At 64.9% G+C, this 43,029-nt stretch carries 42 protein-coding genes; 15 read left to right on the top strand and 27 right to left on the bottom strand.

All coding sequences use genetic code 11. From position 1 onward, the window contains the following. Positions 1–28: 28 nt before the first annotated feature. The 7 genes from benD to AC2VNO_RS05045 form a co-directional block, all read right to left on the bottom strand. Positions 29–805, bottom strand: coding sequence for a benzoate diol dehydrogenase BenD (benD, locus tag AC2VNO_RS05075; protein WP_486933116.1), 777 nt, complete (start codon positions 803–805; stop codon positions 29–31). Continuing rightward, complete coding sequence (gene benC / locus AC2VNO_RS05070; protein WP_486933115.1) at positions 802–1,860, bottom strand: benzoate 1,2-dioxygenase electron transfer component BenC; 1,059 nt, start codon at positions 1,858–1,860, stop codon at positions 802–804. Before benC ends, benD begins: the two co-directional genes overlap by 4 nt. Before the next feature lie 33 nt (positions 1,861–1,893). Beyond that, positions 1,894–2,385 (bottom strand): benzoate 1,2-dioxygenase small subunit, encoded by a 492-nt coding sequence (benB, locus tag AC2VNO_RS05065; RefSeq protein WP_486933114.1) that lies wholly within the window; start codon positions 2,383–2,385, stop codon positions 1,894–1,896. A gap of 10 nt (positions 2,386–2,395) precedes the next feature. Next, a complete protein-coding gene (locus tag AC2VNO_RS05060; protein WP_486933113.1) occupies positions 2,396–3,778 on the bottom strand; it encodes a Rieske 2Fe-2S domain-containing protein in 1,383 nt (460 codons plus the stop codon). 113 nt (positions 3,779–3,891) lie between these two features. Further along, a complete protein-coding gene (gene catA / locus AC2VNO_RS05055) occupies positions 3,892–4,860 on the bottom strand; it encodes a catechol 1,2-dioxygenase (RefSeq protein WP_486933112.1) in 969 nt (322 codons plus the stop codon). A 56-nt stretch (positions 4,861–4,916) separates the two neighbouring features. Further along, the gene (gene catC / locus AC2VNO_RS05050; RefSeq protein ID WP_434230035.1) at positions 4,917–5,207 is read right to left on the bottom strand and encodes a muconolactone Delta-isomerase; all 291 of its coding nucleotides are present in this window, start codon (positions 5,205–5,207) and stop codon (positions 4,917–4,919) included. A 10-nt stretch (positions 5,208–5,217) separates the two neighbouring features. Beyond that, on the bottom strand, positions 5,218–6,336 hold the full coding sequence (locus AC2VNO_RS05045) for a muconate cycloisomerase family protein (RefSeq protein ID WP_486933111.1): 1,119 nt from the start codon (positions 6,334–6,336) through the stop codon (positions 5,218–5,220). Between the two features lie 102 nt (positions 6,337–6,438). Here AC2VNO_RS05045 and AC2VNO_RS05040 point away from each other — a divergent pair, with 102 nt between their 5' ends. Further along, positions 6,439–7,341 (top strand): LysR family transcriptional regulator, encoded by a 903-nt coding sequence (locus AC2VNO_RS05040; RefSeq protein ID WP_486933110.1) that lies wholly within the window; start codon positions 6,439–6,441, stop codon positions 7,339–7,341. Positions 7,342–7,376: 35 nt separating this feature from the next. Here the strand turns inward: AC2VNO_RS05040 and AC2VNO_RS05035 are convergent, their stop codons facing one another. The 3 genes from AC2VNO_RS05035 to AC2VNO_RS05025 all read right to left on the bottom strand — a co-directional run bounded on the left by AC2VNO_RS05035 (position 7,377) and on the right by AC2VNO_RS05025 (position 9,703). After that, positions 7,377–7,991, bottom strand: a complete 615-nt coding sequence (locus AC2VNO_RS05035) for a class I SAM-dependent methyltransferase (protein WP_486933109.1) — start codon at positions 7,989–7,991, stop codon at positions 7,377–7,379. A 3-nt stretch (positions 7,992–7,994) separates the two neighbouring features. Beyond that, positions 7,995–8,747, bottom strand: coding sequence for an enoyl-CoA hydratase/isomerase family protein (locus tag AC2VNO_RS05030; protein ID WP_486933108.1), 753 nt, complete (start codon positions 8,745–8,747; stop codon positions 7,995–7,997). Between the two features lie 83 nt (positions 8,748–8,830). Beyond that, the gene (locus AC2VNO_RS05025) at positions 8,831–9,703 is read right to left on the bottom strand and encodes an enoyl-CoA hydratase/isomerase family protein (RefSeq protein WP_486933107.1); all 873 of its coding nucleotides are present in this window, start codon (positions 9,701–9,703) and stop codon (positions 8,831–8,833) included. Between the two features lie 242 nt (positions 9,704–9,945). Between AC2VNO_RS05025 and AC2VNO_RS05020 the strand changes: the two genes are divergently transcribed. From AC2VNO_RS05020 to AC2VNO_RS04990, 7 genes are all read left to right on the top strand, one after another. Next, positions 9,946–11,592 (top strand): AMP-binding protein, encoded by a 1,647-nt coding sequence (locus AC2VNO_RS05020; RefSeq protein WP_486933106.1) that lies wholly within the window; start codon positions 9,946–9,948, stop codon positions 11,590–11,592. Positions 11,593–11,638: 46 nt separating this feature from the next. After that, entirely contained in the window at positions 11,639–12,406 is a 768-nt protein-coding gene (locus tag AC2VNO_RS05015) for an SDR family NAD(P)-dependent oxidoreductase (RefSeq protein ID WP_486933105.1), read from the top strand. Between the two features lie 31 nt (positions 12,407–12,437). Then, a complete protein-coding gene (locus AC2VNO_RS05010) occupies positions 12,438–13,235 on the top strand; it encodes an enoyl-CoA hydratase-related protein (RefSeq protein WP_486933104.1) in 798 nt (265 codons plus the stop codon). Between the two features lie 24 nt (positions 13,236–13,259). Continuing rightward, positions 13,260–14,399 (top strand): cyclohexanecarboxyl-CoA dehydrogenase, encoded by a 1,140-nt coding sequence (gene aliB, locus AC2VNO_RS05005; protein WP_486933103.1) that lies wholly within the window; start codon positions 13,260–13,262, stop codon positions 14,397–14,399. Beyond that, positions 14,396–14,950 (top strand): MarR family winged helix-turn-helix transcriptional regulator, encoded by a 555-nt coding sequence (locus AC2VNO_RS05000; protein WP_486933102.1) that lies wholly within the window; start codon positions 14,396–14,398, stop codon positions 14,948–14,950. Before aliB ends, AC2VNO_RS05000 begins: the two co-directional genes overlap by 4 nt. A 90-nt stretch (positions 14,951–15,040) precedes the next feature. After that, entirely contained in the window at positions 15,041–16,264 is a 1,224-nt protein-coding gene (locus AC2VNO_RS04995; protein ID WP_486933101.1) for an ABC transporter substrate-binding protein, read from the top strand. Between the two features lie 63 nt (positions 16,265–16,327). Then, positions 16,328–16,996, top strand: coding sequence for a nitroreductase (locus AC2VNO_RS04990; RefSeq protein ID WP_486933100.1), 669 nt, complete (start codon positions 16,328–16,330; stop codon positions 16,994–16,996). A 127-nt stretch (positions 16,997–17,123) separates the two neighbouring features. On the opposite strand, the gene AC2VNO_RS04985 is transcribed toward AC2VNO_RS04990, so the two are convergent. Beyond that, positions 17,124–18,191 (bottom strand): GGDEF domain-containing protein, encoded by a 1,068-nt coding sequence (locus tag AC2VNO_RS04985; RefSeq protein ID WP_486933099.1) that lies wholly within the window; start codon positions 18,189–18,191, stop codon positions 17,124–17,126. Between the two features lie 286 nt (positions 18,192–18,477). Then, complete coding sequence (gene pobA / locus AC2VNO_RS04980) at positions 18,478–19,662, bottom strand: 4-hydroxybenzoate 3-monooxygenase (RefSeq protein ID WP_486933098.1); 1,185 nt, start codon at positions 19,660–19,662, stop codon at positions 18,478–18,480. A gap of 149 nt (positions 19,663–19,811) precedes the next feature. Here pobA and AC2VNO_RS04975 point away from each other — a divergent pair, with 149 nt between their 5' ends. Further along, positions 19,812–20,729, top strand: coding sequence for a helix-turn-helix domain-containing protein (locus AC2VNO_RS04975; protein WP_486933097.1), 918 nt, complete (start codon positions 19,812–19,814; stop codon positions 20,727–20,729). Positions 20,730–20,793: 64 nt separating this feature from the next. On the opposite strand, the gene AC2VNO_RS04970 is transcribed toward AC2VNO_RS04975, so the two are convergent. From AC2VNO_RS04970 to AC2VNO_RS04950, 5 genes are all read right to left on the bottom strand, one after another. Further along, entirely contained in the window at positions 20,794–22,245 is a 1,452-nt protein-coding gene (locus AC2VNO_RS04970; RefSeq protein WP_486933096.1) for an aldehyde dehydrogenase, read from the bottom strand. A gap of 66 nt (positions 22,246–22,311) precedes the next feature. Next, a complete protein-coding gene (locus tag AC2VNO_RS04965; protein WP_228574257.1) occupies positions 22,312–23,598 on the bottom strand; it encodes a TRAP transporter large permease in 1,287 nt (428 codons plus the stop codon). Then, positions 23,591–24,115, bottom strand: coding sequence for a TRAP transporter small permease (locus AC2VNO_RS04960; RefSeq protein ID WP_486933095.1), 525 nt, complete (start codon positions 24,113–24,115; stop codon positions 23,591–23,593). The genes AC2VNO_RS04965 and AC2VNO_RS04960 overlap by 8 nt, the downstream gene beginning before the upstream one ends. 14 nt (positions 24,116–24,129) lie before the next feature. Next, positions 24,130–25,164 carry a TRAP transporter substrate-binding protein gene (locus AC2VNO_RS04955; RefSeq protein WP_486933094.1) on the bottom strand — a complete coding sequence of 345 codons (1,035 nt, stop codon included), beginning with the start codon at positions 25,162–25,164 and terminating at the stop codon, positions 24,130–24,132. A 238-nt stretch (positions 25,165–25,402) separates the two neighbouring features. Beyond that, the gene (locus AC2VNO_RS04950) at positions 25,403–26,077 is read right to left on the bottom strand and encodes a GntR family transcriptional regulator (RefSeq protein ID WP_486933093.1); all 675 of its coding nucleotides are present in this window, start codon (positions 26,075–26,077) and stop codon (positions 25,403–25,405) included. A 174-nt stretch (positions 26,078–26,251) separates the two neighbouring features. Between AC2VNO_RS04950 and AC2VNO_RS04945 the strand changes: the two genes are divergently transcribed. The 6 genes from AC2VNO_RS04945 to AC2VNO_RS04920 all read left to right on the top strand — a co-directional run bounded on the left by AC2VNO_RS04945 (position 26,252) and on the right by AC2VNO_RS04920 (position 33,109). Beyond that, positions 26,252–27,316 carry an aromatic ring-hydroxylating dioxygenase subunit alpha gene (locus AC2VNO_RS04945; protein ID WP_486933092.1) on the top strand — a complete coding sequence of 355 codons (1,065 nt, stop codon included), beginning with the start codon at positions 26,252–26,254 and terminating at the stop codon, positions 27,314–27,316. Then, positions 27,313–28,281, top strand: a complete 969-nt coding sequence (locus AC2VNO_RS04940) for a PDR/VanB family oxidoreductase (RefSeq protein WP_486933091.1) — start codon at positions 27,313–27,315, stop codon at positions 28,279–28,281. The genes AC2VNO_RS04945 and AC2VNO_RS04940 overlap by 4 nt, the downstream gene beginning before the upstream one ends. Before the next feature lie 33 nt (positions 28,282–28,314). Further along, a complete protein-coding gene (locus tag AC2VNO_RS04935; RefSeq protein WP_486933090.1) occupies positions 28,315–29,361 on the top strand; it encodes a TRAP transporter substrate-binding protein in 1,047 nt (348 codons plus the stop codon). 207 nt (positions 29,362–29,568) lie between these two features. After that, the gene (locus AC2VNO_RS04930; protein WP_486933089.1) at positions 29,569–30,339 is read left to right on the top strand and encodes a crotonase/enoyl-CoA hydratase family protein; all 771 of its coding nucleotides are present in this window, start codon (positions 29,569–29,571) and stop codon (positions 30,337–30,339) included. A 10-nt stretch (positions 30,340–30,349) separates the two neighbouring features. After that, complete coding sequence (locus AC2VNO_RS04925) at positions 30,350–31,135, top strand: 3-hydroxyacyl-CoA dehydrogenase (protein ID WP_486933088.1); 786 nt, start codon at positions 30,350–30,352, stop codon at positions 31,133–31,135. 189 nt (positions 31,136–31,324) lie between these two features. Then, complete coding sequence (locus AC2VNO_RS04920; protein ID WP_486933087.1) at positions 31,325–33,109, top strand: acyl-CoA dehydrogenase; 1,785 nt, start codon at positions 31,325–31,327, stop codon at positions 33,107–33,109. 43 nt (positions 33,110–33,152) lie between these two features. Here the strand turns inward: AC2VNO_RS04920 and AC2VNO_RS04915 are convergent, their stop codons facing one another. The 10 genes from AC2VNO_RS04915 to AC2VNO_RS04870 all read right to left on the bottom strand — a co-directional run. Then, positions 33,153–34,451, bottom strand: a complete 1,299-nt coding sequence (locus AC2VNO_RS04915) for a TRAP transporter large permease (protein ID WP_486933086.1) — start codon at positions 34,449–34,451, stop codon at positions 33,153–33,155. Then, positions 34,444–34,980 carry a TRAP transporter small permease gene (locus AC2VNO_RS04910; protein ID WP_486933085.1) on the bottom strand — a complete coding sequence of 179 codons (537 nt, stop codon included), beginning with the start codon at positions 34,978–34,980 and terminating at the stop codon, positions 34,444–34,446. Before AC2VNO_RS04910 ends, AC2VNO_RS04915 begins: the two co-directional genes overlap by 8 nt. A gap of 17 nt (positions 34,981–34,997) precedes the next feature. Continuing rightward, positions 34,998–35,465, bottom strand: coding sequence for a DUF3237 domain-containing protein (locus AC2VNO_RS04905; RefSeq protein WP_486933084.1), 468 nt, complete (start codon positions 35,463–35,465; stop codon positions 34,998–35,000). A gap of 100 nt (positions 35,466–35,565) precedes the next feature. Continuing rightward, positions 35,566–36,585 carry a TRAP transporter substrate-binding protein gene (locus AC2VNO_RS04900; protein WP_486933083.1) on the bottom strand — a complete coding sequence of 340 codons (1,020 nt, stop codon included), beginning with the start codon at positions 36,583–36,585 and terminating at the stop codon, positions 35,566–35,568. Between the two features lie 54 nt (positions 36,586–36,639). Beyond that, on the bottom strand, positions 36,640–37,830 hold the full coding sequence (locus AC2VNO_RS04895; RefSeq protein ID WP_486933082.1) for a thiolase family protein: 1,191 nt from the start codon (positions 37,828–37,830) through the stop codon (positions 36,640–36,642). 67 nt (positions 37,831–37,897) lie between these two features. Next, on the bottom strand, positions 37,898–39,457 hold the full coding sequence (locus AC2VNO_RS04890; protein WP_486933081.1) for an acyl CoA:acetate/3-ketoacid CoA transferase: 1,560 nt from the start codon (positions 39,455–39,457) through the stop codon (positions 37,898–37,900). A gap of 125 nt (positions 39,458–39,582) precedes the next feature. Further along, positions 39,583–40,881: a TRAP transporter large permease gene (locus AC2VNO_RS04885; RefSeq protein WP_486933080.1), complete on the bottom strand. Its 1,299-nt coding sequence runs from the start codon at positions 40,879–40,881 to the stop codon at positions 39,583–39,585. A gap of 4 nt (positions 40,882–40,885) precedes the next feature. Further along, positions 40,886–41,404, bottom strand: a complete 519-nt coding sequence (locus AC2VNO_RS04880) for a TRAP transporter small permease (RefSeq protein WP_486933079.1) — start codon at positions 41,402–41,404, stop codon at positions 40,886–40,888. Positions 41,405–41,462: 58 nt separating this feature from the next. Then, positions 41,463–42,596 (bottom strand): TRAP transporter substrate-binding protein DctP, encoded by a 1,134-nt coding sequence (gene dctP / locus AC2VNO_RS04875; RefSeq protein WP_486933078.1) that lies wholly within the window; start codon positions 42,594–42,596, stop codon positions 41,463–41,465. 221 nt (positions 42,597–42,817) lie between these two features. Further along, on the bottom strand, positions 42,818–43,029 hold a 212-nt coding region (locus tag AC2VNO_RS04870), incomplete at its 5' end, for a hypothetical protein (RefSeq protein WP_486933077.1).

Genomic DNA, 43,029 nt, shown 5'->3' with positions numbered 1-43,029 from the left:
GGCCTACGGTGAACGCGATGCAGGCCGATCAGCCGCTATCGCCTCCGGCTACCGGCACTATGCTGCCGGTGATGTAGCTGGCATCGCGGGAGGCCAGGAACAGGATCGGACCGGCCTGCTCGTCGAGAGTGCCGTAGCGGCCCATGAAACTGGTGGCCTTGGTCTGGTCGATCAGTTGCTGATACCACGCCTTTTCCTGCTCGCTGGGCTCGGCGGCGTTGCGCGGCGTTACCCGCGGTGGCGCCTCGGTGCCCCCGGGGGCGGTGGCGTTGACGCGAATGCCGTACTCGGCGTACTCGAAGGCCAGCGCCACGGTCATGGCGTTGACGCCGCCCTTGGCCGCGGCGTAGGGCACGCGGTTGATGCCGCGGGTAGCCACCGAGGAGACGTTGACGATGTTGCCCTCGCTCGCCAGCAGGTAGGGCAGCGCCGCGCGGCAGCACCACAGGGTGGGGAACAGCGAGCGGCGCACCTCGGCCTCGATCTGCTCGGGCGTGTAGTGAGCGTATGGCTGGGCCCAGATAGTGCCGCCGACGTTGTTGATCAGCACATCGAGCCGGCCGTAGTGCTCCTGCACCTGGCGCATCACGCCTTCGGCGCCTTCCCAGACTTCCAGATCGGCCTGAATGGCGATGGCCTCGAGACCCGACTCGCGCAGCTCGGCCGCCACCCGCTCGACGTGTTCGGCGCGGTCCACCAGCGCCAGCCTGGCACCCTCGGCGCCGGCACGCTCGGCGACGCGACGGCCGATGCCCTGGGCGGCGCCGGTGATCACCATCGTCTGGTCCTGGAAGCGCGCGCTCATGCCACCGCCTCCTTCTTTGCTTCTTCCGGGGCCAGGCTCGGGGTGAACTTCTCGTAGTGAAAGCTGGCCGGGGAAAAGGCCTGCTCGCGGAAGTGAGCGAGCACCGCATCCACCATGGGCGGCGGCCCGCACAGGTAGACGTCGACCTCGCCGTCGTGCAGCAGCTCGGGGGCCATGTGGTGGGTCACGTAGCCCTTGCGCATGTGCCCGCTGGTCTTATCGGCGACCACCGTGGTGTAGGCGAAGTCGGGCAGCGCTTCGACGAAGGCGTCGAGCTCGTCGAGCTTGACCAGGTGATCGTCGACGTTCACGCCGTAGAGCAGACGGATCGGCTGATCGCAGCCCTGCTCCCCCAGTTGGCGCAGCATGGCCAGAAACGGCGCCAGGCCGGTGCCGCCGGCCAGCATCAGCACGGGCCGCCTGACCTCGCGCAGGTAGAAGCTGCCCATCGGCCCGGTCAGGGTCAGCGCATCCCCGGGCTTAGCCGTCCCGCTGAGATAGCCGCTCATCAGGCCTTCCGGCACGTTGCGAATAAGGAAGGTGGCACGGCGTTCACCGGGCAGCGAGCTGAACGAGTAGGAGCGCGTCTCGTCGCTGCTTGGCACCTGGATATTGACGTACTGGCCCGGCAGGAAAACGAGGCCCTCGCCCTGCTCCAGGTACTCTTCATTCAGCTCTATGGCCAGCTCGAAGCTGTCCTCGGAGAGGCGCCCGACCTCGGCGACCCGGGCGGGAAACTCACCCACCGCGGTCTTGCACAGGGTCGATGCCACCGGCACCTGCACCACGCAATCCGACGACGGCACCATCTGGCAGGTCAGTACCATGCCCTCGGCGACCTCCTCGTCGGAGAGCGCCTCGTCGATGTACTCGTCGCCCAGATCGAACTGACCCTGCTCGCAGCTGCCCTTGCAGGTGCCGCAGACGCCGTCGGAGCAGTCCATCGGCAGGTTGACCTTGTGGCGATAGGCGGCGTCGAGCACCGTTTCGCCATCCTTGCAGGTGATGAAGCGGGTCACGCCGTCTTCGAAGTTGAGGGCTATGTTGTAGCTCATGCTCGTCTCCTCCCCCACCTGGTTCACGATCGTTCAGACGTGATACACGTCGATGACCTGGTGGATGTAGTCGTTGTTGAGCACCACCTTCTTGCTGGCGATCAGCGGCTCTCCGCCGCTCACGTCAAGGGTGTAGAAGGAGGTGCCGAAGTAGCCGTCGGTCTGCTGATAGCGATGACTCAGGGTGTGCCAGTTGAAGCGCAGCTCGACCGTGTCGCCTTCCTGGGAGAGCACCTCCAGATTGGAGATCTGGTGGGTGGTGCGCGGCTCGGGAATGCTGGAGGCGCCGGAGCGCTCGGTCTTGATGCGGTAGACGCGATCCTCGAGCCCCTCGCGGTTGGGGTAATAGATCAGCGAGATCTCGCGCTGCGGGTCTTCGGTCAGCCGGTCGTCGTCGTCCCAGGCCGGCATCCAGAACACCGCGTCCTTGCGATAGCACGTCAGCCACTCGTCCCACTCGCGGTCGTCGAGCAAACGGGCTTCACGATGGATGAAGGCCTGGATGGCCATAAAATCGATGCTCATGATGCCCTCCTCAGGATTCGCTCGTTGCTACGGGCGTGGTGGCGATGAACTGGCTGCGCTCTTTGTCGATGGCGCGCAGCATCTCCTCGACCCAATGCTTGTGGTGCAGCACGTAGAGTCCTTCGTCCTCGGGCGAGGCACCGCTGAGCAGCGGCTTCATGTCGATGGCGCGGGCGTTGTCGTCGGCGCCATCGATCCACTGCCTGGCACCGCGGGAAAGGTCGTTCCATTCCGCGTCGAGGCCGGCGTAGCCGTTCTGGCAGGCGCGGAACTCCTCCAGGTCGTCGGGCGTGCCCATGCCGCTGACATTGAAGAAGTCCTCGTACTGGCGGATGCGCAGGGCGCGGTTCTCGGCGGACTCCCCCTTGGGCGCGAAGCAGTAGATGGTGACTTCGCTCTTGTCCACGGCGATGGGACGAATGACGCGGATCTGGGTGGAGAACTGATCCATCAGGTAGACGTTGGGGTAGAGGCAGAGGTTGCGGGTCTGGTTGACGATGGAATCGGCCCGCGCCTCGCCGAGCTCCTGCTCGATGCGCTCGCGCTGGGAGTAGACCGGGCGCACCTCGGGGTTGAGCAGGCGCGTCCACAGCATCATGTGGCCGTTGTCGTAGGAGTAGAAGCCGCCCATGCTCTTCGACCAGCCGTTGGCGTCCACCGCCTTGGTGCCCCCAGCGTCGTAGTTACGCCGCTCCATGGTCGAGGCATAGTTCCAGTGCACGGTGCTGACGTGATAGCCGTCGGCACCGTTCTCGGCGCCCAGCTTCCAGTTGCCGTTGAAGGTGTAGGAGGAGGTGCCGCGCAGGATCTCGATCCCTTCCGGTGCCTGATCGACGATGTTGTCGATGATCTTGGTGGTCTCGCCGAGGTACTCGGTGAGCGGGGCCACGTCGGCACTCAGGCTGCCGAACAGGAAGCCGCGGTAGTTCTCGAAGCGCGCCACACGTTTGAGATCGTGGGAGCCCTCCTGCTTGAAGCTCTCCGGGTAGGCACCGGCCTTCTCGTTCTTGGCCTTGAGCAGCTTGCCGTCGTTCTTGAACGACCAGCCGTGGAACGGGCAGGTGAAGGTGCCCTTGTTGCCGCGCTTCTTGCGGCACAGGGTCGCGCCGCGGTGGGCGCAGGCGTTGATCAGCGCGTGCAGCTCACCCTGCTTGTCGCGGGTGAGGATCACCGGCTGGCGGCCCATGGTGACGGTCATGTAGTCGCCCGGCTCCGCTACCTGGCTCTCATGAGCCAGGAACAGCCAGTTGCCCTCGAAGATGTGCTTCATCTCCAGCTCGAAGAAAGCCGGGTCGGTGAACATGCTGCGGTGGCAGCGGAAGATACCGTTCTCGGGGTCGTCGACGACGGCGCCGCGAACGCGTTTCTCGAGACGATCAAGCTGTGCGGTCATGGCTCCAACTCCTCGTGGCTCTTGTCAGGTCGTGAGGCTCCCCTACCCGCCGGCCGAAACCGACGGGGGAGCGCTACGTATCGTCAGGTGACTTGCGAAAAAGCGTCGGGCGATCAGGCCTCGGCGGGTTCGCGCTTGGCCGGCGCCGCCTCGTCTTCGAGAGCCCGCGGGCGCTTGTGACGGCTTTGCTGCTCGGGGTCGGCGGTGGCTGCCAGCTCGACGTCGAACACCACCTCGGTGAAGGGAGCTTCGAGACCGCGTTTGGCGGCTTCGCCGGCATCCTCGATACGGGTGGCATCGACCACCAGCTCCTCGCGGGTAGCGAAGGCGAAGTCGTCCCAGGTGTACTCGTCGCCGGCGAGATTGATCTGGGTGGTCAGATGACGATGACCCGGCGCCGAGACGAAGAAGTGGATGTGCGCGGGGCGCTGACCGTGACGACCCAGCAGCTTGAGCACCTGGTCGGTAGGGCTGCCTGCCGGCACGCCGTAGCCGGAGGGAATGATGCTGCGGGCGCGGTAGCGTCCCTCGGCGTCGGCGATGATGGTGCGGCGCAGGTTGTACTGCGACTGCGAGGGGTCGAAGAAGGAGTAGCCGCCCTTGGAGTCGGCGTGCCAGATCTCCACCTGGGCGCCGGCCACCGGCTTGCCCTGGGTGTCGCGCACCTGGCCAGTCAGCCACATCACCTCGGCGTTCGTGTCGCTGCCGTCATCCATGCGCGCCTCGCCTTCGCTCACCGGCGCGCCGGCCACGTAGAGAGGACCCTCGATGGTGCGCGGCGTACCGCCGGTCAGGCCGGCCTGCTCGTCGGCAGCGTCCATGCGCATGTCGAGGAAGTGGTCGAAACCAAGCCCCGGGGCCAGCAGGCCGAACTGGCTCTCCTTGCCCAGCTCGTTGAGCAGGCTCACCGCCGACCAGAACTCCTCGGGGCTGACATCGAAGTCGTCGATCAGGCGGTACACGTCGGAGAGCAGGCGATGCAGGACCTGCTTGGCACGGTGGCTGCCGCCCTGCTCGTCGAAGCCGGCCACGGCCTTGAGAAAGTTCTGTACGTCGGGGGTGTCATGGATCTTCACGGTCATGGGTCATACCTCGTTGTCGTTGGAGGCCCCGCAGGGCTGGCGTGTTGGTTCGTGGGTCAGCTGTCGTCGTCGCGAATGGATGAGGGATGGCGGCACAGCGGCTTGACGCCGATCTCCATCCACGGGAAGAGCGGCAGGCCCGCGACGATCTCCTGCAGCTCGGCGTTGTCGCGCACGTCGAAGATGCTGACGTTGGCGTAGCTGCCCGCGACCCGCCACAGGTGGCGCCACTTGCCCTGGCGCTGCAGCTCCTGGGCGTACTCCTTCTCGCGCGCCTTGATCGCGGCAGCCTCTTCGGCCGGCATCGATGGCGGCAGCTTGACGGTCATTTCCACTTGGAAAAGCATGCGTTTCTCCTCAACGGCGGACGTAATGCGCCAGCTTGTCTTCATCCAGGGCTACTCCCAGCCCCGGACCCGTGGGCAGCGCGACGCCGAACTCGCCGTAGGCGAGCGGCTCGACGACGATGTCGTCCTTGAGCAGCAGCGGGCCGAACATCTCGCTGCCCCAAGCCAGTTCGGGCAGCGTCGCCCAGGCGTGCAGCGAGGCAGCGGTGCCGATGGTGCCCTCCAGCAGGGTGCCGCCGTATAGGCCGATACCGGCCGCCCGGGCCACCTCGGCCAGCGCCAGGGCGCCACGGGGGCCGCCGGCCTTGGCGATCTTCAGCGCATAGGCGCCGCCGAACCCCGCCGCGGCCAGGGCGAAGCCGTCGCGAGCGTCGGCCACCGCCTCGTCGGCCAGCATCGGCACCTCGAAGCGGTTGGCCAGACGCACCAGGCCGGCATGCTCACGGGCGGGAATCGGCTGCTCGATCAGCTCGATGCCGGCGGCCTGCAGTGCGGCGATGCCGCGCACGGCGGTGCTTTCATCCCATGCCTGGTTGACGTCGACGCGTACACTGGCGCGAGCACCCAAGGCCTCCTTGATCGCGGCGACGTGGCGCACGTCCTCATCCACGCTGTTGGCGCCGATCTTGAGCTTGAAGTCGCAATGGCGGCGTTGCTCCAGGCGCTGGAAGGCCTCGTCGATGTCGCGGGCGGTGTCACCGCTGGCCAGGGTCCACAGCACCGGCAGGTGGGCGTGGCGCGTGCCGCCGAGCAGCTCGGCCATGGGCAAGCCGAGGCGCTTGCCCCGGGCGTCGAGCAGGGCGGTTTCCAGCGCCGACTTGGCGATGGCGTTGCCGCGGGCGTGACGGTCGAGGCGGGCACGCAGCACGGCAACGGCGTCCGCCGGCTGGCCGATCAACAGCGGCGCCAGGTAGGTGTCGATGTTGCGCTTGATGCTTTCCGGGCTTTCGGGCCCGTAGGCGAGCCCACCGATGGTGGTGCCCTCACCCAAGCCCTCGACGCCGTCGGAGTCACGCAGACGCACGATGACCAGCGTCTGGCAGGCCATGGTGGTCATGGAGAGCTTGTGGGGGCGGATGGTCGGCAGATCGACCAGCAGCGTTTCGATGGACTCGATTACGGATGACATGCGCGCTCCGGCGGTTCGGTGTTTCGATACCGAAGCAGTTTGATTGCCACGATGCAGCCGAACCAATATCGTTTAGGTCCGAAGCCATACCCTGGAGGTATCATGGAGCTGCGACATCTACGCTACTTCTGCATGGTCGCGGAGGAGCTTAACCTGACTCGGGCAGCAGCCAAGCTGCACATGGCGCAGCCGCCTTTATCGAGACAGATCAAGCAATTGGAGAGCGAGATCGGGGCCGAGCTGTTCGAGCGCAGCGCGCGCGGCCTGCGCCTGACCCCGGCAGGCCAGTTCTTCCATGAGCATACCCTGCAGATACTGGACAAGGTCGACACCACCGTTGCCGCGACTCAGCGTCTGGCCCGCAGCAAGCGTGTGATGTTCGGCATCGGCTTCGTGCCGTCGGTGTTCTACGGGCAGCTGCCGCTGCTGGTGCGGGAGTTACGACAAAAGGATAACGTCGAGCTGGTGCTGGCCGAGCTGACCACGGTGCAGCAGGTGAAGGCGCTCAAGAGCGGGCGCATCGACCTCGGCTTCGGCCGCATGCGCATCGACGACCCCGACGTGGAGCAGGAGAACCTGTTCGACGAGCCGCTGATGGCGGCCCTGCCCGAAGGCCACCCGCTGGCCGATACCAGACCGACCCTGGCCCAGCTCGCCGAATACCCGCTGGTGCTGTTCCCGGCCCAGCCGCGACCGAGCCTGGCCGACATGACGCTGGGACTGTTTCGCCGCCGCGGACTCAAGGTCACCGTGGCCCAGGAGGCCAACGAGCTGCAGACGGCGCTGGCGCTGGTCGCCTCGGAGATCGGCATCACCCTGGTGCCGGAGCAGGTCAGGCGCGTGCAGCGCGACGGTATCGTCTACGTCTACCTGGCCGATCCGGGACTCACCTCGCCGGTGATCTGCAGCCGGCGCAAGGGCGAAGCCCCGTCATCGATCATGCGGGAGGCCAATGCCATTCTCGAAGTGCTGGTGGAGAATCGCCGCAGCGGGCGCTATCCCTAGGCTCTGTCCGAAAACTGGCTGCGCTCGCCGACTTTTCAGACAGAGCCCAACGGGGCGGCCACGGCCAGGCAGGATGCTCGGCTGCCGTGGCGCGACAGCAGCGTGAACTCCTCGAGCGCGAGATCGGCGGCATCGAGCTGCGCCCTGAACGCCTGCTCGTAGGTCACCTGCCCGAAGTCGATGCTGGTGAGTCGTTTGAGCATGGGTTTTAGCCGCTCCATCCCGGGCGAGGGCCGCAGTTGGATGGTCTGAGTGAAATAGAGTCGCCCACCCGGGCTCAGCTGCGCCGCACAGTGGCGCAGCGCCCGCTCGGGCTCCGGCAGCAGCATGAAACTGGCGGAAAAATAGACGGCATCGTAAGGCCCACCGCCGTGATCGTAGACGGATTCGAGACGCACCTCGGCATGGGCGCAGAGCGACGCTTCCTCGAGCCGGCGCCGGGCACGCTCGATGTAATCGGCGTCGATGTCGATACCGGTGACGCTCAACCCCTTGCGCCTCACCGTCTCGGCGTTGGCCGCCAGCGCCCCGGCCGTACCGACCCCGACATCCAGCACCCTCGCCCCCTCGGATAGGCGTTCAAGCACCTCGGCATACCAGCGGGTGGTCAGCCTGAGGATCAGGGTGTCGTAGATCAGGCTTCGGAGCATGGCTCAGCGACCACGCTTGCGGGCAAAGAAGGCATCGATGGCGGCCTGGGCCTCCGGCGAGCCGCAGCGCTCCAGCAACCGCTCCTCCTCCCGCGCAAAGGCGCTGTCGACAGCGCCGTCACTCTCGCGCAGCAGCGCCTTGATGGCGAGCAGCGCTTCAAAGGGCTTGGCCAAGAGGCGTTCGGCACAGTCGAGCGCCTGCATCATCGCCTTGCCGTCGGGGGCGACGTCGGTGATCAGGCCCAGTTCGATGGCACGCGCCGCGGTGAACGCCTGGCCCAGCATCAGCATGGCCGTGGTGGACTTGGTGCCGGCCAGCCGGGGCAGCAGATAGGTGGTGGCACCCAACGGGGTCAGGGCGAAATTGACGAAGGGCAGGCAGAAGCGGGTCGAGTGGCCGGCATAGGCGAAGTCGCAGTGCAACAGAATCGACGAGCCGAGCCCCAGCGCCAGCCCCTCGGCGGCGGCCACCACGGGCTTGGGAAAGGCGTGAAGGCGGCGCAGGAAGGCGATGGCCGGGACACTCGCGGCGTCGGCCAGCGCCTTGTAGTCGTTGAGGTCGTTGCCGGCGGTGAAGCAGTTGTCGCTGCCGGTGATGACCAGCACCTTGACCTCGGCATCCGCCTCGGCTGCATCGAGCACCTCGATCAACCGCGCGTAGCTCGCCGCGTCCAGAATGTTGCGTCGCTCGGGACAGCTGATTCTGAGCAGCTCGATGCCGCCCTCTCGCCGAGACGTGGTGATGTCGGTTGCCATGATCGCTCTCCTCGAGGCTAAGGGCCTGATCACAGCATAAGAAAAAATTAATAAGGAAGCTAAGGTTTCAAGCCTTCCGCGAATTACGACGACAGCTTGACCGATGCTCGCCGCCGCCCGCTACGCCGGGCCGCCAGGCGCGCCTCGGCCCTCTCCTGCAGCTGCGGCTGGGCCAGACATTCCAGATGCAACGCCCATTCGCGGCTCAGTCCCTCATCGAACGGCTCGTGTACCGCAGCGCCCAAGGCGTCGAACAGCCTTGAACAGGCCGGGTTATCGCGAACCTCCGCGGGCAAGGCGTCGTACTGCCTCTCGAGCCAGCTCGCCACGTCGGCCACCGGCACCTTGATACGCCGCTCCCGTGTGGGGCGTGAACCTTGCGACACCAGTTGCCACGCCACCTGCTGCTGCTCGGCTTCAACGTGCAGTCGCGGTGCCACTCGGTCGATCAGTCCCAGCCGCTGTGCTTCGCTGGCACCGATGGTGTCGCCGGTAAGCAGCAGGCGCAACGCAGCAGCGAGCCCCACCAGCCTGGGCAGACGTTGAGTGCCGCCGGCACAAGGTATCAGCCCCAGGGCGATTTGCGGCAGGCCCAGGCGAAGCTCCGGCGGGCCGAGCCGGTAATCGCAGGCCATGGCCAGCTCCAGGCCGCCCCCCAGCACCGCCCCGTGCAGCCACGCCACGCTGGGCTTGCTGCCGCTCTCGATGGCGAGCGTCAGCTCGGGCAGGGAAGGGGATTCATGCAGGCGGTCGAGCTCCCCCATGTCGGCCCCCGCCGAGAAGCAGCGACCACCCGACTTCAGCAGTACCCACTCGACGGCGTCATCGCTCTCGGCAGCCGCCAGCGCCTGCATCAGCTCGCTGCGCAGCCGCTGGGTCAAGGCATTGACCGGCGGGTTGAACAGGGTGATCCGCGCGCAATTGGCCTCGCAGATCAGGGTCACGGCTCGGCTCATGGCTCATCTCGCTGAGTAGTCATTGTCATCGCCAAGCGCATCGTCACATGACAAGAGCTTGTCACAGTTTGGCCGCCGCCACACGCCCAGGCTTTGCATGACAGTTTAGCCATACCGGAATAAAAGACAATGTATTGACATAAATTTCGACCTCGCCTAGCTTGACTTCACGACATGACGGAGCCGAGCCCTCAGGTCTCGTGTCACTCCAAACAACGAACAATGCGATATCAGGAGCTTGTATGGCTATCGAGACGAATCTGACCCCCGAGCGCAGGCAGGCCATGATCGCCACTGGCGCCTGGAATGACATGCTCTTGACAGATTATCTGGATGAAGCCGCGACCGCCGCCGCGACTCGCCCGGCCATCGTTACCTATCGCATGGCCGATGGCTCACACGCTTCGCTGACCTACGCCGAGCTGAACGAGAAGGTTACGCGTATGGCCGCGGGACTTGCCGGACTGGGCGTAGCGAAGGGCGACGTGGTTTCCTGTCAACTGCCCAACTGGTGGCAGATGACGGCGCTGCACCTGGCCTGCATGCGAATCGGCGCGGTACTCAACCCCTTGATGCCGATATTCCGCGAGCACGAGCTACGCTTCATGCTGGCCCAGGCCGAGAGCAAGGTGTTCGTGGTGCCCGGCGTGTTCCGCGGCTTCGATCACGCCGCCATGGCACGAGGCCTGCAGGCCGAGCTTACCGCTCTCGAGCAGGTGCTGGTGGTAGGCGGTGAGGGCGTGGACAGCTTCGAGACGGTACTGCTCGAGCGCGCCTGGGAGCAGCAAACCGATACCGCCGCCCTCTTCGCTGCACGCCGCCCCAGCGGTGACGACGTGGTCCAACTGCTCTATACCTCGGGCACCACCGGCAAGCCAAAGGGGGTGATGCATACCTCCAACACGCTGATGAGCCATATCCGTCCCTTTGCCACTCGGCTGGGGCTGGGTAACGATGACACCGTGTTCATGCCCTCGCCGCTGGCCCACCAGCTCGGCTTCCTGTACGGCTTGATGCTGCCGATTTATCTCAAGGCCACCGCGGTGCTGCAGGACACCTGGAAACCGGCCGAGGCCGTCGACATCATTCGTGCCGAGAAGCCCAGCCTGATGCTCGGCTCCACACCCTTCCTGGCGGACATCGCCGAGCAGGCTGAAACCCACGGCCCCGAACTGCAGTCGCTCAAGCTGTTCATGTGCGCCGGCGCGCCGATCCCCAGCCCCTTGGTGGAAAAGGCCGCACGCAACCTGCCTACCCGGATCATTTCCGCCTGGGGGATGACCGAGAACGGCGCGGTGACCACCACCCGCCCCGGCGACGACCCGTCCCGCGCCGTGCATACCGATGGCCTGCCGCTGCCCTTCATGGAGCTGAAGGTCACCGACCTGGAAGGCAACTCCGTGCCTCCCGGCGAGGAAGGACCGCTCTACGTGCGCGGCGCCAGCCTCTTCGTCGGCTACTTCAAGCAGCCCGAGCTCTATGGCGTCGACGCCGAGGGCTGGTTTCCCACCGGCGACCTGGCCCGCCTCGATGAGCAGGGCTATGTGCGCATCACCGGGCGCTCCAAGGACGTGGTGATCCGCGGCGGCGAGAACATTCCCATCGTCGATATCGAGAACGCGCTCTACCAGCATCCGGCGATCCAGGCCGTGGCCCTGGTGGGCAAGCCCGATGAGCGCTTGGGCGAGCGGCTATGTGCCTACGTGACCCTCAAGGAGGGGCATGAGTCGCTGACGCTCACAGAGGTCACGGCCTTTCTCAGCGAACGCCAGGTGACGCGCCAGTACCAGCCGGAGTTCCTGGAAGTGCTCGACGAGCTGCCGCGCACCCCCTCGGGAAAGATTCAGAAATTCAAGCTGCGCGAGCAGGCCGGCCAAAGCGTGGCGTGAGCCGCCCCATCTCCCCAAGCTCCATTTCCGCAACAGAGAGGATCGCATGAGAGGACTCAAGCACAAGACCGTCATCGTCACCGGTGGCGGCGGCGGCATCGGCCGCGCCGTGTGTCGACGCTTCGCCGAAGAAGGCAGCAGGGTGGCAGTGCTCGACCGCGACCTCGACGCCGCCCGCACCACGGTGGAGCTGATCGCGGAGGCCGGCGGCCAGGCTCGCGCCTATGGGGCCGACATCACCGACTACGCCGCCATCGTCGAGACGCTCGAGCGCATCGAGGCCGAGCTCGGCGTGCCCGGGGTACTGGTCAACAATGCCGGCTTCGACCGTTTCATGCCGTTCCTCAAGACCGAGCCTGCGCTGTGGGAGTCGCTGATCGCGGTGAATCTCACCGGCGCGCTCAACATGCACCACGTGGTGCTGCCGAAGATGGTCGAGGCCGGCGGCGGCAAGGTGATCAACGTCGCCTCCGATGCCGCCCGGGTCGGCTCCTCCGGCGAGGCGGTCTACGCCGCCTGCAAGGCCGGGCTGCTGGGGCTGAGCAAGACCCTCGCCCGTGAGCTCGCCACCAAGGGCGTGACCCTCAACGTGGTCTGCCCCGGCCCTACCGACACCGCGCTGCTGCAGGGCTTCGCCGAGACCTCCCGGGATCCGGAGAAGCTGCTCGAGGCGTTCCGTAACGCCGTGCCCATGCGCCGCATCGGCCAGCCCGAGGACTACCCGGGGATCATCGCCCTGCTCGCCAGCGACGACGCCGATTTCATCACCGGGCAAGTGATCAGTGTTTCCGGTGGACTGACGATGGCGGGTTGACGCCACAGCAACCTATTGAAGGAAGAGTTTCATGACACTGCAGACGCCGAACTACGAAGACATCCTCTTTGAGGTCACCGACGGCGTGGCGACCATCACCATCAACCGGCCCGAGCGCTACAACGCCTTCCGTGGCCAGACCTGCATGGAGCTGCTCGACGCCTTCAACCGTGCCGGATGGGACAAGTCGGTCGGGGTGATCGTGCTCACCGGCGCCGGCGGCAGGGCATTCTGCACCGGCGGTGACCAGGGCGCCCATGAAGGCCAGTACGACGGCCGCGGCATCATCGGCCTGCCGGTGGAGGAGCTGCAGACGCTGATCCGCCAGGTGCCCAAGCCGGTCATCGCCCGGGTCAACGGCTTCGCCATCGGCGGCGGCCATGTGCTGCACGTAGTGTGCGATCTCTCCATTGCTGCCGAAACCGCCGTCTTCGGTCAGGTGGGACCCAAGGTGGGCTCGGTGGACCCGGGCTTCGGCACCGCCTACCTCGCCCGGGTGATCGGCGAGAAGCGCGCCCGTGAGATCTGGTACCTGTGCCGCAAGTACAGCGCCGCCCAGGCGCTTGAGTGGGGGCTGGTCAATGCCGTGGTGCCGCCCGAGCAGCTCGACGAGGAGGTGCGCAAGTGGTGCGACGAGATCCTCGAAAAGAGCCCCACTGCGCTCTCCATCGCCAAGCGCTCGTTCAATGCCGACAGCGAGAACATTGCCGGCATCGGCGCGCTGGGCATGCAGGCGCTGAGCCTCTACTACGAGACCGACGAGTCGCGGGAAGGAGTCGCTGCCTTCAAGGAGAAGCGACGGCCCGAATTCCGCAACTTCTACAAGTAACGGCCCTGCCGCGAGGATGACAGCATGAACTTTGCCTTTACCGAACAGCAGCAGGCCATTCGCGAGAGCGTGGCACGGCTGGCCGCCGACGCCCTGGCACCGCGCTACCGCGCCCGTGAGCAGGAAGCATGCATCGAGCGCGAGATCGTCGCCCAGCTCGGTGAAATGGGCTGTCTCGGCGGCGAGCTGCCCGAGGAGTACGGCGGCAGCGGCCTGGACTGCGTGACCAGCGGCATCATCGTCGAGGAGATTTCCCGCGGCGACTTCAATGTCGGTTACCTGCCGCTGCTGGCCTCGCTCAACGGCCAGATCATCGCCAGCTACGCCCGCCCCGAGCTGGCCCGCGAGTGGCTCGGCGGCATCACCGCCGGGCGCAAGATCGCCTGCATTGCGCTGACCGAGCCCCACGGTGGCTCGGACGCCGCCAACCTCAAGCTCAAGGCCACCCGCGACGGCAGTAGTTTCCTGCTCAACGGCGAGAAGACCTCGATCTCCATGGCCGACCAGGCCGACGTGGCGGTGGTCTTTGCCCGCACCGGCACCCAGGAGCAGCGCGCCAGCGGTATCAGCGCCTTCCTCGTACCCATGGACTCGCCCGGTATCTCCACCAGCCGCTTCGAGGACTCGGGGCAGCGCGCCATTGGCCGCGGCTCGATTTTCTTCGACAATGTCGCGGTACCGGCCGATCACATGCTCGGCGACGAGGGCCAGGGCTTCAAGCAGGTGATGCAGGGCTTCGACTACAGCCGTGCGTTGATCGGCCTGCAGTGCCTGGCAGTGGCCCAGCAGTCGCTGGACGAAACCTGGCAGTGGCTCACCGAGCGCGAAGCCTTCGGCCAGAAGCTCGCCGCCTTCCAGGGGCTGACCCATCCTCTGGCGGAGTACCAGACCTACGTCCAGGCCGCCCGCCTGCAGTGCTACTACGCTTTGTGGCTGAAGGATCAGAACCTGCCTCACACCAGCGAGGCGGCAATGAACAAGTGGTGGGGACCGAAACTCGCCTTCGACGTGATCAAGCAGTGCATGCTGGCCCACGGCCACACGGGCTGGGGCGAGGACATGCCCTTCTCCCAGCGCATGCGCGACGTCCTGGGCCTGCAGATCGGCGACGGTACCGCCCAAATAATGAAGAACATCATCGCTCGCCAGGCGGTGCCCAGATGACCAGCCTCATCGCGACCGGACGTCCGGAAGCTCGCCTGGCGGCGCGACTCGACCAAGGAGTGCCATCGATGGCGATTCAGGACGACAAGAGTGTGGCCAACCGGCTGTTCTTCCGTCTCTTCCAGGCCAGCAACATCCTGCAGAAGCAGACGGTCGGTCAGGTCGGCCTCACCACGGTCCAGTGGGCCGTGCTGGGCGCCCTGTCGCGCAAGGGGTACGAGGACGGAATCTCCTTCAATCAACTCACCGAGTACCTGATCGTCAGCCGCCAGAGTCTCGACGGTGTGCTCAAGCGGCTGGAGCGCGACGATCATGTAAGACGCATACCGCATCCGGAGGACAAGCGCGCCCGGCTGATCCTGCTCACCGAGCAGGGGCGAGAGTTCTGGGAGAGCCTGCAGCCGCGCATTCACGAGTTCTATGCCCAGGGGCTTTCCAGCTTCACCTTCGACGAGACGGTGAGCCTGTTGCACTACCTCAACAAGTTCCAGAAGGACCTGGAGGCCATCGCCATGCAGGATGCTCCGACCGCCGAGCACGAGGAGAGCTGACCACCACCACACCAATCCGACCGCCCTCGCCCCACCCTTTCGAACCACAACAACAACGGCTTCGTCATATGACGAGGCAGGAGAGTTCGTATGTCCGCAAAACGTCAATTCACCCTGAAAAGCAGCCTACTGGGACTGGCCGTGGCGCTTGCCGCCGGCACCGCCCAGGCCGAGATCAGCGACAACGAGATACGCATCGGCTATCTCGCCGACATGTCCGGCCCCTACCGCGACTTGGCCGGCCCCGGCGGTCTGGAGGCGCTGCGCATGGCCGTGGAGGACCACGGCGGCAGCATCCATGGCGCCCCCGTCGAGGTATTCAGCGCCGACGACCGCAACAGTGCCGACGTGGGCGCCAACACGGTGCGCGAGTGGATCGACCAGCGCAACGTCGACATGGTGGCAGGGTTGGTCGCCTCGTCGGTGACCATCGCCGCCACCCGGCTGCTGGCCGAGAACGACAAGATCGGCATGGTGTCCGGCGCCGCCGCGCTCAGCGTGACCAACGAGCACTGCACGCCCAATCACATTCAATGGGTCTATGACACCCATGCCATGTCCAACGGCTCGGCCCGGGCCATCGTCGAGGAGGGCGGCGACAGCTGGTTCATCATCGCCGCCGACTACGCCTTCGGCCACTCGCTGGAGGCCGACGTCGAGAAAGTGGTGGAAGAGAGCGGCGGGCAGGTGCTGGGCAAGGTGCGCCACCCCCTCAATACCGCCGACTTCTCTTCCTACATGCTGCAGGCCCAGGGGTCCGGGGCGAAGATCGTCGGCCTGGCCAACGCCGGCGCCGATACCGTCAACGCCATCAATACCGCGGGCCAGTTCGGGCTGGCGGAGTCGGGCCAGGCACTGGCGGGACTGATGGTGTTCCTCAACGATATCCATGCGCTGGGGCTGGAGACCACCCAGGGCATGCAGCTCACCACCGGGTGGTACTGGGACATGAACGACGAGGCCCGGGCCTGGGCCGAGCGCTACTACGAGCGCATGGGCAGCATGCCGACCATGGTCCAGGCCGGGGTCTACTCGAGTTCCATGCACTACCTCAACGCCATCGAGGCCACCGGTACCGACGATGCGGCCACGCTGCGCGCCTGGATGGGCGAAACGCCGGTCAACGACATGTTCACCGCCAACGGCGTGATCCGCGATGACGGCCGCATGGTTCATGACATGTATCTGGTGGAGGTGAAGTCGCCGGCCGAGTCCGAAGGCGAATGGGATCTCTACCGTATCGTGCGTACCATCCCGGGAGACGAGGCCTTCCTGCCGCTGACGCAGAGCGGCTGTCACCTGGTCAATTCCTGAGCGCCTGCCGGGCCGCTCCACCAGCGGTCCAGCTTCTGAAACCCCATATTGCGAGGAGTCTCCATGCACGTCGACGACGCCATCCGCAGCCGCAAATCAGTGCGCCGCTTCCTGCCCGACCCGGTTGGCCGCGACACGGTGGCCCACCTCATCGAAGTCGCCGGCCGAGCCCCCAGCGGCAACAACACCCAGCCGTGGCAGGTGCACGTGGTGGCGGGCGAGGCGCTGCACCGACTCAGCGACGCCATTCTCGCCGCCTTCGATGCCGGCGAGGAGCATCAGCCCGAGTATGCCTACTACCCCACCCAGTGGTTCGAACCCTACCGCGAGCGCCGCCAGCGCTGCGGCTACGGCCTCTACGAAGCGCTTGGCATCGAGCGCGAGGACAAAGCCCGGCGCCATGAACAGATGCGCCGCAACTTCCACTTCTTCGACGCCCCGGTGGCCATGATCGTGACCCTCGATCGGCGCCTCGAGACCGGCAGCTACATGGACGCCGGCATGCTGATCCAGAGCCTGATGACGACCGCCCGCGGCCAGGGCCTGCACACCTGCGCCCAGGCCGCCCTGGCCTGGTACCACCGGATCATCCGAGAGCAGCTGGGGCTCGCCGACCACGAACTGGTGCTGTGCGCCATCGCCCTGGGCCATGAAGATCCCGAGGCAGCGGAGAACCACTTCATCACCGAGCGCGAGCCGGTGGCGAACGTCGCCAGGTTTCACGGGTTCTGAGAGAAGCGCATGAGCTCGCCCGGTGAGATCGGAGCTTGCCGTCGCCGCACACACTTCGGCGACGGTGGGTATCGCTGTGGGTGGGGATGCATAGAGCGCATGAACGCCAACGGGGCCCAAAGCGGCATTACGTCGATAACTGTCCCACCACCTGATCGCGGCCCCTTGCCTTGGCGGCATAGAGGTGCCTGTCCGCATCCGCAAACATCTCGTTGAACCCCCGGGTCCGAGGATCCCCATCAGCGACACCCACGCTGATCGTCACCAGCACACTCCGGCTCTCCACCGCCACCGGTTCTGCACCGACGACTCGACGGAGCCCCTCGGCACGGCGCCAGGCAGCGCTGCCCCCACAGTCGTATAGCAGGACGCAGAACTCCTCCCCGCCCAACCGGGCTACCAAGTCCTGAGCCCGAACGGCCGAGAGAAGCCGTTGGGTGACGGCAATAATGACCTCGTCCCCCACGGCATGCCCATGGGTGTCATTGATCGTCTTGAAGTTGTCGATATCGATGAGAACGAGGGAATACTGCCCGCCCAGCGGGCAGAGAACTTGGCGAACCCGCTCGAAGCACTGCAAGAAATGGCGGCGGTTCGAGATGCCGGTCAGGCTGTCCTGGTTAGCAAGGGCTTCGATTCGACTGTGGGCGGCTTCCCGGGACCGTTCCTGATAATAGGCTGCGGCCCCAAAGGCCATCAACGCGCCTATGATATTGGTCAGAGCAGCCCCCGATGCCAAGGCCGGCCAATCATTTCGGTAAGCCATGGTAATCGAGAGGATGACCGCGAAGAACAGCAAGTAGACGGGCAAGCCCTTGCGCGTGCCGAGCAGGAAGAAATTGAGGATGGCAAAGAAAACCGTCCATACAGCCGCCGAAACATCGGCCTTCACATACCAATAGAAAAATGCCGCGAGGCACCCACAGGACAAGACCGTCGCCCAAGCCGAGCGCTCGATATTACGGTTTACCCGCATATCGACCAGCGCCAGTACGATGATGACGAAGAACCCTAACTCGACGGCAGCCAGCAGGACGGCCCCGAAGTGGAAGAAGTTGATCCCGGCGTACACCAGGGAAGTCAGCGCAACAATGATCAAGAAGCAGTTGGCCAACCCAAACCGTCGCGAGTCCACCCCCAAACCTATATCGGTATCGGTATCGCCCCACCACCTGCGCCACTGCGGTGTTTTCATTGTTTTCCCCGCACTCCTGCTGTCGCGCACCTCTCGAAAAAGCGGCGTTCACGAAAGCAAGACCTCATCCGCCACTGACAACCATGCTTGCAAATGGTAACAAAGGTATATCGGCGGGGTCGCGAAAGCCTTTAGATCAATTGATAGTGCTCGGCCAGGGCGACTGCAGGGACGGGCTGGGTTAGGCCCAGGCTCCAAATCCGACCTTAGTCTTAGCCTTCTCGATGGCATGAAAAAGCCCGGACCAACCACCACGGCCCGGGCAAGGAGGAAACGCAGGTGAGTGTTACTCGAGCGACTCGTAGGGCAGCCCGACGTAGTTCTCGGCGATGGTCTTGAGGCCGGCCTCGGAGGAGGTGAGGTAGTCGAGCTCGGCCTGCTGCATGCGGGTTTCGAAGCCCTCCTCGTCGGAGAACTTGTGCAGCAGCGAGGTCATCCACCAGGAGAAGCGCTCGGCCTTCCAGATGCGCTTCAGGCAGGTCCGCGAGTAGTTGGGAATCAGGTCGGTGCGGCCCTCCCGGTAGACCTTGACCAGCAGACGATAGAGCGTATTGACGTCGCTGGCGGCAAGGTTGAGCCCCTTGGCCCCGGTGGGCGGCACGATGTGCGCGGCATCGCCGACCAGGAACAGCCTGCCGTACTGCATCGGCTCGACGACGAAGCTGCGCAGCGGCGCGATGCTCTTCTCCAGCGAAGGGCCGGTGACCAGCTTGGCCGCAACCTCTTCGGGCAGACGACGCTTGAGCTCTTCCCAGAAGCGCTCGTCGGACCAGTTTTCGACTTTCTCGTCGAGAGGCACCTGGACGTAGTAGCGGCTGCGAGTCGGCGAGCGCATGCTGCACAGCGCGAAGCCGCGCTCGTGACGGGCATAGATCAGCTCTTCGGAGACCGGCGGCGTATCGGACAGCAGACCCAGCCAGCCGAATGGGTAGACCTTCTCGAACTCCTTGATGCGATCCTTGGGGATCGACTGGCGTGAGATGCCATGGAAGCCGTCGCAGCCGGCCACGTAGTCGCAATCGAGCCGCACCGTTTCGCCGTTCTTCTCGTAGGTGACGTAGGGCGCTTCGCTTTCGAGGTCGTGGGGCTGGACGTTGTCGGCTTCGTAGATCGTCGTACCGCCGGCGGCGTCGCGGGCCTCCATCAGGTCGCGGGTCACCTCGGTCTGGCCGTATACCATCACCGTCTTGCCACCGGTCAGCCCGGCCAGGTCGATGCGCACGCGGCGGTTGTCGAAAGCCAGCTCCACCCCGTCGTGGGGCAGCCCCTCTTCATCCATGCGCGCATCGACGCCGGCTTCACGCAGCAGGTCGACCATGCCCTGTTCCAGCACGCCGGCACGAATACGGCTTAGCACGTAGTCGCCACTCTTGCGTTCGAGGATCACGTTGTCGATCCCTTGGCGGCTCAGTAGCTGGCCGAGCAGCAGGCCGGAGGGGCCGGCACCGATGATGGCTACCTGGGTCTTCATGAAAAAAGCCTCTTGTTGTCAGGGGCACGACACATGAGTTGCATTTTTCAATGAAAACGACTCGTCATTAAGGCAAGATAAGTATCAATAGTTGGACTTTTCACACATCCCGCATCGACTTTAGTCGTGCCCACCGGCAGGAGGCGCCCTTGTCCCATCCATCGGATACCGCCGTTCCCGTCTTCAAGCTCTACGGTGAAACCCACCCTTGGCCGACACCGGATCTGCTGCACTGCGAGTCGATCCCCGAGCGCAGCCGGCTGCACGACTGGCATATTCGTCCCCATCGGCACGCCGATCTGGTGCATGTGCTGCACATCGCCAGCGGAGAGGTCGAACTGGAGCTGGAGGGCACCCAGCATGCCCTGCTGGGGCCATTGGTGATCGTGGTGCCGGCCATGAGCATCCACGGTTTTCGTTTCTCGCAGGATGTCGAAGGACATATCGTCACCCTGGCGCAGCCGCTGGCCGAACAGCTTGGCCAACAGCTCGAGGAGCAGGCGAAGGTTCTGCGCTACGCCAACTATCTTCGCCTCGAGCAAGCCGCTCAAGCCCAGCGCCTGGCGACGCTGGTGGCACAGATCGCCAACGAGTACCGGCGACCGGCACCGGGGCGCGAGCGTATGCTGAACGCCCTGGTACAGGCCCTGGCAGTGGAGCTCGCCCGGCTGACCGAGCCGCACGGCGCCTCTCACGCCACTGAGCCGCGTCAACACGACCGCGGCCACGAGCATCTGGCGAGCTTCCAGTCGCTGATCGAGGCACAGTACCGCCAACAGCCCAGCGTCGAGCGGTTCGCCGAACAGCTAGGCATGAGCAGCGCCCACCTCAATGCCCTTTGCCGTCGCCTGGCAGACCGCAGTGCGCTTCAACTCCTCCACGAACGCCTGCTGCTGGAGGCCAAGCGCCAGCTCACCTATACCAACATGACGATCAGCCAGGTCGCCGACAGCCTCGGCTTTTCCGAGCCGGCCTATTTCACCCGCTTCTTCAAGCGCAATACCGGCCTCTCGCCCCGGGATTTCCGGCTGCGGCAGTACCAGGAGCATGCCGTAACGAACTCATGACCCCACCGGGACGCTGGGTCCGGGTGGGGTCGTGAAGTGCTGCGCGTCGTATCGTTCGTACGCGTCAGATCGGGTAGTGGCGCGGCCCGAGCTGTATCGTCATCCAGCGCAGCTCGGTGAACTCCTCGATTCCGGCCTTGCCGCCGAAACGACCATAGCCGCTGGACTTGACGCCCCCGAAGGGCATCTGCGGTTCATCGTGCACGGTAGGCGCATTGATGTGACAGATGCCCGACTCGATACGCGCGGCCACTTTCATCGCTCGCGCCGTGTCGCGACTGAAGACGGCGGAAGAAAGGCCGTAGTCGCTGTCGTTGGCGACACGAATGGCTTCTTCCTCGCCATCGACGCGAATCATCGCCACGACGGGGCCGAAGGACTCCTCGCGGTAGAGCCGCATATCGGAAGTCACCCCATCCACCACCGTGGCCTGCATGATCACCCCCTCGGCCTTGCCACCGCTGGCGAGCCTGGCCCCCTTGGCCACGGCATCGTCGAGCAATGCATTGAGCTTCTCGCCCGACTCGGCATTGATCAGCGTGCCCAGGGCGTTGCCGTCGGCGCGCGGGTCGCCCGCCTTGAGCTCACGCGCACGCGCCGCGAGCTTCTCGGCGAAGGCATCGGCCACCGAGTGATCGACGATGAGCCGTTCGGTCGACATGCAGATCTGGCCCTGGTTGAAGAAAGCACCAAAGATCGCCGCATCCACCGCGGCATCCAGATCGGCGTCGTCCAGCACCAGGAACGGCGCCTTGCCACCCAGCTCCAGCAGTACGGGCTTGAGATGGCTGGCGGCCTTCTCGGCAATGATGCGGCCCACCGGCGTGGACCCGGTGAAGTTGATGCGTTGCACCGCAGGGTGGGCGATCAGCGCTTCCACCACTTCCGGCGCTTCGTGAGGAGCGTTGGTGATGACGTTGACGATTCCCCCACCGAACCCCGCCTCCACCAGCACCTCGCCGATGAGGTGGTGGGTGGCCGGACACTGCTCCGAGGCTTTCAGCACGACGGTGTTGCCGCAGGCCAGCGGCGTGGCCACGGCACGCGTGCCGAGAATGATCGGGGCATTCCAGGGCGCGATACCGACGACCACGCCACAGGGCACGCGCACCCCCATGGCCAGGTTGTCGGGTACGTTCGAAGGGATGACGTCACCCTGGATCTGGGTAGTCAGCGCGGCCGCCTCGCGCAGCATGCCGGCTGCGATCATCACGTTGAACCCGGCCCAACCCGGCGTAGCGCCGGTCTCATCGACCATGCGTTCGATGAAATCGGCCTGGCGCGCCTCCATCAGCTCGGCGGCCTTGAGCAACTTGCCGCGCCGCTCGCCGGGGCCCGTACGGGACCACGCGGCGAATGCCTGCCCTGCCGCATCCGCCGCGGCCCTGGCATCGGCCACCGTCGCGGCAGCGGCGGTGGTAACGACCTTGCCACTCAACGGGTTGGTCCGCTCGAAGGTCGTTCCCGTTTCACCGCCCCTCGCGGCATCGCCAATCAACAGCTTCAACTCGGTCATGTTCTCTTCTCCTTGTTTTCCAGCGTGAAAGCCAGCCACGTCCTGACGGGCTTCACCATCGATGCGCTAAAGCATCCAGAGGGACAGAATGGGGAAGGCGATCAGCAATGCCAGGCGCAGCAGATCGGCGACGATGAACGGCGCCACACCGCGGTAGATCTCGCCCAGCCCCACGTGGGGCGCCATGGCCTTTATCACGAACACATTCATGCCCACCGGCGGCGTCACCAGCCCCAGCTCCACGGTCAATACGGTGAGGATGCCGAACCATACCGGGTCGATGCCCAGCATGGTGATGATCGGGAACACCACCGGCACCGTGATCACCAGCATGGCGATTGAGTCCATGAACATGCCAAGTACGAAGTAGAGCAGCAGGATCAGCAGCAGGACCACCATCGTCGGCACGTCCAGCCCGCCGAGGAAGGTGCTGATGGTGAAGGAGATCCGCGACACCGAGATGAAATAGCCCAGGGTCTCGGCCCCCACCAGCATGAAGAACACCACCGCCGAGAGCGCCAGGGTTTCGCGCACGCTCTGCCACAGCCCGGCCAATCGCATGCCCTTGTAGAAGGCGTAGAGCAGGGTCGCGAAGGCCCCCACGCTGGCCCCCTCGGTGGGTGTGAACATGCCCTGATAGATACCGGCAATGATGATGACGAACACGGTGAAGAAGGGCAGCAGACCGGCCAGCGAACGAAACTTCTCGGCAAAGCTGGTAGATTCGCCGGGCACCGCCAGATGGGGCCAGATACGCATCACCACGCTGACCGTCAGCGCGTAGAACACCAGCCCCATCAAGCCGGGAATGATCCCCGCGGCGAACATGTCGCCCACCGACTGCTCGGTGATGATGGCGTAGATCAGCAGTGCAATGCTGGGCGGGATCATGATGCCCAAGGTGCCACCCGCCGCCAGCGTGCCGGTTGCCAGCGAACGCGCATAGCCATGCTTTTCCATTTCCGGCAGCGCTACGCGGGTCATGGTGCTGGCGGTGGCCAGCGACGAACCGGAGATCGCCGAGAAGACCCCGCAGGAGCCAACCGTGGCGATCGCCATACCGCCTTTCCAGCCGCCGCAGATGGTTCGCGTCGAATTGAACAGCATCCCCGCCATGCCCGAGTGGGCGGCCAGCACCCCCATCAGGATGAACATCGGTATGGCACTGAAGCTGTAGCTGGCGAGAACGTCCACCGGTACCGACTTGACCATGGAGAGCGCCGCCCCCCAGGAGATCACCTGGGCGAAGCCCACGACTCCGACGATCAACATAGCCAGGGCCACGGGGACACGCAGTACCAACAGCACCAGGAGCCCGATCAGGCCGATGCCGCCGATCATCTCGCTACTCATGATGGACACCTCCCCCAGCGGTGGCAAAGAAGGTGCCAAGTACGGCATGCACGAGACTGCGCAGCGCCAAAAGCGAGCAGAGCACCGCACCGAACTGGTAGATCGGCCCCATGGGAAGCCTCAGGTCCTGGGTCACCTGACCGCGCTGGGTGGCGATACCGGCTTCCTGCCAAAGGCCGATCGCCATCACCGCTCCCAGCACCACGAAGCCGAACAGAAAGATGCCGCCCAGGCGCTCCTTGAGCGTGGGCGACAGTCCATGACTGAAGGCTTCGACCACTACCTGGCTGCGCTCCACGCTTGCCGCCATGGCGGCAAGCAGCGAGAACAGCAGCAGGTAACGGACGAGCTCGACGCTGCCGATCACGCTCCAGTTGAGGGCACCGCCCGAGAGGCGAAACACCAGGCGCAGCAACACGTCGACGATGGTCACGCTCATGAGCGCGAGCAGCGCCAGACCCGCCACCAGCAGGCACAGACGTGCCAGCTGACGGCTGACGAACAACAAGGGTTGCATCAGCGGCTCCCGGCTCAGCTCTGTTCGGCCGGGCAGGCGTCGCGCGCTGCCATGGCGGCTTCATAGACCTCACGCGCGTTGTCCAGGCCACGGCCCTCGAGTTCACTGAGGTAGTTCTCGATGCCCGCCTGGAGCGGACCGGCCCAGTCGTCGTGTTCGAGCGGGTTATCAATGACGCGAATGGTATGTCCGGCTTCCTCGGCCTCCTGCTTGCCCGCTTCGTCCAGACCGTCGAACACACCGCCGGCCACCTCGCTCCACGCCATGCCCATGTTGGCTTCGATGGCCGCCTGCTGCTCGTCGCTCAGACGATCGAAGCTGCGCTGATTCATGGTGGCGACGAAGATCAGCGAGTAGAACGGCACCTGAGTGTGATAGTTGGCCAATTCGTTGAGGCGGAAGACCTTCATGCCTTCCCAGGGGAAGCTCAGGCCGTCGATCACGCCACGCTGCAGCGAGGTGTAGATGTCCGGCGCCGGCATCCCCACCGGCTGGGCACCCAGCTGTTCGAGCATTTCGCCGGCCACGGCGGTGGGTCGACGAATGCGCAGGCCCGAGAGATCGGCGGGTGACTGGATGTCGTTGTCCACGGTGTGCAGGTAGCCCGGCCCCGTGGTGAACATGAACAGCACCTTGGTATCGTCGTATTCGCTGGCGATGTGGCCGTCGTCGTACAGCGTCTGCAGGATGCAGGCGCCCTGGCTGGCGGTATCGGAAACCCCCGGCAGCTCGACGATCTGCGAGAGCGGGAAACGGCCGGCGGTATAGCCCTGGGCGGTAATGGCAATGTCGGAGATGCCGTTGACCGCACCCTGGTAGGCCTGGTCGGCGCGGGTCAGGGTCTGGGAGGGGTAGTTCTCGATCTGCAGTTCGCCGCCGGACGCCTCCTGCACGGCCTCGACCCAGGCCTGGAAGATCTCCTGGTTGATCCCGGAACCATCCGGCCAGAAATGCGACATGCGCAACGTGGTAGACGCCTGTGCGGCAGACGCCGCGGTAAGGCCGGCAATGGAAGCTGCCAGCAGGCAACGCGTCAGGATACGGTTCATGGGGGGCCTCCGAGGATCGTTATAATGGTTACAGCGCTTTGTTCTGCATCCGAATATACGTTCGGGTTATTCGATAAACTACCCCACCCCAAGGCATCCTGAACAATCGACCTTAGTCTAGTTAGCTTGGATTTTTCATAGCCATTCAAACGGATGAAGCACTTTCTCTTCTTATCTATAAGGACTATCGATAACTTTTATTGGACTTTAGGAATCTCTCACTGAAGCAAAACGGCATTTATCCCAGCCCCAGCAGCTCCCCATAGCGCAAACCAATGAACGCGTGCTCGCGCATCAGCATCTCGGCGCGCGCACCCTCGCCGTGGCGCAGTGCCTGAAACACCAGCTCGTGCTGCATCTGGGCAAGCTGGAGCTTGCGGTACTCGCGATCCAGCGCCTCGCTGTCGATGACGATGGAGTCCGCCGCGGCGAAGGGCAGGTGGTTGTTGCGGGCGATGGCGTCGCCGATCACCGGACTGCCGGCCGATCCCACGATAGTTTCGTGGAAGCGCCGATTGAGTTCGCTCCAGACGTCCACATCACGCTCCTCCAGGTGGCCCTTGGCCAGCAGTTCGCGACCCTGTTGGATCCAAACCGTCAGCTCCTCGGCCAGAGCCGGGGACAGCCCCTGTTCCGCCAAGCGTCGTGCCGCCAGCCCTTCCAGCACCCCGCGCACCTCCACCGCGCAGAGCACGTCCGCTTCGGTGAACTCCCGCACCATGAAGCCCCGCTTGCCGGCCCGCTGCAGTAGCCCCTCCTGCTCCAGGGTGCGGAACGCCAGGCGCACCGGGGTCCGCGAGACGCCCAGCTGCTCCGCTACCGCCACCTCACCGAGACGTTCGCCCGGCCCGTAAGCCCCCTCGCCGATCAGCTTGCGTAATCGGCTCACCACGCTCTTATCGCTGCTGCTCACTCGAACTCCCATTCGTCACCGTGCTTTCGAAGACCGCGAACATGGATCCAACTAAAGCATAAGTTGACCAAAACCAGAATCAAAAGCTCTACTTTGGATCCAAACATAATTTTCATGACCGTGACACGCGCTGCAATGCAATGCCCATGAACCGACGCAGCCAAGGAGAGAACCATGTCGCTACAGGCCCCCTTCCCCAAGAATACCTGGTACGTCGCCTGCACCCCGGACGAGATCGAAGACAAGCCGCTGGGGCGCATCATCTGCAACGAACCGATCGTCTTTTTCCGCGGCGACGAGGGCCGCGTGGCTGCGGTGGAGGACTTCTGCCCCCACCGCGGCGCCCCGCTGTCGCTGGGCTTCGTACGTGACGGCAAGCTGGTCTGCGGTTACCACGGCCTGGAGATGGGCTGCGACGGCAAGTGCGCCGGTATGCCGGGCCAACGGGTGCGCGGCTTCCCCAGCATTCGCGCCTACCCGGTGGTGGAACGTCACGGCTTCGTGTGGCTCTGGCCGGGCGACCCCGACCAGGCCGACCCAAGCCTGATTCCCGAGCTGCACTGGGCCAACAACCCCGACTGGGCCTACGGCGGCGGGCTCTACCATATCCACTGCGAATACCGGCTCATGATCGACAACCTCATGGACCTGACCCATGAGACCTACGTGCACGCCTCCAGCATCGGCCAGCCGGAAATCGAGGAAGCCGCACCCGAAACCACCGTCGACGGTGACGAAGTGATCACCAGTCGCCACATGGAAAACATTCCGGCGCCACCCTTCTGGCAGGCCGCCCTGCGCGGTAACGGCCTGGCCGACGACGTGCCGGTGGACCGCTGGCAGATCTGCCGCTTCACGCCGCCGAGCCACGTACTGATCGAGGTCGGCGTGGCTCACGCCGGCCACGGCGGCTACGACGCACCGGCAGAGGTCAAGGCCGCTAGCATCGTGGTCGATTTCATCACCCCCGAAACCGACACCTCGATTTGGTACTTCTGGGGCATGGCACGCAACTTCAAGCCGGAGGATGGCGAGCTAACCGAGCGGATCCGCGAGGGCCAGGGCAAGATCTTCGCCGAGGACCTGGACATGCTCGAGGCTCAGCAGCGCAACCTGCTGCGCTACCCGGAGCGTCAGCTGCTCAAGCTCAACATCGACGGCGGCGGTGTGCAGGCCAGGCGCATCATCGACCGCATTCTGACCGAGGAGCGAACCGCCAGGGAGGGCACCACGGTATGAGCAGCGCTCCCCTCTCGCTGATCGTCGAGGTCAAGGCGCGTCACGACGAAGCCCAGGACATCGTCACCTTCGAGCTGGCCGACCCCCCCGGTCGGCCGCTGCCGGCGTTCAGCGCCGGCGCCCACATCGACGTACGGCTGAAGGATGGCCTGATTCGCCAGTACTCGCTGTGCAACCACCCCGAGGAGCGCGACCGCTACCTCATCGGGGTGCTGCGCGACCCGGCCTCCCGCGGCGGCTCGGTGGCCATGCACGAGGAGATCCAGGTGGGCGACCTGGTTCAGATCAGCGCGCCCAAGAATCACTTCCCGCTCAAGCCGGCCGGCCGCACCCTGCTGCTGGCCGGGGGCATCGGCATCACGCCGCTGCTGTGCATGGCCGAGCGCCTGGCCCACACCGAGGCCGAGTTCGCGCTGCACTACTGCACCCGCTCCGCGGAACGCACCGCCTTTCGCCGGCGTATCGCCGACTCCGGCTTCGCCGAGCGGGTGCACTTCCACTTCGACGACGGCGCAGCGGAGCAGAAGCTGGATCTCGAGGCGCTGCTGGCTACACCGGACCCGGACGCTCGGCTCTACGTATGCGGCCCGACGGGTTTCATCGATGCCGTGCTCTCCGCCGCCAAGTCCAGCGGCTGGCCCGACGAGCGGCTGCACACCGAATACTTCGCCGGCGCCGTGGCCGACACCAGCAACGACGGCAGCTTCGAGGTCAGGATCGCCAGCAGTGGCGCCAGCTTCACCGTCCCTGCCGACAAGACCGTGCATCAGGTGCTGTCCGAGAACGGCATCGAGATCATGGTTTCCTGCGAACAAGGGGTCTGCGGCACCTGCCTGACCCGGGTGCTGGAGGGCGAGCCCGACCATCGCGATCTCTACCTAGACGACGACGAACACGCCGCCAACGACCAGTTCACGCCCTGCTGCTCCCGGGCCAAGAGCAAGGTTCTGGTGCTGGACCTGTAAGCGCTGTACCCATAACGACAAGAGGAGTTCCCCATGACAACCAGCAAGATCGTGACCGCCCTTTCCCTGAAGGCCCCCATGAAGAGCGCCCTCACCGGTGCTCTGACCGCCGCCCTCCTGGCCACGCCGGCTCTGGCCGAGGCCACTACCCTACGTATCGCCCACGTCTGGCCCGGCGGTTCGCTGATCGACCGCGAACTCTTCCAGGCCTGGGCGGAGAGCGTCGAGGAAGCCTCCGATGGCCGCCTGCAGGTGCAGATCTTTCCCGGCGCCACCCTGACCGGGGCCGATAGTGCCTATCAGGGTGTGGTCAACGGCATCGCCGATATCGGCGCCACCGCCCAGGGCTACAACGCCGGGCGCTTTCCGCTGACCCAGGTGGTCGAGCTGCCCGGGGTCTCGGCCAGCAGCAGCCAAGGCTCCTGCATCCTGCAGTCCCTCTACGACCAGGGGCACTTCGAAGAGGAGTACTCCGATACCCGGCCGCTGTTCATGTTCACCACCGGCCCCGGCTACCTGCATACCAAGGAGCGTCTGATCGAAACGCCGGCGGATCTGGAAGGGATGCGCCTGCGCCGACCCACGCCGGTAGTGGGCGACATGTTTACCCGGCTCGGCGCCCAGGCCGTCGGCATGCCGGCACCGGAGGTCTTCACCTCAATGCAGCGCGGCGTGGTGGATGGCCTGAGCTTCAACTGGGAGGGCATGAAGACCTTCCGCCTCAATGAGCTGGCCCGCTATCACACCGAGGTGCCGCTTTACGACCTGTCGCTGTTCGCCACCATGAACCAGCGCACCTACGACAGCCTGCCCGCGGACCTCCAGCAGGTCATCGACGACCACAGCGGCATGGAGTGGTCGCTGCGCGCGGCTGCGGTCTACGACGAGCTGATTCGCCAGGGTCGCCAGGACGCCGAGGAGGCCGGCCATGAATTCCTGGTCATCGAGGGCGCCCTGGACCATCCAGACTGGGGCCCGGTGCTCCAGGAAACCATCGAACGCTACCTCGAGGAGGTCGGCGAGGAAGGCAGGACGATCCATGAAGCCGCCACCGCCCTTCAGGCCGAATGTCCCGCCTGACCCTTGTTACTTCACCTCTCCACTCTCTCACGGCAGCCCTCGGGCTGCCGTTTTTCGTTTTCCTCCCGGCCACCCCCGCAAGACTAAAGTCGAAGTTCGGCATGAATGACCCGGCACGGCAACTGCTGTAGGCTATCCATTGTTTAATATCACAACAGTATCTCCGAACAACAAGCGCCCAGCTTGACGATTATTGCCGAGGCCCACATGACCGAAACGCTCGTCAAGACGACTCTAGACGACACCCTCTACACCATCACGCTGGCGCGCCCGGAGAAGCGTAACGCCGTCAGCGACCGCCTGCTCAATGCCCTGGAAGAGGCCCTGGTTGCCACGCCGGAAGGCACCCGGGTCATCATCCTGGCCGCCGAGGGCAAGCACTTCTGTTCCGGTCTGGACCTTGCCGAACACCAGCATCGCGACCCCTTCGGCGTGGTGCAGCACTCCCGCGGCTGGCACCGGATCTTCGATCGTCTGCAGAACGGCGGAATCCCCGTGGTCACCGCCATGCAGGGTGCCGTCATCGGCGGCGGCCTGGAGCTGGCCACGGCCACACACGTTCGGGTCGCCGAATCCAGCACCCTCTATCAGCTGCCGGAAGGCCGCCATGGCATTTTCGTCGGCGGCGGCGCCTCGGTGCGGGTTGCCGGCATCATCGGGCCCAGCCGCATGTGCGAGATGATGCTCACCGGCCGCGTCATGGACGCCGACGAGGGGCAACGGTTGGGCCTCTCCCACTACGTGGTCGGCGAGGGGGAGAGCCTCGCCAAGGCCCGCCAGCTGGCCGAGCGCATTGCCGAGAACGCTCCCATGGCCAACTGGGCCATGGTCTCCGCCATCTCGCGCATCGACAACATGGCCAGCGACGACGGCCTGTTCGTAGAGTCGCTGACCGCCGCCCTGACCCAGACCAGCCCCGAGGTCGCCGAACGCATCGGCAGTTTCTTTACCAAGAAGGGCAAGGGTCCACGCACCTGAGGAGAGCATCATGAAGTTTCAGGACAATACCTTCATCGTTTCCGGCGGTGCCTCGGGGCTGGGAGAAGCTACCGCCCGCGCGCTGCACGAGGCGGGCGGCAACGTGGTGATTGCCGATCTCAATGCCGAACGCGGCACGACGCTGGCAGGCGAGCTGAACGCCAGAAGCGCGACCGACCGCGCGCTCTTCCAGCGCACCGACGTCACCAGCGAAGCCGATGCCCAGGCCGTGGTGGCGCTGGCCGTGGATACCTTCGGCGGCTTGCAGGGGCTGATCAACTGCGCCGGTGTCGGAGACCCCGCCAAGGTGGTCGATCGCCACGGCGAGCCGCTGCCGCTGGAAGCCTTCGCCCGCATCGTCAACATCAACCTGCTGGGCAGTTTCAACATGCTGCGCCTGGCCGCCGCCGCCATGGCCAAGGGCGAGCCCCAGGCCGACGGTGAGCGCGGGGTGATCATCAACACCGCCTCGGTGGCCGCCTTCGACGGCCAGATCGGCCAGCCCGCCTACGCGGCCTCCAAGGGTGGCATCGTCGCCATGACCCTGCCCGTCGCCCGGGAGCTGGCCCGCCACGGCATCCGCGTCATGACCATCGCTCCGGGGCTGTTCAAGACCCCGCTGATGGAGGCGCTGCCGGAAGAGGCGCAGCAGTCGCTGGCCGCCTCCATCCCCTTCCCCAACCGTTTGGGCGAGCCGGACGAATTCGCCCGCCTGGCCTGCCATATCGTCGATAATCCCATGCTCAACGGCGAGACCATTCGCGTGGATGGGGCGATTCGTATGGCCCCTCGCTAAAGCCAACTCTTCAGCACCATTCGCGGTGGGCGCCGGCGGGCAGGTCGTAGCGAAGGTCTTTTGCCATGGATGGCAAAAGTAGCGCCCAGGGAAGGGTTCACAGCGCCTTCGCGAAGGCCTGCCCACCGGGATAGCCCACCAACTCCTACCTAACATCCGGCCAGCAACGAAACGAGGACGCCCATTGCCATGCTCGATTACCAAGCGCCGCTGCGCGATATGCAGTTCATCCTCGAGGAGCTGGCCGGTCTCGAGCGAATCGCTGAGCTGCCCGGTTGCGAGGACGCCTCGCCCGATTTGGTGAGCGCCGTACTGGAGGAGGCCGGCAAGTTCGCCAGCGGCGTGCTCGCCCCCCTCAACCCGGTCGGCGACCGCCAGGGCTGCCGTCTGGAAGGCGAGCGGGTAATCGTGCCCGACGGCTGGCAAGCGGCCTACGACCAGTTCCGCGATGCCGGCTGGATCGGCCTGTCGCTGCCCCCGGCGCATGGCGGCCAAGGGCTGCCCAAGCTGGTTTCCACGCCGGTGTGGGAGATGTGGTTTTCCACCAACATGGCCTTCGCCATGCTGCCCCTGCTCAACGTGGGCCAGACCGAAGCGCTGATGATCGCCGCCAGCGAAGCGCAGAAAGCCATCTGGCTGGACAAGATCGTCAGCGGCGAGTGGGCCGCCACCATGAATCTCACCGAGCCCCAGGCCGGCTCCGACCTGGCCGCCACGCGTATGCGCGCCGAGCCCACTGGCGATGGGGCCTACCGCCTGTTCGGCCAGAAGATCTTCATCTCCTACGGCGAGCATGAACTCACCCCCAATATCGTGCACCTGGCCCTGGCGCGGCTGCCCGACGCCCCGCCCGGGGTCAAGGGGCTGTCGCTGTTCCTGGTTCCCAAGTACCTGCTCGATGATCGGGGCGAGCCGGGGCAGAAGAACGACATCCGCTGCATCGCCATCGAGCACAAGATGGGCATTCACGGCAGCCCCACCTGCACCCTGAGCTATGGCGACGATGGCGGCGCCCTGGGCCATCTGGTCGGCGAGCCGCATACCGGTCTGGCCACCATGTTCGTGATGATGAACGAGGCTCGCTTCAATGTGGGCGTGCAGGGCGTGGCACTGGGCGAGCGCGCTTACCAGGCGGCACTCGCCTATGCTCGGGAGCGTGTTCAGGGGCGCAACATCGTCACCGGCGAAGTCGGCCTATCGATCCTCGCCCACCCCGACGTCAAGCGCATGCTGGTCTCGATGCGTTCCCGGTTGATGGCCATGCGCGGCCTGCTCTACAGCGCCGCCGGCTGGTTCGACCTCGCCCGTCATCACCCCGAGGCCGAGGTCGCCGACAAGTACCGCCGCTACGTCGATCTGCTGATGCCGGTGGCCAAGGGCTGGTGCACCGAGGTAGGCAACGACCTCTGCGACGAGGCAATCCAGGTGTTCGGCGGCATGGGCTTCGTCGAGGAGACCGGGGTCGCGCAGCTGTTCCGCGACGCACGTGTCATCACCATTTACGAAGGCACCACCGGCATCCAGGCCAACGACCTGCTGGGCCGCAAGATACTGCGCGAGAACGGCGCCACCCTGCGCGAGCTGACCGCCGATATTCGCGAAACGGCCGGGCAGCTCGAATCTCATGCAAATCTCGGTGACCTGGCACGGTCGTTCCATGACCAGGCCATCCTGCTCGATGAAACCGTCGACTGGCTGCTGGCCCACAGGGCAGAGACCGCCGAGCTTCATGCCGGCGCCGTGCCGCTGCTGCACCTGCTCGGCACCGCCTGCGGCGCCTGGCAGATGAGCCGCCTGGCACTGGCCGCCACGGCCCGGCTCGAGCAAGGAGAGGGAGACACCGAGTACTTGCAGAGCCTGGTCGAATTGGCGCGCTTCTACATGGCCACCCAAGCCCCTCAGGCTCACAGCCATGCCCATACCATGCGCCACGCTGGTGCGGTGCTGACTCGCTTCGCCGCCGATACCCTGTAATGCCGGGAGCGGGCACGCCCGCTCCGTTCCCCACCCTTCTTGATCACATCTTTCCGGGAAGAAACAACACCAAGGCGGGGAAAAGGATCAGCAGCGCCAGCCGCACCAGATCCGCCACCACGAAAGGCATCACACCCTTGAAGATGGTCCCCAGCGCCACATCCGGGGCCACGGAGCGAATCACGAAGACGTTGATGCCGATGGGCGGCGTGATCATGCCCAGCTCGACAGCCACCACGACGATAATTCCGAACCAGATGGGATCGAAGCCCAGGCTGGTGATCACCGGGAAGAGGATCGGCACCATCAGGATGATCATGGCCATGGGATCCAGCACGCAGCCGAGCACCAGGAACAGCGCAAGAATCAGCAACAGCACGCCATATTCCCCAACCGGCAGAGAGGTTAGCCAGGTAGTCAACAGCTGAGGCGTCTGGGTCACGGTCAGGAAGTAGCCGAATAGCAGCGCCCCTATGAGGATAGTGAAAATGGCTACCGAGGTACGCAGGGCATCGAGCAAGCATGAGAGGGTCAATCGCAGGGTAAGTCGACGCCGCATTACCCCGATCAAGAATGTACAGAAGGCTCCCAGGGCCGACGCTTCTACCGGTGTCACGGCACCGACATAGATTCCCCCGACGATGGCGATGAACAGGAGCAATACCGCCCAGATGCCGCGCAGTGAGTCGAATTTTTCACGCCAGTTCGAGCGCTCGCCCGCAGGCATCGATGCAGGACGCAGCAGGCCCAGGACGCGGATCGTAATAAACGAGAGCAATATCGCCAGAAGCCCAGGGATCACACCCGCCACGAATAGCTGGCCAATGTCCTGGTCGGTAAGAAAGCCGTACAGAACCAACACCACGGAGGGGGGAATCAGGATGCCAAGGGTGCCGCCCGAGGCAATCAAGCCAGTGGAGAGGCTATCCGCATAGCCGGTACGCCGCATCTCGGGCAGCGCCACTCGCGTCATGGTGGCAGCGGTAGCTACCGAAGAGCCGCAGATGGCAGCGAATCCTCCACAGGCCGCCATGGTGGACATGGCGGCGCCGCCACGAAAGCCACCCAGCCAGGCCTGGCCGGCCCGGAACAGCTCGCGGCTCATTCCCGTGGCCGAAGCAAAGACCCCCATCAGAATGAACATCGGGATGAGGCTCAAGTTGTAGTTGGTCACGGTGCGCAGCGGCGAGGTGGCCAGCACCCCCAGCGCCGCATCCAGGCTGGTCACCGCCGCAAAACCGAGCACACCGACGATACCCATGGCGATACCTACCGGCACGCGCAAGGCAATCATGGTGAAGAGCCCCAGGAACCCCAGCAGGGCGATCATGTTGTTACCCATCGCGAGGCTCCTTGGGCGCCTCGTCCAGGATCGAGCCCGAATCGGGCAGCGCTCCGGGGCGCAGAATGAGCAAGACCAGCCGCGCCAGAGCCAGCAGACTGGCGGACACCACGCCCAGCCAGGCAGCGCCGTAGAAGGGCCATAGCGGTAGCTGCAGGTCGGAAGTGGTCTGGCCGGCTCGCAGGATGGTTTCCACCCGCCCGAACAGCACCCAGGCCAGCACGACGATGAAGACCGTCACCAGCAGGTGGGAGAGGATGTCCATCAGGCGCCGCAATGGCGGCGGGCAAAGCTGCCAGACAAGATCCACCGCGATATGATCGTTGCGCCAGGTGGTCGAACCGAGCCCCCAGAGGATAGCGATGCCGAGCAGCAGGCTGGCGATGGCGTGGGCATCGGGAATGGAGGTGGCGATCAGGTAACGCGACAGCGAAGCGACGAAAATCAGCAGCGTGATGACCGCCAGGCTGAGGCTGGCGATGCGCTCGATCAACGCCGCAGCCGCGGTGATGATGGCGTGTAATGGCATGGGCGGTTCCTCGGATGCTAGCCGACGCGATAGACCTGGATGCGGACCCGTCCGGGCTCACGGATGCCTCGTCCGACGAAGAGATCGCGCGTCAGCCAGGCCAAGGCCGGATCGGCGGTCTGGAAGCGGGGCGCGGTGCGAAAGTAATACTGATCGGGATCGACCGGCTCGCCGCGAATCAGCCGCGCCATGACCGGCTCGGAGGCATGCCTCACCCCACCGTTCTCCACTTCGATCAGGCTGCCCTCACGGGTACGCAGGGTGTAGCGCGCCATGATCTCGGCGCAGCCATCTGGGCGGATCAGCTGCCAGTCTGCCCCGCCGCCCAGCACCTCTCCGGCAAGCTTCGGACCATCGAAGCTTCCGCCGGAGATGGGAATGATGCGGCGTCGGCCGATGGCCAGTTCACCGATATCGAGAGGCTCCTCGACCAGCACGTTCAGGGTCGTGACATGCTCCAGCTCAGGGGGATGTTCGAGTCTCACCTGTGCATCTCCTGCGGGTGTGCAACCAAAAACCAGCGCTGGCCGCCTCTCCAGCCATCCATCGCAGGCAGGGGAGACGGCAGCGGCTTCGCGGCGGTGATTACTCGGCCAGGGCATCCACAGCGGCCAATCGCTGCTGCAAATCGCTTAGCAGGCTTTCAGGGTCATGCCCTGCGTTTTGCACGCGCTCGGCCCAGGCGTCACGCAGCGGTGCCGCTGCCTCGCGCCAGGCTTCCAGTTCCTCGTCGGTCAGCTCGATCATGGTGTGCTCGGGCGAGCTGCGAAAATGCTCGTGCCCTTCGCGCTCCATCTCCTCCCAACCACGTGTGACGCGGGTGGCCCACTCCCCGGTGCAGTGGTCGTCGATCACCCCCTGCTGCTCGTCGCTCAGCCGCTCGTATGTGTTGCGGTTGATCAGAATCGCCTGCCAGGAAGAGTACATGGGGTATTCGATGTGATAGCGCGTGATGTCATCGATGCCGAACAGGATCGTCGAGCCGGAGGGGAAGGTAATGGCATCCGCCGTGCCCCTGGCCAGCGCTTCACGGGTTTCGGGCGCCGACACCTGGACACTGGCCCCGCCAAGCACGTTTACCAGTTGGGCAATGGAAGAGTTGGCCGGCCGGATCGTCATGCCCCGCACCTGGCTCGGGTGGCGTATCTCCTCCTTGGCGTGAAGCGTGCCAGGGTAGTGGCCATGGATCAGGCACATCACCACCTCCGGCATCTCCTGCTCGGCATACTGCTTGTACCATTCCGTCGCCGCTTCAGCGCCGTTCAGCGTATCGCTGACGATGAACGGCAATTGCAGCAGGTCCGAGACCGGGAAGCGTCCTGCGGTATAGCCGGGATTGACCCAGGTAACGTCGGCAATGCCGCTGGCAGCCATATCGTAATGGTCTTCCGCGCTGCCGAGCTGCTGAGCCGGGTACATCTGGAAGCTGATGGTGCCACCCGAGGCCGCGTGGATGGATTCGGTCCACTCCTTGAAACCGGTGGCGGGCAGAGCGTGCTGCTCGGGCAGCCAATGGGCGAATCTCAACGTCGCGTCCTGTGCCTGTGAGGCCGAGGACCAGAGGCCAAGACAGAGGGAACCGATCAGGAGCTTGCGTGCTGTCATTGTTGTTTCTCCTTTTCTCAACAGGGCGGAGCGGCCAACGCCGCTCCGGTACCTTCACCCCACCTTGACGATCAGCGCCGCGGCGGAGTCGCCTGCGGCGCAGCCGGTCACCAGGGCGTAACCGCCGCCCTTGAGCGCGGTCTCCTCGATGGCTTCGATCAGCAGGCGCGCCAGGGTCGGCGCCTGAGGGTGGCCATAGACCAGCGAGGTGCCGTAGTTGTTGAAGCTGTGGGCATCGAGCCCCAGCGCCTTGGCCAGGTGCAGGTCATTGGCGATGAACGGCGTGTGGTTCTTGATCGTCTTGATCTGGTCGAGAGTCAGGCCCGCCTGGGCCAGGGCGCGCTGTACCGAGGTGGCCGGCGCCATGGGCATGTGCGCCGGCTTGGTGCGGGCATGGCCATAGGCCACCACCTTGACGACCATCTGCGGGTCGCGGCTCATTGCCTCGGCGCGCTCGCGGGTGGTGACGACGATACCGGCATTGGCATCGGCCGGGTGGGTCTGGGCACCGTAGGTATGAATGCCCTCCGGCTGCACCGCCCGCAGCCGCGCCAGTGCCTCGGCGCTGGTCGCATTCACGCCCTCATCGGCTTCGACGAGCTTGGTTTCCTTGCGCGAGACCGCGACCTCCACGGGGAACATGTAGCGCTTCTGGAAGGCGCGATCGTTCGCCAGAGCGTCGGCGTACTGCTCGTAGCGCCGCAGGGTAAGCTCGTCGGCCTGCTCGCGGCTGAAGCCATGCTCGCGCGCCACGTTCTCGGCGGTGGTCAGCATGTCCTTGCCGGTGGCCGGGTCGGCGGCGATGTTGTCCATGTTCCAATTCTCGGCAATCACCTCACCGCCCGGCCCGTTGGGGTTGGGCCAGATGGTGTGGGGGCCGTTGGAAGGCCGGTCGGCGAGCAGGCAGTAGGTGGTGTCGAAGCCGCCGGCATCCACCGCCAGGGCGGCATTGAACACCGCCGTGGTGGCGGTCGCACAGGCCTGGGTGATGTTCTGGCCCGGGGCCTGGCCGGCCCCCATCATGGCCGCCGCCCAGGGCGCGCCGTAGAAGATCGACTTCTGCCCCACCGACACCCCCAGGTAGAGATAGTCGATGAGGGTGGGATCGATGTCGCGGCTGGCGAACCAGCGCTTGCTGGTGGCCGCGCCAAGCTCGATGGCGTTGACGTTGGCCAGGCTGCCCATCCACTTGCAGAAAGGAGTGGTGTAGTAGCCGCCGTAGGGGATGTAGGCATTGTTGAACATAGTGGCCTCTGACTCGTGGAAAAAGGAGGCCCCGGCCGCGTTCGCCGCCTGAGGCCTCAAGCGGAGATCATTGCGCCATCAGGGACGCCCGAAGCTCACCCCACCGGGGCTCGAAGAGTTTTGCCGGCATCTCGCGCAGCTCCTCGGCAATGCGCGGCACAAAGTCCATGGCCGCGAGGATGTCGCGCTCGATGTCGATACCCGGGGCGATTTCGGTCAGGGTGATCTCGCCGTCGAGCAGCTCGAAGACGCAGCGCTCGGTGACGAACAGCACCGGCTTGCCAGTCTCGTGGGCATAGCGGCCGCTGAAAGTTATCTGATCGACCTGCTGGACGAACTTGCGGCGCGGGCCCTCCTGAACGATCCGCAGGCGCCCCTCCTCCACGACGACGTCACCGCCGTTGGTGAAGGTGCCGCAAAACACCACCTTGCGGGCGTTCTGGCTGATATTGATGAAGCCTCCCGGCCCCACCACCTTGTCGCCGAACTTGCTGACGTTGAGGTTGCCCTCGTGGTCCGTCTGGGCCAGCCCCAGGAAGCACACCGCAAGGCCACCGCCGTCGTAGAAGTCGAACTGGTAGCCGTGGTCGATGATCGCCTCGGCGTTATAGGCAGTGGCAAAATCGCCGCCACTGGCCGGCACGCCGCCGTAGGTGCCGAGCTCGGTGGTCAGCGTCATCAGGTCGCTGACGCCTTCTTCGGCCGCCACGCTGGAGACCCCTTCGGGCATGCCGATGCCGAGGTTGACCACCCCGCCCGGCACCAGCTCCATGGCGGCGCGCCGGGCAATGACCTTGCGCGGATCCAGCGGCAGCGGCTTGATGCCGCCCAGTGGCACCTTGAGATCGCCGGCCAGCGCCGGGTTGTAGGCGGTGGTGATGGTCTGCATGTGGTGCTCGGGCTCGGCCACCACCACGTAGTCGACCAGATCGCCAGGCACCTTGACCTGCTTGGGGTGCAGGCTGCCCTGGGTGGCCAGATACTCCACTTGGGCGATGACGATGCCGCCGCTGTTCCTGGCCGCCTGAGCCATGGAGAGCTGTTCGAGGAACAGCGCTTCGCGCTCCATGCTCAGGTTGCCGCGCTCGTCGGCGGTGGTGGCGCGAATCACCGCCACGTCGACCGGGAAGGTGCGATAGAGCAGCCACTCCTCGCCTTCGAGCTCGACCAGCTTGACCAGATCCTCTTCGGCGGCGGCGTTGGCCTTGCCCCCCTCGAGGCGAGGGTCGACGAAGGTTCCGAGCCCCACCTTGCTCAGCACGCCTGGTTTCTTGCCGGCGATATGGCGCCACAGGTGCGCCAGCACGCCTTGGGGCAGCAGGTAGCCCTCGACGCGGTTCTCGCGGATCAGTTCCCCCATGCGCGGGGCCTGACCGGTGTGACCGCTGATCAGCCGCTTGACCAGCCCAGCGTGGCCGAGATGATTCATGCCGCGGCTCTTGCCGTCTCCGCAGCCGCAGCTATGAGCCACGGTAAGATTGCGGGGCGCCCCGCTCTCCAGGAAGCGCTGCTCCAGCGCCGTGGCCACGGCCTCGGCAAAACCGCACAGCCCGGCAGTGGTCCAGAGGACGGTGTCGCCATCCTTGATCAGATTCGCCGCGGCAGCGCTGTCGATGATCTTGTTCACTCTTACGCCCTCTTGCGAAACCATCTACATGATTAATTAATATATTGTTTATTAAACAAACATATAAATCTGAAAACATATGACGCCGACTTGAGCGCCCCGGCTTCATGCCCGGGGCGTACCGGTCAGCCGCTGGTCAGTACCAGCACGATCTGGGGATAGAAGATCACCAGGGCGACCACCAGGATATCGGCCACCAGGAAGGTCGAGACGCCCTTGAAGATGTCCATCAGCGAGGCGTACTGCCCGGCCACGCCCTTGATCACGAAGATGTTCATGCCCACTGGCGGTGTGATCATGCCGATCTCCAGCAGCTTGACCAGCAGCACGCCGAACCAGATCAGACTGACGTCGTATAGCTCGAAGATCGGCAGCAGCACGGGCAGCGTCACCAGCATCGCCCCGAAGGGTTCCATGAACAGGCCGAGAAAGAGGTAGATCAGCACGACGATCAGCATCAGTTCGAGATAGGAGGGGTCCCAGCCGCTGACAGCGCCGGTGATATAACCGGCCACACCGCTGAGGCTCAGAAACAGCGTGAACATGCTGGCACCGACGCCGATGATCAGCAGCGCCGAGGTGGTGGAGAGCGTCTCGAGCAGTGCCGCCTTCATGGCCCTTCCATTCAGACGCCGCAGTACCAGGCCGATCAGTATGGCGCCGGCAGCGCCGACGGCACCGGCCTCGGTGGCGGTGAAGAAGCCGGAAAAGAGACCGCCAAATACCAGTACGCCTAGCGCCAGCACCGGCCAGATATCGAGCAGCGCCTGGCGCGGGGTCACATCGCGGGCGCCCGTGGCTTCCCGGGGCACGATGTCGGGACGCAGCCAGCTGACCATCAGGATCACGATGCAGTAGCTCACCGCGGTCAGCAGGCCGATGGTGATGCCCCCAAGAAACACCTGGGTAATCGAGACCTGGGCGAAAACGCCGTAGACGATCATCAGGATGCTGGGCGGGATCAGCGCCCCGATGGTGCCGCCCGCGGCGATGGTGCCGCAGGCGAAGCTGGGCTTGTAGCCGCCCTTCACCATCTCGGGAATCGCGATGCGCCCCATGGCGGCCGAGCAGGCGACGCTGGAGCCGCTCACCGCGGCAAAGCCGGAGCTGGCAAAGATGCTGGAAATCGCCACGCCGCCGGGCAGCCAGCGGAACACCACCTTGGCGGCATTGAAGAGGCCGTTGGTCAAGCCGGCGTGATAACAGACGAAGCCCATCAGCAGGAACATGGGCACCGCACTGAGCGTCCACTTGGCGATGAATTCATAGGGCGTCGAGGAGAGCATGCCGATGGCAGTGTTCCAACCGAACATCACCGTCATGCCGCCAAGCGAGACCGCTATCAGGGCAAGCGCAACCGGTACGCGAAGCGCCAGCAACAGCAGCAGAATGATCAATCCATAAAAGCCGATCGCAACGGACATGAAATTACCTTTCCTCTTGCGCGGGAGAGTCGTACGTCGTACCCGTTGCCAGCAGCGGAAGCCTGACCAGGCAAACCAGCGCAGCAAGTGCAAAGGCCACGGGAAGTACGAAATAGGTCGGCCAGACAGGCATGGGCACGTTCAACGACATGACATAGGCGCCGATCCGGTATTGCTCGACGGCCTTGCCCCAGGTAGCCACGGCCAGGATGGTGTAAATACCCGCCGAGAGAAGCGATACCAGCACGTCAGAGACACGCATCAGCCGGGGGCTCATCATGCCTTCGAGAGCTTCGACGCTGATCATGCTGCGCCGCCACTCGACCCATCCCAGCGGCAGCAGTGCCAAGGTGATCAGGTAGTAGCGGGTGACCAGTTCGAGCGTGGCGGGTATGGAGATGGAAAGCGTCGAGCGCAGCACGACATCCAGGGTGATGTGCAGCACCATCAGCAGGATGCCCAGGGTACCCAGCAGCGCCAAGCCGACGGCGGCGAGGTTGGTCAGGCGGTATAAAACGGCCATGAGGCATCTCCCTCAAAGCCGGCCCGAAGGCCGGCAATCGGTGGGGCTTACGACCCGCTCAGCTGCCGTAGCTGGCAAAGTCGACGTCACTCCATATTTCACGCTTCATGGCATCGGCGATGGCCTCGGGGTCGTCACCGAGCTCCTCGACGATCTCGGTCCACTTGTCGACCAGTGCCTGGAAGCGCTCGATCTTGGCCTCGGCGTCTTCCACACCGTAGCGGCGCTCGGCCTGTTCCGCGGCGTAGGTCAGGTCCTCTTCGATGAAGGCCGGAATGGCGTCGAGAAGATCCTGGTCGGGCTCGAGAATCTCGATGCCGCTCTCCTTGGCAATTTCGCGCGCCTCTTCGGCCATCTCGTAACCCCAGCGCTGGGTGATCGCGGCGCTCGCCTCGACGGAAGCGTGGATCATCGCCTCACGCTGTTCCTCCGTCAGGCTGTCCCAGGCCTGCTGGCCGATGGCGTGGGAGATGGTGCTGTGGAAGGTACCCAGCTCGACGTCGGTCACGTAATTGAGCACGTCATCGAGGCGGAAGGAAATGATGTCGGCGATGGAGGCGATGGTGCCCTCGATCACGCCCTGGGAGAGCGACTCATAGGTCTCGCCCACCGACATGGTCGCCGGTGTCAGGCCGACCGACTCGGCCCAGCGCGAGTACTGCGGGCCGCCGACGCGCATGCGCAGGCCGCGCAGATCGGCGAGGGAACGCACGGGCTTGGTACTCAGGATGCGATAGAGGTCAGAGGCATGGGAGCTGGTATAGACGATACCCAGCGCCTTGAGCTCTTCCTGACATTCCGCGCAGGTAACGATATATTCCGTGATTGCCGCCCCCATCGCATGGGGCGTGGTGCCGAGGAAGGCCATGTCGCCGACCAGGTTGATCTCGGGAAGATCGGCCGGGAAATAGGCCGGCAGGAACAGCCCCGCCTCAACCAGACCGCTGCGGATGGCGTTGCGCATGTTGCCGATATTGGCCACCTCGGTGCCCAGCAGGTTGCCCGTCAGCGCACCATCCGTTTTCTCAGCCAGCCGCTCGGCGAACTCGGTGAACATCGGGTTGTAGGCGGGGTGGGCGGGCGGGACCCCTGGTGCCATGCGCAGCTCACGGGCCTGAGCATGGCTGGCAAGCGCCAGACTGCCCACGGTGACGGCAATGGCGACGGTCTTGAGCAGCGTGTGATTCGTCATGGGTGTCTCCAGATGGGTTATATTTGTTTGTTAGATAAACAATGGTTCATATCATCTATCTTTGAGCTGATTATAGTCTACTCATCAACCCCACTCGATACCCGACTTTGGTAGAAGCCTCAGCTCACCGGACCAGCAAGGCGTGAGCCGATAAAAAAGGCCCGGCGGGACTGCCACCCACCGAGCCGAAAGCAAGCTAGTCGGACACAGAGCGCGTTACCTCAGAAGCTGACGCTGAGACCCGCCGCCACGTTGTTGTCGGTGCGGTCGTAGCGGCCTGCTTCGAGGAAGCCGTAGACCTTATCGTTGAAGTGATGCCGCACGATGCCGACCAGGGCGTCGTTATCGAGATCGAAGTTCCTGTCGTTCTCGGCGTAGCCCAGGGAGACCGACCAGGCATCGCTGAGACTGGCCGAGACGTTAACGCCCCAGG

Source organism: Halomonas sp. TH-94, assembly GCF_057473365.1.
The sequence above is the reverse complement of the archived record's forward strand: the minus strand, read 5'-3'. Positions and strand labels throughout refer to the sequence as shown.

Excerpts from the sequence above, each read along its gene's own strand:
- benD (WP_486933116.1), bottom strand. The coding sequence starts at position 805 with ATGAGCGCGCGCTTCCAGGACCAGACGATGGTGATCACCGGCGCCGCC.
- benC (WP_486933115.1), bottom strand. The coding sequence starts at position 1,860 with ATGAGCTACAACATAGCCCTCAACTTCGAAGACGGCGTGACCCGCTTC.
- benB (WP_486933114.1), bottom strand. The coding sequence starts at position 2,385 with ATGAGCATCGATTTTATGGCCATCCAGGCCTTCATCCATCGTGAAGCC.
- AC2VNO_RS05060 (WP_486933113.1), bottom strand. The coding sequence starts at position 3,778 with ATGACCGCACAGCTTGATCGTCTCGAGAAACGCGTTCGCGGCGCCGTC.
- catA (WP_486933112.1), bottom strand. The coding sequence starts at position 4,860 with ATGACCGTGAAGATCCATGACACCCCCGACGTACAGAACTTTCTCAAG.
- catC (WP_434230035.1), bottom strand. The coding sequence starts at position 5,207 with ATGCTTTTCCAAGTGGAAATGACCGTCAAGCTGCCGCCATCGATGCCG.
- AC2VNO_RS05045 (WP_486933111.1), bottom strand. The coding sequence starts at position 6,336 with ATGTCATCCGTAATCGAGTCCATCGAAACGCTGCTGGTCGATCTGCCG.
- AC2VNO_RS05040 (WP_486933110.1), top strand. The coding sequence starts at position 6,439 with ATGGAGCTGCGACATCTACGCTACTTCTGCATGGTCGCGGAGGAGCTT.
- AC2VNO_RS05035 (WP_486933109.1), bottom strand. The coding sequence starts at position 7,991 with ATGCTCCGAAGCCTGATCTACGACACCCTGATCCTCAGGCTGACCACC.
- AC2VNO_RS05030 (WP_486933108.1), bottom strand. The coding sequence starts at position 8,747 with ATGGCAACCGACATCACCACGTCTCGGCGAGAGGGCGGCATCGAGCTG.
- AC2VNO_RS05025 (WP_486933107.1), bottom strand. The coding sequence starts at position 9,703 with ATGAGCCGAGCCGTGACCCTGATCTGCGAGGCCAATTGCGCGCGGATC.
- AC2VNO_RS05020 (WP_486933106.1), top strand. The coding sequence starts at position 9,946 with ATGGCTATCGAGACGAATCTGACCCCCGAGCGCAGGCAGGCCATGATC.
- AC2VNO_RS05015 (WP_486933105.1), top strand. The coding sequence starts at position 11,639 with ATGAGAGGACTCAAGCACAAGACCGTCATCGTCACCGGTGGCGGCGGC.
- AC2VNO_RS05010 (WP_486933104.1), top strand. The coding sequence starts at position 12,438 with ATGACACTGCAGACGCCGAACTACGAAGACATCCTCTTTGAGGTCACC.
- aliB (WP_486933103.1), top strand. The coding sequence starts at position 13,260 with ATGAACTTTGCCTTTACCGAACAGCAGCAGGCCATTCGCGAGAGCGTG.
- AC2VNO_RS05000 (WP_486933102.1), top strand. The coding sequence starts at position 14,396 with ATGACCAGCCTCATCGCGACCGGACGTCCGGAAGCTCGCCTGGCGGCG.
- AC2VNO_RS04995 (WP_486933101.1), top strand. The coding sequence starts at position 15,041 with ATGTCCGCAAAACGTCAATTCACCCTGAAAAGCAGCCTACTGGGACTG.
- AC2VNO_RS04990 (WP_486933100.1), top strand. The coding sequence starts at position 16,328 with ATGCACGTCGACGACGCCATCCGCAGCCGCAAATCAGTGCGCCGCTTC.
- AC2VNO_RS04985 (WP_486933099.1), bottom strand. The coding sequence starts at position 18,191 with ATGAAAACACCGCAGTGGCGCAGGTGGTGGGGCGATACCGATACCGAT.
- pobA (WP_486933098.1), bottom strand. The coding sequence starts at position 19,662 with ATGAAGACCCAGGTAGCCATCATCGGTGCCGGCCCCTCCGGCCTGCTG.
- AC2VNO_RS04970 (WP_486933096.1), bottom strand. The coding sequence starts at position 22,245 with ATGACCGAGTTGAAGCTGTTGATTGGCGATGCCGCGAGGGGCGGTGAA.
- AC2VNO_RS04965 (WP_228574257.1), bottom strand. The coding sequence starts at position 23,598 with ATGAGTAGCGAGATGATCGGCGGCATCGGCCTGATCGGGCTCCTGGTG.
- AC2VNO_RS04960 (WP_486933095.1), bottom strand. The coding sequence starts at position 24,115 with ATGCAACCCTTGTTGTTCGTCAGCCGTCAGCTGGCACGTCTGTGCCTG.
- AC2VNO_RS04955 (WP_486933094.1), bottom strand. The coding sequence starts at position 25,164 with ATGAACCGTATCCTGACGCGTTGCCTGCTGGCAGCTTCCATTGCCGGC.
- AC2VNO_RS04945 (WP_486933092.1), top strand. The coding sequence starts at position 26,252 with ATGTCGCTACAGGCCCCCTTCCCCAAGAATACCTGGTACGTCGCCTGC.
- AC2VNO_RS04940 (WP_486933091.1), top strand. The coding sequence starts at position 27,313 with ATGAGCAGCGCTCCCCTCTCGCTGATCGTCGAGGTCAAGGCGCGTCAC.
- AC2VNO_RS04935 (WP_486933090.1), top strand. The coding sequence starts at position 28,315 with ATGACAACCAGCAAGATCGTGACCGCCCTTTCCCTGAAGGCCCCCATG.
- AC2VNO_RS04930 (WP_486933089.1), top strand. The coding sequence starts at position 29,569 with ATGACCGAAACGCTCGTCAAGACGACTCTAGACGACACCCTCTACACC.
- AC2VNO_RS04925 (WP_486933088.1), top strand. The coding sequence starts at position 30,350 with ATGAAGTTTCAGGACAATACCTTCATCGTTTCCGGCGGTGCCTCGGGG.
- AC2VNO_RS04920 (WP_486933087.1), top strand. The coding sequence starts at position 31,325 with ATGCTCGATTACCAAGCGCCGCTGCGCGATATGCAGTTCATCCTCGAG.
- AC2VNO_RS04915 (WP_486933086.1), bottom strand. The coding sequence starts at position 34,451 with ATGGGTAACAACATGATCGCCCTGCTGGGGTTCCTGGGGCTCTTCACC.
- AC2VNO_RS04910 (WP_486933085.1), bottom strand. The coding sequence starts at position 34,980 with ATGCCATTACACGCCATCATCACCGCGGCTGCGGCGTTGATCGAGCGC.
- AC2VNO_RS04900 (WP_486933083.1), bottom strand. The coding sequence starts at position 36,585 with ATGACAGCACGCAAGCTCCTGATCGGTTCCCTCTGTCTTGGCCTCTGG.
- AC2VNO_RS04895 (WP_486933082.1), bottom strand. The coding sequence starts at position 37,830 with ATGTTCAACAATGCCTACATCCCCTACGGCGGCTACTACACCACTCCT.
- AC2VNO_RS04885 (WP_486933080.1), bottom strand. The coding sequence starts at position 40,881 with ATGTCCGTTGCGATCGGCTTTTATGGATTGATCATTCTGCTGCTGTTG.
- AC2VNO_RS04880 (WP_486933079.1), bottom strand. The coding sequence starts at position 41,404 with ATGGCCGTTTTATACCGCCTGACCAACCTCGCCGCCGTCGGCTTGGCG.
- dctP (WP_486933078.1), bottom strand. The coding sequence starts at position 42,596 with ATGACGAATCACACGCTGCTCAAGACCGTCGCCATTGCCGTCACCGTG.